This window comes from Cognatundibacterium rugosum, assembly GCF_014284365.1.
GTDB classification, from domain to species: domain Bacteria; phylum Pseudomonadota; class Gammaproteobacteria; order Burkholderiales; family Burkholderiaceae_D; genus Undibacterium; species Undibacterium rugosum.
In genome coordinates this window covers 1-57671 of record NZ_JACOGG010000001.1, presented here as the reverse complement: position 1 = coordinate 57671, position 57671 = coordinate 1, and the positions used below count along the sequence as shown (strand labels likewise).

At 50.4% G+C, this 57671-nt stretch carries 48 protein-coding genes (1 of these 48 running past the window's edge); 34 read left to right on the top strand and 14 right to left on the bottom strand.

Annotated elements, in window-relative coordinates; all coding sequences use genetic code 11:
- The 8 genes from H8K47_RS00235 to H8K47_RS00200 all read left to right on the top strand — a co-directional run.
- Window positions 1-995 carry the final stretch of an indolepyruvate ferredoxin oxidoreductase family protein gene (locus H8K47_RS00235; protein ID WP_186879428.1) on the top strand. It extends 2614 nt beyond the left edge of the window, so 995 of the gene's 3609 nt are visible here — the last part of the coding sequence; the start codon falls outside the window, past its left edge; it ends in the stop codon at window positions 993-995.
- Window positions 996-1294: 299 nt separating this feature from the next.
- Entirely contained in the window at window positions 1295-4582 is a 3288-nt protein-coding gene (gene icmF / locus H8K47_RS00230; RefSeq protein ID WP_186879427.1) for a fused isobutyryl-CoA mutase/GTPase IcmF, read from the top strand.
- Between the two features lie 199 nt (window positions 4583-4781).
- Entirely contained in the window at window positions 4782-5144 is a 363-nt protein-coding gene (locus H8K47_RS00225) for a GFA family protein (protein WP_230410121.1), read from the top strand.
- Window positions 5145-5370: 226 nt separating this feature from the next.
- Window positions 5371-5658 carry a hypothetical protein gene (locus H8K47_RS00220; RefSeq protein WP_186879426.1) on the top strand — a complete coding sequence of 96 codons (288 nt, stop codon included), beginning with the start codon at window positions 5371-5373 and terminating at the stop codon, window positions 5656-5658.
- A gap of 79 nt (window positions 5659-5737) precedes the next feature.
- On the top strand, window positions 5738-6052 hold the full coding sequence (locus H8K47_RS00215) for a hypothetical protein (protein WP_186879425.1): 315 nt from the start codon (window positions 5738-5740) through the stop codon (window positions 6050-6052).
- A gap of 69 nt (window positions 6053-6121) precedes the next feature.
- On the top strand, window positions 6122-6655 hold the full coding sequence (locus H8K47_RS00210; protein ID WP_186879424.1) for an RBBP9/YdeN family alpha/beta hydrolase: 534 nt from the start codon (window positions 6122-6124) through the stop codon (window positions 6653-6655).
- Between the two features lie 116 nt (window positions 6656-6771).
- On the top strand, window positions 6772-7635 hold the full coding sequence (locus H8K47_RS00205) for a DUF4062 domain-containing protein (protein ID WP_186879423.1): 864 nt from the start codon (window positions 6772-6774) through the stop codon (window positions 7633-7635).
- A 125-nt stretch (window positions 7636-7760) separates the two neighbouring features.
- On the top strand, window positions 7761-8102 hold the full coding sequence (locus tag H8K47_RS00200) for a zinc ribbon domain-containing protein YjdM (protein ID WP_186879422.1): 342 nt from the start codon (window positions 7761-7763) through the stop codon (window positions 8100-8102).
- Window positions 8103-8171: 69 nt separating this feature from the next.
- On the opposite strand, the gene H8K47_RS00195 is transcribed toward H8K47_RS00200, so the two are convergent.
- The 6 genes from H8K47_RS00195 to H8K47_RS00170 form a co-directional block, all read right to left on the bottom strand.
- Window positions 8172-9599, bottom strand: coding sequence for a tetratricopeptide repeat protein (locus tag H8K47_RS00195; protein ID WP_186879421.1), 1428 nt, complete (start codon window positions 9597-9599; stop codon window positions 8172-8174).
- 77 nt (window positions 9600-9676) lie between these two features.
- Entirely contained in the window at window positions 9677-11152 is a 1476-nt protein-coding gene (locus H8K47_RS00190) for a sulfite reductase subunit alpha (protein ID WP_186879420.1), read from the bottom strand.
- Window positions 11152-12186, bottom strand: a complete 1035-nt coding sequence (locus tag H8K47_RS00185) for an FAD:protein FMN transferase (RefSeq protein ID WP_186879419.1) — start codon at window positions 12184-12186, stop codon at window positions 11152-11154. Before H8K47_RS00185 ends, H8K47_RS00190 begins: the two co-directional genes overlap by 1 nt.
- 10 nt (window positions 12187-12196) lie before the next feature.
- The gene (locus H8K47_RS00180) at window positions 12197-13006 is read right to left on the bottom strand and encodes a DUF4198 domain-containing protein (RefSeq protein WP_186879418.1); all 810 of its coding nucleotides are present in this window, start codon (window positions 13004-13006) and stop codon (window positions 12197-12199) included.
- An 11-nt stretch (window positions 13007-13017) separates the two neighbouring features.
- On the bottom strand, window positions 13018-13572 hold the full coding sequence (locus H8K47_RS00175; RefSeq protein WP_186879417.1) for a DUF2271 domain-containing protein: 555 nt from the start codon (window positions 13570-13572) through the stop codon (window positions 13018-13020).
- 137 nt (window positions 13573-13709) lie between these two features.
- Entirely contained in the window at window positions 13710-14339 is a 630-nt protein-coding gene (locus tag H8K47_RS00170; protein WP_186879416.1) for a PepSY-associated TM helix domain-containing protein, read from the bottom strand.
- A 257-nt stretch (window positions 14340-14596) separates the two neighbouring features.
- Here H8K47_RS00170 and glmU point away from each other — a divergent pair, with 257 nt between their 5' ends.
- From glmU to H8K47_RS00150, 4 genes are all read left to right on the top strand, one after another.
- A complete protein-coding gene (glmU, locus tag H8K47_RS00165; RefSeq protein WP_186879415.1) occupies window positions 14597-15955 on the top strand; it encodes a bifunctional UDP-N-acetylglucosamine diphosphorylase/glucosamine-1-phosphate N-acetyltransferase GlmU in 1359 nt (452 codons plus the stop codon).
- Window positions 15956-16328: 373 nt separating this feature from the next.
- Window positions 16329-17063 (top strand): AzlC family ABC transporter permease, encoded by a 735-nt coding sequence (locus tag H8K47_RS00160; protein WP_186879414.1) that lies wholly within the window; start codon window positions 16329-16331, stop codon window positions 17061-17063.
- On the top strand, window positions 17060-17383 hold the full coding sequence (locus H8K47_RS00155) for an AzlD domain-containing protein (RefSeq protein ID WP_186879413.1): 324 nt from the start codon (window positions 17060-17062) through the stop codon (window positions 17381-17383). The genes H8K47_RS00160 and H8K47_RS00155 overlap by 4 nt, the downstream gene beginning before the upstream one ends.
- Before the next feature lie 169 nt (window positions 17384-17552).
- Window positions 17553-18608: a porin gene (locus tag H8K47_RS00150; protein WP_408057812.1), complete on the top strand. Its 1056-nt coding sequence runs from the start codon at window positions 17553-17555 to the stop codon at window positions 18606-18608.
- Window positions 18609-18680: 72 nt separating this feature from the next.
- On the opposite strand, the gene H8K47_RS00145 is transcribed toward H8K47_RS00150, so the two are convergent.
- Window positions 18681-19502, bottom strand: coding sequence for an SDR family oxidoreductase (locus H8K47_RS00145; RefSeq protein WP_186879411.1), 822 nt, complete (start codon window positions 19500-19502; stop codon window positions 18681-18683).
- 515 nt (window positions 19503-20017) lie between these two features.
- Between H8K47_RS00145 and H8K47_RS00140 the strand changes: the two genes are divergently transcribed.
- Window positions 20018-20812 (top strand): substrate-binding periplasmic protein, encoded by a 795-nt coding sequence (locus H8K47_RS00140; protein WP_186879410.1) that lies wholly within the window; start codon window positions 20018-20020, stop codon window positions 20810-20812.
- Between the two features lie 52 nt (window positions 20813-20864).
- Entirely contained in the window at window positions 20865-21695 is an 831-nt protein-coding gene (locus tag H8K47_RS00135) for a hypothetical protein (RefSeq protein ID WP_186879409.1), read from the top strand.
- Window positions 21696-21712: 17 nt separating this feature from the next.
- On the opposite strand, the gene H8K47_RS00130 is transcribed toward H8K47_RS00135, so the two are convergent.
- Window positions 21713-22177 carry an Lrp/AsnC family transcriptional regulator gene (locus H8K47_RS00130; protein WP_186879408.1) on the bottom strand — a complete coding sequence of 155 codons (465 nt, stop codon included), beginning with the start codon at window positions 22175-22177 and terminating at the stop codon, window positions 21713-21715.
- A gap of 159 nt (window positions 22178-22336) precedes the next feature.
- On the opposite strand from H8K47_RS00130, the gene glmS reads away from it, so the two are divergent.
- Window positions 22337-24154 carry a glutamine--fructose-6-phosphate transaminase (isomerizing) gene (gene glmS, locus H8K47_RS00125; protein WP_186879407.1) on the top strand — a complete coding sequence of 606 codons (1818 nt, stop codon included), beginning with the start codon at window positions 22337-22339 and terminating at the stop codon, window positions 24152-24154.
- A gap of 246 nt (window positions 24155-24400) precedes the next feature.
- Here glmS and H8K47_RS00120 read toward each other — a convergent pair whose 3' ends face one another.
- From H8K47_RS00120 to H8K47_RS00105, 4 genes are all read right to left on the bottom strand, one after another.
- The gene (locus H8K47_RS00120) at window positions 24401-26485 is read right to left on the bottom strand and encodes an ATP-binding protein (protein WP_186879406.1); all 2085 of its coding nucleotides are present in this window, start codon (window positions 26483-26485) and stop codon (window positions 24401-24403) included.
- Window positions 26482-27858: an SIR2 family protein gene (locus H8K47_RS00115; RefSeq protein WP_186879405.1), complete on the bottom strand. Its 1377-nt coding sequence runs from the start codon at window positions 27856-27858 to the stop codon at window positions 26482-26484. The genes H8K47_RS00120 and H8K47_RS00115 overlap by 4 nt, the downstream gene beginning before the upstream one ends.
- A gap of 60 nt (window positions 27859-27918) precedes the next feature.
- Window positions 27919-28950, bottom strand: coding sequence for a restriction endonuclease (locus H8K47_RS00110; protein ID WP_186879404.1), 1032 nt, complete (start codon window positions 28948-28950; stop codon window positions 27919-27921).
- A gap of 139 nt (window positions 28951-29089) precedes the next feature.
- Window positions 29090-29896, bottom strand: coding sequence for a hypothetical protein (locus tag H8K47_RS00105; RefSeq protein ID WP_186879403.1), 807 nt, complete (start codon window positions 29894-29896; stop codon window positions 29090-29092).
- 120 nt (window positions 29897-30016) lie between these two features.
- Between H8K47_RS00105 and H8K47_RS00100 the strand changes: the two genes are divergently transcribed.
- From H8K47_RS00100 to H8K47_RS00080, 5 genes are all read left to right on the top strand, one after another.
- Window positions 30017-30292 (top strand): hypothetical protein, encoded by a 276-nt coding sequence (locus H8K47_RS00100; protein ID WP_222612698.1) that lies wholly within the window; start codon window positions 30017-30019, stop codon window positions 30290-30292.
- A 248-nt stretch (window positions 30293-30540) separates the two neighbouring features.
- A complete protein-coding gene (locus tag H8K47_RS00095) occupies window positions 30541-31527 on the top strand; it encodes a PDDEXK family nuclease (RefSeq protein ID WP_186879402.1) in 987 nt (328 codons plus the stop codon).
- 10 nt (window positions 31528-31537) lie between these two features.
- On the top strand, window positions 31538-33631 hold the full coding sequence (locus H8K47_RS00090; protein ID WP_186879401.1) for a hypothetical protein: 2094 nt from the start codon (window positions 31538-31540) through the stop codon (window positions 33629-33631).
- Window positions 33628-35040 carry a P-loop NTPase family protein gene (locus H8K47_RS00085; protein WP_186879400.1) on the top strand — a complete coding sequence of 471 codons (1413 nt, stop codon included), beginning with the start codon at window positions 33628-33630 and terminating at the stop codon, window positions 35038-35040. The genes H8K47_RS00090 and H8K47_RS00085 overlap by 4 nt, the downstream gene beginning before the upstream one ends.
- Window positions 35033-36754, top strand: coding sequence for a TnsD family Tn7-like transposition protein (locus H8K47_RS00080; protein WP_186879399.1), 1722 nt, complete (start codon window positions 35033-35035; stop codon window positions 36752-36754). Before H8K47_RS00085 ends, H8K47_RS00080 begins: the two co-directional genes overlap by 8 nt.
- Here the strand turns inward: H8K47_RS00080 and H8K47_RS00075 are convergent.
- Window positions 36738-37838, bottom strand: coding sequence for a TniQ family protein (locus H8K47_RS00075; protein WP_186879398.1), 1101 nt, complete (start codon window positions 37836-37838; stop codon window positions 36738-36740). The two genes, H8K47_RS00080 and H8K47_RS00075, sit on opposite strands and share 17 nt — an antisense overlap.
- A 424-nt stretch (window positions 37839-38262) precedes the next feature.
- Here H8K47_RS00075 and H8K47_RS18565 point away from each other — a divergent pair, with 424 nt between their 5' ends.
- The 4 genes from H8K47_RS18565 to H8K47_RS00055 all read left to right on the top strand — a co-directional run bounded on the left by H8K47_RS18565 (window position 38263) and on the right by H8K47_RS00055 (window position 45178).
- Window positions 38263-40062: an SUMF1/EgtB/PvdO family nonheme iron enzyme gene (locus H8K47_RS18565; protein ID WP_186879397.1), complete on the top strand. Its 1800-nt coding sequence runs from the start codon at window positions 38263-38265 to the stop codon at window positions 40060-40062.
- Window positions 40063-40563: 501 nt separating this feature from the next.
- On the top strand, window positions 40564-42039 hold the full coding sequence (locus tag H8K47_RS00065) for a caspase family protein (RefSeq protein ID WP_186879396.1): 1476 nt from the start codon (window positions 40564-40566) through the stop codon (window positions 42037-42039).
- A 247-nt stretch (window positions 42040-42286) separates the two neighbouring features.
- A complete protein-coding gene (locus H8K47_RS00060; RefSeq protein ID WP_186879395.1) occupies window positions 42287-43843 on the top strand; it encodes a hypothetical protein in 1557 nt (518 codons plus the stop codon).
- Window positions 43844-44203: 360 nt separating this feature from the next.
- Entirely contained in the window at window positions 44204-45178 is a 975-nt protein-coding gene (locus H8K47_RS00055) for a PDDEXK family nuclease (RefSeq protein WP_186879394.1), read from the top strand.
- A 243-nt stretch (window positions 45179-45421) separates the two neighbouring features.
- Here the strand turns inward: H8K47_RS00055 and H8K47_RS00050 are convergent, their stop codons facing one another.
- Window positions 45422-45763 (bottom strand): VOC family protein, encoded by a 342-nt coding sequence (locus H8K47_RS00050; RefSeq protein ID WP_186879393.1) that lies wholly within the window; start codon window positions 45761-45763, stop codon window positions 45422-45424.
- Between the two features lie 870 nt (window positions 45764-46633).
- Here H8K47_RS00050 and H8K47_RS00045 point away from each other — a divergent pair.
- From H8K47_RS00045 to H8K47_RS00005, 10 genes are all read left to right on the top strand, one after another.
- Complete coding sequence (locus H8K47_RS00045) at window positions 46634-47131, top strand: restriction endonuclease subunit S domain-containing protein (protein WP_222612697.1); 498 nt, start codon at window positions 46634-46636, stop codon at window positions 47129-47131.
- Window positions 47128-47598: a DNA damage-inducible protein D gene (gene dinD, locus H8K47_RS18205; protein ID WP_230410120.1), complete on the top strand. Its 471-nt coding sequence runs from the start codon at window positions 47128-47130 to the stop codon at window positions 47596-47598. Before H8K47_RS00045 ends, dinD begins: the two co-directional genes overlap by 4 nt.
- Before the next feature lie 90 nt (window positions 47599-47688).
- Entirely contained in the window at window positions 47689-47964 is a 276-nt protein-coding gene (locus H8K47_RS18200; RefSeq protein WP_230410119.1) for a hypothetical protein, read from the top strand.
- A 2-nt stretch (window positions 47965-47966) separates the two neighbouring features.
- Window positions 47967-49490, top strand: coding sequence for a type I restriction-modification system subunit M (locus H8K47_RS00035; RefSeq protein WP_186879391.1), 1524 nt, complete (start codon window positions 47967-47969; stop codon window positions 49488-49490).
- Window positions 49480-50688: a restriction endonuclease subunit S gene (locus H8K47_RS00030; RefSeq protein WP_186879390.1), complete on the top strand. Its 1209-nt coding sequence runs from the start codon at window positions 49480-49482 to the stop codon at window positions 50686-50688. Before H8K47_RS00035 ends, H8K47_RS00030 begins: the two co-directional genes overlap by 11 nt.
- Window positions 50682-51977, top strand: coding sequence for an AAA family ATPase (locus H8K47_RS00025; protein WP_186879389.1), 1296 nt, complete (start codon window positions 50682-50684; stop codon window positions 51975-51977). The genes H8K47_RS00030 and H8K47_RS00025 overlap by 7 nt, the downstream gene beginning before the upstream one ends.
- Window positions 51974-52465, top strand: a complete 492-nt coding sequence (locus H8K47_RS00020) for a hypothetical protein (RefSeq protein ID WP_186879388.1) — start codon at window positions 51974-51976, stop codon at window positions 52463-52465. The genes H8K47_RS00025 and H8K47_RS00020 overlap by 4 nt, the downstream gene beginning before the upstream one ends.
- A gap of 113 nt (window positions 52466-52578) precedes the next feature.
- On the top strand, window positions 52579-53055 hold the full coding sequence (locus H8K47_RS00015; RefSeq protein WP_186879387.1) for a hypothetical protein: 477 nt from the start codon (window positions 52579-52581) through the stop codon (window positions 53053-53055).
- The gene (locus H8K47_RS00010) at window positions 53048-56332 is read left to right on the top strand and encodes a type I restriction endonuclease subunit R (protein WP_186879386.1); all 3285 of its coding nucleotides are present in this window, start codon (window positions 53048-53050) and stop codon (window positions 56330-56332) included. Before H8K47_RS00015 ends, H8K47_RS00010 begins: the two co-directional genes overlap by 8 nt.
- Window positions 56316-57089 (top strand): M48 family metallopeptidase, encoded by a 774-nt coding sequence (locus H8K47_RS00005; RefSeq protein ID WP_186879664.1) that lies wholly within the window; start codon window positions 56316-56318, stop codon window positions 57087-57089. The genes H8K47_RS00010 and H8K47_RS00005 overlap by 17 nt, the downstream gene beginning before the upstream one ends.
- Window positions 57090-57671: the final 582 nt, after the last annotated feature.

Genomic DNA, 57671 nt, shown 5'->3' with positions numbered 1-57671 from the left:
CCGGTGCATTTGCCAAAAATGCAGACTGGCAGTTCCCGCTGGAGTCAGTCGAACATCTGATCAGCGAATCGGTAAGCGGCAAGGTTGATTTCATCAATGCGACCCGTCTGGCCACCGCGCTGATGGGTGACTCGATTGCAACCAATTTGTTCATGCTGGGTTTCGCTTATCAAAAAGGGGCGATCCCGGTATCGGAAGCTGCACTGATGCGTGCTATAGAACTCAATGGCGTTGCGATAGAGTCCAATAAAAAAGCCTTCCTCTGGGGGCGTCGTGCTGCTGTTGATCTGGTGCGGGTCGAAGCGGTTGCCTTCCCGGCACAGAAGGTCGTGCTGCAAATGCCGCAGAGCCTGGACAGCCTGATCAAACGTCGTGTGGATTTCCTGACAGCCTATCAAAACGCAGACTATGCCGCGCAATACAGCGAGCTGGTGCAGCGCGCGCGCAATGCCGAAAGCGCACTCGGCAAGGGCAATGCCTTCAGCATGGCCGTAGCGCGTTATTACTTCAAACTTTTGGCTTATAAAGATGAGTATGAGGTCGCCCGTCTGTACACCAATGGCGAATTCAGCGACAAAATCAAGCAACAGTTTGAAGGCGATTTCAGTCTGCAATTCCATCTCGCTCCACCTTTACTGGCCAAGAAAAACGCGCAGGGTCATCTGGTTAAGGCGAAGTATGGCTCCTGGGTGTGGCAGGCATTTAAGCTGCTGGCAGGCCTGAAAGGCTTGCGCGGTACCGCCCTTGATGTGTTTGGCTACACCGCTGAACGACGTGCTGAGCGTGCCTTGATCAAGGATTACCAGGAAATGATCGCTGGCCTGATCGGTCGCTTATCGGCAGAGAATCTGGAGCAGGCGGTGGCGCTGGCCAGTCTGCCCGAGAAAATCCGCGGCTTTGGTCATGTGAAGGAAAAAGCCATGCAAAATTACTATGCCGAGCAGGCGCGCCTGCAAGTCAAGGCTAAAGTGGTGGAATTGCATCGCGTGGCCTGATCCGGGCTTCACTTTGCCAGATAGACTGAGTATCGATGCGCCTTTCCGGCGGATTTATGCCGCAAAGGCGCATCAAAGCTCAGCCTTCTGATTTCACTTATACACAGAGCGGCTCACCGAGCAAAGGCGGACGAAAATGCGTAAGCAGAACCCATCGCCTCCTTTTAATTTCATATTGACGTTAACGTTAACGTCATATAACTTAGCTGCATAATTCAGCAGCAAGTTGTCAGTGCAAGAGGGTCAGTGCACACTCACCCCATGCACTGACAGCTTGCCCAACTACCGTTGAGGATGACATGACAGACCTGTCCGTAGCCCAAAACCTGACCGAATACAAACCTGCGAATAAAGTGCGCTTTGTCACTGCCGCTTCCCTGTTCGATGGCCATGATGCCTCGATCAATATCATGCGCCGCATTCTGATGGCGAATGGTGCCGAAGTGATCCATCTGGGCCATAACCGCTCAGTCGAAGAGATCGTCACTGCCGCCTTACAGGAAGATGCGCAGGGTATCGCGATCTCCAGTTATCAGGGTGGTCACGTCGAGTATTTTAAATACATGATAGACCTGCTCAAACAACGAGGTGGTGCTCACATCAAGGTGTTTGGCGGTGGTGGTGGCGTGATCGTGCCGGATGAAATCGCCGATTTGCATGCGTATGGCGTGACCCGCATTTTCAGCCCGGAAGACGGCCAGCGCATGGGCCTGGTCGGCATGATACTGTCCATGATACAAGCCTGCGACATCGACTTGTCCGGCTATGCACCGGCCAGCCTGCAAGTGCTGCAGGAAGGTGAAATCGTCGACAAACACAGGCCGCTGGCGCAGCTGATTACTGCACTCGAAAATGACCAGGTCAAACCGGAATTACGTGTGGCGCTGCATCAGGCCGCAGAACAGACGCGGGTACCGGCATTCGGTATCACCGGCACCGGCGGCGCCGGTAAATCCTCGCTGACGGACGAATTAATCCGCCGTATCCGTCTGGATCAGGATGACCAGCTGAATATCGCACTGATTTCTATCGACCCTTCGCGCCGCAAATCTGGCGGCGCCTTGCTGGGTGACCGCATCCGTATGAATGCGATCAATCCCTGGGCTGGTCAGCACCGCGTGTTTATGCGCTCGCTGGCGACGCGTGAAGCCGGTTCAGAAATTTCTCAGGCTTTGCCAGACGTGATTGCGGCCTGCAAAGTGGCTGGCTTTGATCTGGTGATCGTGGAAACTTCGGGTATCGGTCAGGGCGATGCAGCCATCGTGCCACATGTGGACGTGTCCATGTATGTGATGACGCCGGAATTTGGTGCTGCATCGCAGCTCGAAAAAATCGATATGCTGGACTTCGCCGATTTTGTCGCGATCAATAAATTCGACCGCAAAGGTGCACAGGATGCCTTGCGCGACGTAGCCAAACAATACCAGCGTAACCGCGAACTGTGGAGCAAAAAGCCAGACGATATGCCTGTGTATGGCACCCAGGCTTCGCGTTTCAATGATGATGGCGTGACCGCCTTGTATCAGGGTATATTGCCAGCACTCACCAGCCGCGGTTTGAAAACGCAGCCCGGCAAACTGGCTGCAGTAGAAGTACGCTATTCCAGTGCCAAAAACGTGATTGTGCCGCCGGCGCGTGCACGCTACCTGGCGGAAATCGCTGACACCGTACGCGGCTACCACAAAACCACCCGCACCCAAGTCAGCTTTGCACGCGAACGCCAGCAATTGCAGGAAACCAAACGCATGCTGAGCAAGGCCGGTAAAGGCGATTCTCTGAATAGCATCGACGAGTTGATCACCGAGCGTGACAACCATTTGTCTGCTGAATCGAAAAAACTGATCAGCATGTGGCCAGATATGCAGCAAGCCTACTCCGGCGACGAATATGTCGTCAAAATCCGCGACAAGGAAATCCGTACCCGCTTAACCTATCAGTCTTTGTCGGGTACGACGATTCGTAAAGTATCGCTGCCACGCTTTGCCGATCACGGTGAAATCCTGCGCTGGCTGATGCTGGAAAATGTACCTGGTTCTTTCCCTTACACTGCGGGTGTATTTGCATTCAAACGCGAAGGTGAAGACCCAACCCGTATGTTCGCGGGTGAGGGCGATCCTTACCGGACTAATCGTCGCTTTAAACTGGTATCACAAGGCATGGATGCCAAACGTCTGTCGACCGCGTTTGACTCGGTCACGCTGTATGGCGCGGATCCGGCGCTGCGTCCTGATATCTACGGAAAAATCGGTAACTCCGGCGTTTCCGTTGCGACGCTGGATGATATGAAGGTGCTTTATGATGGTTTCGATCTGTGCGATCCGGCGACTTCTGTGTCCATGACCATCAATGGCCCGGCACCGACTATTCTGGCTTTCTTCATGAATACCGCGATCGATCAGCAAATGGATAAGTTCCGTGCTGATAATAAGCGCGAACCGACTGCTGACGAAGCGGCCAAAATCCGCACCTGGGTCTTGATGAATGTACGCGGCACGGTACAGGCTGACATTCTGAAAGAAGATCAGGGTCAGAATACCTGTATCTTCTCGACTGAATTTTCACTCAAAGTGATGGGCGATATTCAGGAATACTTCGTGCACCATCAGGTACGTAATTTCTACTCGGTCTCGATTTCCGGTTACCACATCGCTGAAGCCGGTGCCAATCCGATTTCCCAGCTGGCATTCACGCTGTCAAATGGCTTCACCTTTGTCGAAGCCTATCTCGCACGTGGCATGCACATCGATGATTTCGCCGCGAATCTGTCCTTCTTCTTCAGCAATGGCATGGACCCCGAATATACCGTGCTGGGCCGGGTGGCGCGCCGTATCTGGGCGGTGGCAATGCGTGATAAATACGGTGCCAATGAACGCAGCCAGAAGCTGAAATACCATATCCAGACTTCGGGCCGCAGTCTGCATGCGCAGGAAATCGACTTCAACGATATCCGTACCACGCTGCAAGCCTTGATCGCGATTTACGATAACTGTAACAGCCTGCATACCAATGCCTATGATGAAGCGATCACCACACCAACGGATGAATCAGTCCGTCGCGCACTGGCGATACAGCTGATCATCAACCGTGAATGGGGTCTCGCGAAAAACGAAAACCCGATACAAGGCAGCTTCATCATCGAAGAACTGACGGATATGGTGGAAGAAGCCGTGTTGCAGGAGTTCGAACGTATCGCCGAACGTGGCGGCGTGCTGGGTGCGATGGAAACTGGCTATCAGCGCGGTAAGATACAGGAAGAGTCTATGCATTATGAGCACCTGAAGCATGATGGCACCCTGCCTATCATCGGCGTGAACACCTTCCGTAATCCTAAGACCGGTGAAACACCGCAAAAGATAGAACTGGCACGGTCGACGGAAGAAGAAAAACAGTCGCAATTGACGCGTCTGGCGGAATTCCATCAACGCCACGCCGCAGTCGCACCGCAAGCGCTGGCTGCTTTACAGCAAGCCGCAATCGACAATGAAAACGTGTTTGCCCGTCTGATGGATGCCGCCCGTGTCTGTTCGCTGGGTCAGATCACGACCGCCTTGTTTGAAGTCGGTGGCCAGTATCGTCGCAATATGTGATTTTGCGGTGTAGTACTCAGTCCTGTATGTGCAGGACTGAGCGTCAGCCCGATAAAAAGCTGATGCGACTGATATGGCAGCGCACATCAATGTAAATCAGAACAACGTACAAAAATCCCGGATCTGTGCCGGGATTTTTTTATGGATACATGCATACTGTGCCTAGTTCTCAACGAATAAAAACAGGAGCAGGAATACGATGGCTAGTCGTCCTATGCAGACTTATCAAGGCAGTTGTCACTGTGGCGCGGTGCGTTTTCAGATAGAGACGGATTTTCCAGAAATGACGATGTGCGATTGCTCGATTTGTCGCCGAAAAAATGCGCTGATGGTGAAAGTGCACGAAAGTCAGTTTGACCTGATCGCGGGTGCGGAGGCGCTGACTGAGTATCAATTTCATACCCATACTGCCCGTCATTTCTTTTGTAAAGTCTGCGGCATTTATCCCTTCCACCGCAAACGCGTCACGCCCGATCATCTGGGTATCAATGTCTTCTGCCTGGAGGGATTTGATCCTGAAGGTATCCCGGTTCGTCAGGCGCTGGGTAATGCGATGATGTGATCTATGTGAATGACTGAGAGGCTGGATTTTATTTGCCTTTTTTACCCATGATGGAATCAGGCGGTGCTCGCTTCAATTTCCGTGACTAAGCTGTCTCAGTCACCATACATGAAATCAGGATATCTGTAACGACTGAAAAAAATACCTGAAGAAAATTGATGGTGACCTGCTGTTGAGGATCATGATTCGCCGACAGCGACTTTTTGTTTTCGCCTGATCTATAACGATGAGAAAGTCGTCGATAAGAACACTCTATGAAGCGCAGCAGTCATGGTACGACACCGTCTATTTCATGCAGTTCAAAGACGTGTTTCTTGGTGATTTGCATTGTCGTTATTCCGCCAAATTTGGCTTTAACCCCAAAGATGCAAAAATAACGCACTTCCGTTATACCCCGTCGGGCGAACTGGAGGAGCTGACTTCATTGAGTAATGCGGAAATATATGCTGATTCAATTAAGCATCAGGTCGAATTTATGAGAATATTCCGCGATGGAACGATGGAAAAAACCTGATTCAGCTTAGGGCCTGTTAACATTTAAATTGCGGAAATTGAATGTTAACAGGCCCTAGTTACGCAGGAAAGGCGAGATCATGTCAGAAATACTGTATGCATATGAGCAATTGGTACTGAATTTTGCGGATGATCCGCAAGTCGTTGCGGGGCAAATGTTTGGGAAAGCTTGCCTGAAAGTAGCTGGCAAAGCTTTCCTCGCCCAACACAAGGAAACCATTGTGTTCAAGTTACGAGGCGAAAGTCACGCCAGGGCATTGGCGCTGACTGGTGCCGTATTGTGGGATCCATCGGGCAAGGGACGCCCTATGAAGGAATGGGTCGCTGTTCCTTATTCCGGCAGGCAGGTATTTGCAAGCCTGGCGACCGCATCTTATGAGTATGTGGCTGCTTGATGTCCGCGCTGCTGTATCATTCTGTGCGTAGCATCTGTCCCGATTTTGAGATAAATAAAGGTATTTTGCATGTCATCTCCGGTATTGATTTTCCCTGGTTACGCCAATTCTGGCCCCGACCATTGGCAATCTTTGTGGCAGTCTGCCTATCCGCAGTGTCAGCGCATCACGATCCAAGACTGGATGCGGCCGCAACGCGAGGTATGGGTGGCTGCACTTGAAAGGGAAGTGGCGCGCCTGGGTCCCGATGTGCTGATTGCAGCGCATAGCATGGGCAGCCTGACGGTCGCGCACTGGGCGGCGCAGACCAGCTTGCGTATCCGTGGCGCTTTGCTGGTGGCTGTGCCTGATCCGCAGGGCGCTGCGTTTCCTGCCACGGCCAGCGGGTATGAAGACTTACCCAGTCTGACTTTGCCTTTTCCTGCACATATCATCGCCAGCCAGGATGATCCGTATGCCAGCATGACTTTTTCACAGCAGTGCGCGCAGCGCTGGGGCTGTGCGCTGACCGATCTGGGACAGGCTGGTCACATCAATGCCGAGAGTGGTCTGGCAGACTGGCCGCAAGGCTGGCAAACCCTGCAGACGCTGTCGCAGCCCTGATGTTGCAAGGGAACACAGCCACTGTCAGACTTGGCTGTTCCTTGACGCACGGCAAGGTATATACTGCATCGAATGAACTCAACGCTGAGTAGACCGATTAATTGCAGGGAGACCGTATGACCACCGTATTTGTCAGCTCCACACCGTTTGATCTCGCCGTGCATCGCAAACGTTTGAGTGAGGAATTCACGCGAGAGGCCGCCGCTTATTTTGGGGCGACCCTGACTTCGGCTTTGCCGGAAACCCCGATCGAAGACCGTTTACGCCTGGTGCGTAGTGCGAAGGCGTATATCGGTGTATTTGGCATGGTATTTGGTGATGTCGATGCCAGTACCGGAAAATCTTTGATACAGCTGGAATATCTGGAAGCACAGTTGTATTGCATACCGACGCTGATTTATCTGATCGATGAAGATGAACATCCTATTTTGCCTAAAAATGTGGATACCGGTATCGCCGCGCAATGGCTGGCTGATTTCAAGGCGCAGTTGAGTCAGTCGCATGACGTACGTTTTTTTGATTCCCCCGATGATCTGGTTGCCAAAATTCACAATGATTTGCATCGTGTGCTGAGTCCGGTGAAGAAAGCGGTGCCGGCGGCAGTTCCTGCTCCTGCCCCGGTCACAGTGGCACCGGTGACGGTGCCAGCGGTGGTGACACCGCAAGCGCAAGCTGCCAGTCTCAGCACAGCCGCGCCGGAGGTAGCAGCACCGGCAGTGAAGAAGAATGCACAACGCTATTTGCTGACTGAACCGCGCTTTGCGTTTTTTAAATCCAAGGTTTTACCGGTACTGCCACCGGATTTTGATGATGCGCCGCTCAAGGATGCGCTGGAATTGCTGTTGGCCAGTAATACGCTGGCAGCCGCTTCCAGTCTGGCCCGTGGTGCGATGATACCGCTTGAGGATGCGGTGGAAGTGATACGCAAAATGGAGCTGATCATCATCGACACCATCTACAAGCAAAAAAACGGCGGCTGAGTGCAGCGGGCTGTGGCCTTGACCTTGACCGGCACAGCATTTGCCGCAGTATTCTGCTCGGGCTTTGGCGGGGTAAGGCAGCTGTCCGGTTATACTAGGGTCTGTTCAATGTTTCGAAAGTAAGTATGTCCAGTTTTCCCGCCTGCCCGCAATGTGGCTTAGAAAATACCTATCCCGATGGTGACAACCTGGTGTGTGCGGATTGTGGTTTTGAATGGCCGGCTCAGGCTGCAGCCAGTGAAGACGACAATGACGAGCGCATCGTGAAAGATTCCGTTGGTAATGTCTTGTCTGATGGCGATGCAGTCGTGCTGATCAAGGATTTGAAAGTCAAAGGTTCTTCCACCACACTCAAACAAGGCACCAAGATCAAAAGTATACGCATCGTTGGCGGCGACCATGAAGTCGATTGCAAAATGGATGGCGGTAATTTCATGTTGAAAGCCTGTTACCTGCGTAAAGCGTAACTGTCACCGTAGCGCGGCCTTCAGCGTTACACTTCAATCGCATCAGGCTGCCCCGCTTAGATCAGTTGATCAGCGCATGCTGATTAAGGCAGCCCTGATCGCTGTCACCACACTGTCCCAGTCACCAGCCGCTGTCTGACGAAATAACCGGGTTTGTTGATACCATGGGCTGCTTTGGCGACGATTTAGCCAGCGCCAGTCCGGTTTAAACCAGGGTAGCATCAGCCAGCAAGGCTTGCCTAGGGCACCAGCCAGATGGGCGACAGCGGTATCGACACTGATCACCAGATCCAGTTGCTGTATCAAGGCTGCGGTATCGGCAAAGTCACGCAGCTCCGCTGAGTAGTCCTGCAAAGGCCGCTGCGGAGAAGCCAGGTTCCATGCCGCTACCCCATCCTGTGCGCTGTGCTGCGTTTTTTGCAGACAGATCCAGTCTATATCGGGTAATTCAGCTAAGGGAAGCAGACAACGGATATCCGCGATCGAGCGGTCTGCATCATTTTCAAATGCCGGATTGCCCTGCCATGCCAGACCAATACGCAAGGGCCTGGGCCTTGTTTGTGGAAACAGCTGTTGCCAGTGTTGGGTCAGCGCCGCAGGCAGGGATAAGTAAGATGTCCCTGCCGGGATACTGTCAAAACGGGTTTGAACATGGCCGGGCAGGCTCATCAATGGCAGCCAGCCGTCCCAGTCTGCTTCGTTGATCGTGGCAGAAAAATCCAGCAATACATCCGGTGCGGCAGGAGAAGCAGAATGGCCAGTTTCAGCCAGCTCAGTCAGCCCTTGCATCAGACCTAGCAATGCGCGATCGCAGACCAGACCCAGGCGGGCAACACCTTCCCGGCGCAGCAGTGGCAGATAGCGGCAAAACTGGATCAGGTCACCAGCCCCGCCTTCCTGTGTAATCAGCACGCGCATGCCCTGGAGTGACTGTCCGGTAGTCAGGCGTTTTGTGTGCGCATAGCGGCTTAGCTGTTGCCAGGGGCGGGCTTCCCAATATTGCCAGCCTTCCTGCAAGCGCCCCTGTCTGAGCAGCAGATAACTCAGATTGAAGCGCGGTGCCAGCTTGTCCGGTGCCAGCGCAATGGCATGGCGGTAGGCTTCCTCAGCTTCCACCTCACGGTATTGCACCGTACGCAGCATGCCGTAGTGCGACCAGCCAGTCGCAGAAGTTGGCTCTAGCTGTAAGCCCTGCAGCAGATGCAGCTCGGCTTCCTCAAAGCGTTTCAGTTGCAGCAGCACATGCGCGAGCTGAAAGCTGAGTTGTGCATGTGGTGCCAATAAGGCCAGCGCTTGTTCATAATAATTTGCCGCCGCAGGCCAGTCTTGCTGTTGTTCGGCGAGCCAGCCCAGGTTGGCCATGGCTTCGCCGTTATCGGCCTGTAAGGACAGCGCTTTACGAAAGGCCAGCTGTGCTGTCAGCAAATCACCGTCTGCGATACAGGCATGGCCTTCACGCAGGTAAGTGGTGATATCGTGGTCAGGCATGGCGCACATGGGCAAGTTCAGCACAGAGTCTGGGCAGTTCAGGATGTAGGCATGGTAATGCCGTGCTTAATGACTGGCAAGCTGCCCTAGTACACGTCGCGCAGATAACGGCCCTGATCGCTGAGCTGATCCAGCTGGTCTTCACCCAGCACGTCGAGCAAGGTCTGATGCACTTCGCCCGCCATGCCCTGCAGGCTGCCGCAGACCAGGATTGCAGCACCTTGCTCCATCCAGTCAGCCAATAGTGCAGCACGTTCGCGTAAAGCATGCTGTACATAGCGGCGTTCTGCCTGGTCGCGCGAAAAACACAGATCCAGTTCCGGTAGCCATCCCTGTGCCTGCCAGTCGAGAATGTCGGACTGGTGGAAAAAATCCTTGCTGCGCTGACGTTCGCCAAAAATCAGCCAGTTCTGTCGCTGACCGGTGGCGACGCGTTGTTTCAGATGCGCGCGCAAACCGGCCAGACCAGTGCCATTGCCGATCAGGATCAGGCGCTCTGCGCCTGGAGTATGGAATTGCGGATTGCTGCGTATGCGCAGCTGTATGGTTTGCCCGATTTCTGCATAGGCGGTCAGCCAGCCCGAACCCAGACCCAGGCTGCCGTCATCCTTTTGCAATTGCCTGACCAGCAGTTCCAGTCCGCCATCGCCGGGCAGCGAGGAAATAGAGTATTCACGGTGTGGTAAAGGGGGGGCATCTGCACCGCTGATCGCCAGTCCCGGTGCGGGCTGCGGGCCGATTTCAGCAATATCGCCAGCCTTCCAGCCTATCGTGTCACCAGCTTCACCATCTTCACCAGCCGGTGGCGTGAGCCTCAGATGAAATACCGGACTGCCCTGGCTATCCGGGTTCAGGCATTGACGTTGCTGCAGCGTCCAGTGTTGGTAGTCAGGGGTACTCCAGTCGGCCAGCTCCGTGTGGCCGCTGAGTTGGCCCAGATAATGCTGCCAGTGCCGTAAGGCGGCTTCATCGCCATTATCGACTTCAATCAGGTCGCATAAAGGCGTGGCTCCCCGATGCGCAAACCAGTGCGCCAGCTGATGACCAAATGCACAGTAATGGCTGTAGTGACGATCACCGAGTGCCAGCAGGCCAATTTGTAAGTGTTGCAGATCCAGTTGTTGCGGCAGCAGCTTACGGCAAAACTGATCGGCGTTATCCGGTGCATCGCCTTCACCGGTGGTGCTGACGATCAGCAGCAGACGCCGCGTCTGCTGCAACAGCGCAGGCGTCAGCTGGTTCAGGCTCAGGATCTGGCTGGGCAGTCCGGCTTGCTGCAAATGTTCTGCCGTCTTCTGAGCCAGACTGAATGCAAAGCCAGTCTGACTCGCGTAGCCGATCAGGATGCGTTCCTCATGGCCTGCGGCATCGCTGCTGTGTTGCTGCCGTCGTTCGGCCAGCCAGGGACTGATCCAGCTGGCCCAGCACAGGCTCAGATAGCTGCCTGCAATTAGCGCCACACTGAGTGGACGTGGCGCTGCCTGACTCAGTGCCAGCGCACCGGCCACACCGCTGGCCAGACTGAGGCGTCCGGCACTGAAGAGTTGCTTAGGAAATTTCATTATGTATCCAGCATGGCCTGCATGGTGCGACTGAGGCGCACTTGCAGCCCGCTTGCGGACTGGCACATGAGGCAACAGGCAATCTGATGGCTGTCCGCATAGTCCAGCGCAGCCTGCTCACCCATGACGGTGAAGGCGGTAGCCAGTGCGTCCGCGATCATGCATTCCTTGTGTAAAACGGTGACCGAGACCAGATTATTATCGACCGGATAACCGTTGCGCGGGTCCAGGGTATGCGAATACTGGCGTCCATCCTGTTCAAAAAACTGACGGTAACTGCCCGATGTTGCGATGGCTAAGCCATGCAGAGCGACCAGCCCGTCCCAGTTCATCGGTGTCGGGGATTGTGCATGAACGGGTGGTGTTTCTATACGCACCCACCATGGCATGTGATCTGGCTTGATGCCAAAGCCGCGCAGTTCGCCGCCCACTTCCACCAGGTAGCTGGGGATAGCATGCCGCTCCAGAAACGCAGCTACCTGATCGACTGCAAAACCTTTCGCAATCGATGACAGATCGAGGCTCAGGCCGCCTGGTTGCAGCAGTTCGCGACGTAGCCGGTTCAGTTGCAGGTCGCGCCAGCCAGGCTGGGTCAGCACTTCTGCAATGGCAGCTTCAGACGGACGGCGTGCTGGCTCATGGCGATTTTTTGCCGGGCCGAAGCCCCACAGATTGACCAACTTGCCTGCGGCCGGGTCATAGGCGCCTTCGGTTTGCCGTGCCAGATAAATGGCGTAATCCATCACAGTGCAAAACTCCGGAGCCAGCGTGCAGACACTGCCAGCCGTGGCCTGGTTAAAGCGCGATAAATCAGACCCGGCCTCCCAGTGGCTCATTTGCTGCACCACCAGATCGAGTTCCTGCTGTATCCCGTTTTGCCAGAACGCTGCCTGCTGTTGTGGGTGGCAGGCTGGCAAGTAAAACTGCACCTGCCAGCTGCAACCCATGCTGCTGCCTGACAGCTGCAACAAGCGCAGTGGTGCAGGCAGCGCCGGTGGTTCCGGCGCATCCAGGGGGATGAACACGAGTCTCATGTGCGGCTGTTTATTGCGGTAAGACTTCCAGTGTCACCACATAGCTGGAGACACGGCTCTTGGCCGGTGCTACCGTCGCTTTGTCGTCTTTCACCTCCGCTTCCAGCCATTGCAGGCCAGGCTGAGTCCAGCTCACACTGAATTGGCCATTGGCATCGGTGACATAGGTTTTGTCATTCAGCTTTTGACGGTAACGCGCACCACCGGGTATCACTTCCACACTCACGTTGGCAGCAGGTTTGCCGTCCAGCAGTAAGCGGAAGGTCGCGTTTTCACCGAACACCAGATCATTCGGATGCGTCACCGCGCTGAGTTCCAGACCTTTGCCGGAAATCTCCAGTGCTTTACCGCCTGGTTTGCCGTTAGTGACGATGGTTTCGACACGACCGCTACGCTGAGTCACTTGCAGATCAGTCACACCGGCCGGGATTTCTTTAGCAAAAGCCTCGGCACTGCCGCGCCAGCGTTTAGGCTGACCATTTTCTTTGTAGGAGGCGAACAGACCATCGCTAAAAGTACCGATTTTATAGGTGCCAGTTTGTTTGAGCTGTACATCAAAGCTGCTGCGGAAACGGCCGCTATAGCTATTTTCCGGTGTTAGTTTGCTGCCATCCGGGGCAGTGATTTGCAGATTATCGAGCTTCAGTGCCACGTGGTCGAATTCAAACACATTGGTGGCAGCTGCAGCATCGAAACTGACCCAGGGCGCATTACCGGATACCACGGTGGAGGTCGGTACCAGGAAAGTGCGGTGCGCCTGAGCAGACAGGCTGGCACAGGCCAGCAGTGTGAATGCACTCAATTGACGTAAGGTGATCATGTGCCAGCTCCTCAGGATTTGATGTTAATGCTGATGGCGCCCAGTTCATGGTTGCCCTGCGCTTTGAAATTGACTTCTTTGCCTTGCCATTGGAACGGGACTTTCACGACTTCACGGCCACCGCCTTCACGCGCTGCTTCGACCAGCAGGTTGTAGTCACCGGCAGGTAACTTAGCCAGCGCGCCTTTGTCACTGGCAAAGCTCAGGCTGTGTTCGCCGGTGGTGCGGGTGGCACCGCTCAGGCCGTCAACCGGCATGTCCAGTTCACGTCCGCTGCGACGCCACCACTGGCGCAAATCCTTGAGCCATTTCGTGCCTTCATTATTGCGTTTTTTCAGGTCATACCAGACTGCCAGGTTGCCGGCGAAAGTCTGGTCCGGTTTTTCTATCCAGATCGCGACATAGGGTTTGTGGTATTCCGCCACATTCAGTTTTGGTACTTCGACCTTGACGGTCAGATCAGCCGCCTGGGCGACTAAGGCCTGGCTGCCCAGCAGGGCGGTGATCGCAAATGGACGTAAATTTGGACGCAAATTTTGCAGCGTAGCAGGAGAGAGAGAACGCATAGTTAACCTTGATAAACAAGTCAATAACAAGACTGCTGCACCATCACGGCTGGGGTGGATTTGTACCTGGCAATGTCAGGGTGCGGCTCAGATCGATCGTTAAACGCAGACTGCCGTTTAACGATCAAGCAGCCAGTCTAATGGATAAAAATAACTGCAAGCAGTAAAGGCGTGACCAGACCCAATGCCACATAAGGCCAGGTACCGCGCCGGTTGGCTGCGTGCATTTTCAACAAAAATAAACCGGTAATACAAAAAATCAGACAGGCCGCAGCAAACAGATCAATAAACCAGGTCCAGGCGCTGCCGGTATTGCGGCCCTTGTGTAAATCATTCAAATAGGAGACCCAGCCACGGTCAGTCAGTTCATATTCCACGGTACCACTGCCCAGATCGATGCGCAGCCAGGCATCGCCACCCGGGCGTGGCAGCGGTAAGTACAATTCTTCCGGTGACCATTCAGGCACGGCACGTGCACTGCGGGTATGGAATTCCTGATCCAGCCATTGCGTCACAGCGCCAGGCAGCGCGGCAGGCTCTTCGCTGCTCAGGCTGTGTAATTCAGCGCGCAAGGCAGCAGGCAAGCTGGCTGACAGCTGGGTCACTGTCGGATGCGCTTCAATCTGAGCGGAGTGATTCAGCGTAATCCCTGTAGCGGCAAACATGATCATCGCGACCAGGCAAATCGCAGAGCTGATCCAGTGCCATTGATGCAGATGACGCAGCCAGAATGCACGTTGTTGATGTGGGGAGCTGGAATTCGGCACTGAATACTTCCTGGGGTCTTAAATGATAATGATTCTCAATTATACATTGAGTTTTTCCAATTTCTCACAATAAATGAAAAACCTGTTTGCTGGGAATCAAATTGTTTAAATTTTGTAATCATGCAGTGGCCAGGACCTGTTTATTGTCTGCCTCGCTTAGTGGAAAGAAGTATTAACTAATTTGCTATTTTTTCTGGTTGCTCAATTCTTGCATGGTAAAATCGCGCCTCCTCTTTTATTCACCAGTTTAACCAGCTATGAATGTTGTGATACTCGCTGCCGGCATGGGCAAACGCATGCAATCTGCTTTACCAAAAGTCTTACATGCGGTCGCAGGCAAACCCTTGCTGCAACACGTGATCGACACGGCACGCAACCTCAATCCTGCTTCCATTTGCGTGATTTACGGCCATGGTGGTGAGCAGGTGCCCACTGCAGTGGCAGCGCCGGATCTGAAGTTCGCCAAACAGGAGCCACAGCTGGGCACCGGTCACGCAGTGGCGCAAGCCGCACCGGTACTGGATGATGCGCATCCTACCCTGGTCTTATACGGCGATGTGCCTTTGACCACGGCAACCAGTCTGCAACGCCTGATTGACGTGGCTGGCAATAACAAGCTGGCGATTTTGACCGCAGTGATGGCAGACCCAACTGGTCTGGGCCGTATCATTCGTGAAGATGGCAAGATAGTACGCATCGTAGAGCAAAAAGATGCGAATGCGGAAGAGCAGGCTGTTCGCGAAATCAATACCGGCATCATGATCGTACCCACGCCGCAATTAAGGCATTGGCTGACTACGCTGTCGAATAAGAATGCGCAGGGTGAATACTATCTGACGGATATCGTAGCCCGTGCCGTAGCGGACGGCGTTGAAGTCGTGTCGGCGCAGCCCGACGATGTGGTGGAAACGTATGGTGTCAACAGCAAGGTACAACTGGCTGAGTTAGAACGCAGCCACCAAGCACGCGTCGCCAGAAAATTGCTGGAACAGGGCGTCACCCTGCTCGATCCTGCCCGTATTGATGTGCGCGGCACGCTGACTTGCGGGCGTGACGTGAGTATCGATGTCGGCTGCATTTTTGAAGGTGAGGTTCATCTGGAAGATGGCGTAACGGTCGGTGCTTACAGCGTGATCCGCAATGCGCGTATCGCGGCAGCGACTCAGATCAAACCGTTTTGCCATATTGAAGAGGCCCAGGTTGGCGCGGCATCACAGATTGGCCCTTATGCACGTCTGCGCCCTGGTACTGAGCTGGGTGAAGATGTCCATATCGGTAACTTCGTGGAAGTTAAAAACAGCCAGATCGCCGCCCATTCCAAGGCTAACCACTTGGCATATGTAGGCGATGCCGATGTGGGTAGCCGCGTCAATATCGGTGCCGGTACCATCACCTGCAATTATGATGGTGCGAATAAATTCCGTACGACGATAGAAGATGACGCCTTTATCGGCAGCGATACCCAGTTGGTGGCACCCGTTCGTGTGGGCAAAGGCGCTACACTGGGTGCTGGCACTACACTCACCAAAGATGCGCCGGCTGGCAAACTGACCGTATCCCGTGCCCGTCAGCTGACGATCGAAAACTGGCAGCGTCCGGTCAAAATCAAGAAATAAGCACCACGCGAGTACGGCGCGGTCTTGCACCTGCAGATGCCAACACTTTACTGGCATCTGCAGCGATGAACATGCCATTCGACCACCTGCTGTGCAATATGGCGTCATCCCTGCGCAGGCAGGGATCCGGCATCTCTAGTCTGGAGTGAAATCTTGACTTTACGCCTTAGTTTCCCACCCCTGGTACACCGAGAAATGTCACTGGATTCCCGCCTGCGCGGGAATGACGGGAATCCTGCTCCAGTTACTTTTAAACAGGCTCCCTGATCCGACTTTAGCGCTTACTGGGCGTTTTTTACACAGATGAAAAATCTGCATCAGCACCACTTCTGTCTCTTGCCGCATTTATACTGAGCGATTCCGGAGAAGATGCATGTCAGTGACTACCCCTACCCAACTTTGTCTGCAAGGTGCGCGTGATACCTTGCCTATGCTGGTCGGCGCGATGCCGTTCGGTGTGATTTTTGGCACGTTGGCCGCTGCCAGCACCATGGCTCCGTGGCAGGGGCAATTGATGTCATTGTTGGTATATGCGGGTTCCAGCCAGTTTATTGCGATTGGCCTCGTGGCTGGGCATACCAGCATGTTGTTGATCTGGCTTACAACATTTTTTGTGAATTTGCGTCATATGCTGTATGCCGCCAGCCTGTTGCCACTGGTTGCCCATTTACCGTTACGCTGGCGCTTGTTGCTCGGCGCCTTGCTCACCGATGAAACGTTTGCCGTGGTATCCGCACGTTTGCAGCAGTCAGACCGATCAGCAACGCCTTCCAGTCTGCGTCATTTGCATTGGTATTTTCTGGGGTCGGGACTGGCGATGTATCTGAATTGGCAATTATGGACACTGGTGGGTTTAGGCTTCGGCAGTGCGTTTCCACAGATGCAAAACTGGGGGCTGGACTTCGCCATGGTGGCGACTTTTATCGCGATCATTGTTCCGCAACTGCGCCGCTTTCCCTACCTGGCGGCCGCATTGGCGGCTGGCAGTCTGTCCTATTTGCTGCAGCATTTACCGTATAAGTCCGGCTTATTAATTGCTGTCGTATCTGGCGTTTGTGTTGGCATGCTGGCCAGCCGCCCTGGCGCTACACAGGGAGAAACAGCATGAATTACACCTGGATGGTAATTGGTATGGCGGCGGTCACGCTGTTTGTGAAAGCGGTATTTTTTGTGTTGGGCGACCGGATAGCTTTTCCATTGTGGCTGAGTCGCGCGCTGGCATTTGTGCCAGTGACTGTGCTCACCGCGATTATTGTGCCTATGATTTTGTCGCCTCACGGCAACGGTTTGGAAATTCATCTGGAAAATCCGCAGTTATTGGCTAGTCTGGTTGCGGTGGTAGTCAGTTTGTTAAGTAACAGGCAACTCCTCACCATCGCCAGTGGGCTGACTGCATTTTTCATGTTGCAGTATTTCTTCCTGCATTGAGCCTGTACACGATGTATTGAGGCTGGCTTACCACAGAGTCGGCGTAACGTTGAGTTTTCAGGCTTACGGGCGCCGCCAGAAAGGCAATTGAAAGCTTGCGGTCCGTAGCATGGGAGTGGTGACATGGCAGCCATGTCACCTCAGAATCATAATGACCAGGAGATCCATGATGAAAAAATTACTCAGCGCCTCCGCGCTGTTATGCCTTGCGGCCGCAGGCCAGGCGCAGGCGCAGACCAATGTCAGTATTTACGGCCTGATCGACGCTAATGTGTCTTACAACAACGCGGGCGATGCAAATGGCGGCAAGCAGTTCAAAGTGAATAGCGGTGGTATGAATACCTCGCGCTTTGGCTTCCGTGGCACTGAAGACCTGGGCAATGGTCTCAAGGCTGTATTCCAGCTCGAAGGTGGCGTCATTCTCGATACTGGTGCTTCCGATGGCGACTTGTTCGGACGTCAGGCTAATGTTGGCTTGCAAGGTGACTTTGGCCGTATCGTTGGCGGCCGCTCGTACAGCACCAGCTACGATTTCATCCTGCCTTTTGATCCTATGGGTTATGCGCCGCAATATTCCTGGGCGACTTCCGCTGGTGCGACGGGTGGCCGTAAAGATGGATTGCTGACCACCGCTTCCAATTTACTCAAGTATCAGTACGATGGTCAGGGTTACAAACTTGGTGCCACCTATGCCTTCGGTGAAACCGCCGGTAACACCAGTGCGGGTGCCAAGTATGTGCTGGGTGCCAGTGCCTTTGATGGCCCATGGGCTGTAGTGGGTACGTATGAGCAAAATAATGCAGCGCTGGCAGCGAATGGCCAGTACGACCAGTCAAAAGCATTTCAGCTGGCCGGTACGTATTCGGTCGGTGACGTTAAAACCTTCCTGGGCTATCGTAACTATAAAAAATCTCTGGCCAGCGGCGCTGCGGAACAGCAGTCCGATATGTTGTGGCTGGGCGTCAGCTATGGTTTTGCCCCGAACTGGAATCTGACCGGTGCTTATTACACCCAGAACATCAAGAATGTGGCGGCAGGTAAGGATGCAGATCCGAGCTTGTTATCGCTGCGTTTGAAGTATGCATTTTCCAAACGTACCGATCTGTATGTGGCCGCTGGCTACGCCAAAGCGAAGAATGGTCAACTGACCGGTGTTTCTCGTGATGATGCCGGCTTTGCCAATTCCCAGTCTTCTGGGACGGTGGGTATCCAGCACCGTTTCTGACCGAGGTGAATATCAGCAGGTGGCGCGTAATCGCGTGACCAACATGCCGGGTGCAGTTTTGCCCGGCATTTTTTATTGAGGACGGACTTCTTTTTTCAGGGCTGCCAGCGCGATTTTATCGACCATAGCTGGTGCGATCAGGCGTAACCAGCGACCTAGCTTGCCTTTGGCGGTCATCACCACTTCGCGCTGATTCTGCTCCATCGCATGTATGATTTGATACGCGCACTCTTCCACGGGCATGGCCTGTTCTTCTTTCAGTCCGCTGCTGCCAGCCGCTTCACCGGCTGCATTGTAGCCATGGTAGCGGATGCGGGTGGCGACTACACCAGGATAGGCCAGCGTAACCTGCACACCAGCCTCCTGCACTTCCGTGCGCAGGCTTTCAAAAAAACCGTTCATGGCAAATTTACTCGCGCTGTACGCGGTACGCCCCGGCACGCCGACCAGACCAGCGAGCGAAGACACCGCGACGATCTTTCCTTTCGATTCTTTCAGATAGGGCAGGGCGGCATGGGTGCACCAGACGCTACCCCAGAAATTCACCCGCATCAATTCCTGATACCAGCCCAGGTTGTCGACCTCAGAAAATAAAGCCTGTGCGGATTTACCCGCATTGTTGATCAGGATATCGATGCCGCCAAAACTCTCTACTGCCTCGCGTATCAGTCGCCGGCAATCAGATTCCACGCTGACATCCGTTCTGACCATCAAGCAGACACTACCGAAACGTTTGCACACATCCGCGACCGCACGTAAGCCCACTTCGTTTCTGGCAGCCAGTACCAGGGCGAGTCCAAGCTTATATTTAGCGGCCAATTGTTTTGCCATTTCCGCGCCTATGCCATCCGATGCGCCGGTGATCACTACCACCAAATGCTGTTGATTACTCATAATTGATCATTTCCATCTATGTGATTACCAAAAGACCACAGGAGTATCCAAAGCTTTGGGTAATAATAGCTTGCCAACTTTTGCCTGTTGCGCCAACTTCGCCTGATGTATCCATCATTGTTTGAGGGTACTGAGTCAGCAATACAGTCGCTGGAAAGAGGCTACAAAGATGCGTTAAATATAACAGTTAATGCACGTCAGCTCTTAGGAATGCGACGTTTCACCTCATGAAATTTCGTTGATTAATGTTAAATGTTGCAGTTTCGTATGAACCGCGATGCGGAATAGGACAACGCTGCGGATACAGGTAGTGACAGACTTCGTACCGTTTGTTGCAGGTAGGGAAGATTGTTCGGTTTTGCCTTACCATTTTTTTTCTCCGGTGCTATTCTGGCAGGTGTCAGAGTGTGTGAGCGCTGTAAAACGCGCATAGAATCAATTCCGACAGGCTCTGATCTGGCATGCCATCTCGTTTGAATGGAGTCTGCATCATGCTGAAACGGCGCATATTTTTCATGCTCCCCCTGATCTTGCTTTCCGCTTGCTGGGATAGTGTCGCCTATGCGGCGTGTAGCCGGAAAATTCAGGTGCCGCTGGCACAGGCCGGTTTAAGTGTGATCGGCAGTGGAAGCGTGATCGACGGCATTTACCCTGAAATTTTGGATAGCATGGCAGCCAAAGATGGTTGCCAGTTCGAGATGCGCATCGTACCCAGAGCGCGGATGGAACTCTTATTCGAAAATGGTCAGGCTGATTTATTGATTCCTGCTATCCGTACCAGTCGCCGCGATGAATTCGGCATTTTTGTTCCTTTGGTGTATACCAGAGCCACGCTGATTTCTATTAATCCAAATCGCCCACCCATCACCAGTTTGCAGGAATTGCTGGAACAAAAGCAGTTGAAACTGGCGGTGGTGCGTGGCTATGATTATGGCGATGCCTATCAGCAATTGTTGCAGGATATGCAAAAAGCAGGACGACTGATTGTGGAGTCCGATCCGGTTTCGGTGGCGCGTATTATGCGTTCAGGTGCGGCCGACATCACCCTGATCGCGCCCTATATTTTTACCGGTACAGTCCAGATCGACAAACGGGTGGACGATATTATTGACAAATTACGTTATGAACCCGTGGCTGAAATTGGCTGGGCGGATAGTGGTGTTTACTTGTCTAAGAAATCATTGACAGCTGAAGATCGTGCTACGTTGCAGAGTCTGTTTGAAAATGCGGCAAAATCCGGTATGGTGTGGAAAGGTTTTCAACGTTATTACAAAACTGAAGTGCTGAAAGAGGGGAGTCGGCCGCGCTAAGCCCAGTGCGCCATCATCAGCAATATGGTGGAGTGCGTGTCAGGAGAAAGATTTGTCCAAGGTTTATTTTGTCAGGCTTGCACTGTACAGTTCCGCGCTGGCTACTATGGTGTTTGCGGCTGGCGTGCAGGCGGCTGAGTGTAGCCGGAATATGCAGGTGCCGATGGCAGCATCGGGCTTAAGTGTCGTTGCTAACGGCGACTTAATCAGTGGTGTTTACCCTGAAATGCTGAATCAGCTAAGCCTTAAAAATAAGTGCCACTTTGAGTTAAGTATTGTGCCGCGTGCGCGCCAGGAAGCCTTGTTTGAAGCAGGCCAGTCCGATTTGCTGATCCCGGCAGTACGTACTCAAAAGCGTGACCAGTCCGGCACTTTTATTCCCTTGATACAGAACCGCCCTATGCTGATCTCGCTCAGACACAGCGGTGCTGCGCTCAGTCGTTTGACTGAGATATTCTTGGTGAAAGACGCTAAAGTGGTGTTGGTCCGTGGCTTTGACTACGGTCCCGCATATCAGGCTTTTGCCCGTAAGTTGGAAGCGCAGGGGAAACTGATGTTTGAAGCCGATGTGTTTTCTGTCGCCCGTACTTTAAAGTCTGGTGCCGCCCGCTATACCATCATGGAACCTTCTGTGATCGCAGGTGCAATCGAAGCCGATATGCGATTGAGCGAATTACACGATCAATTGAATTTTGAAGCCGTACCGGAATTGCCCTGGAGTGAAAACGGCGTTTATCTGTCTAAGAAAACTTTATCGAAGACTGATGCGCAAACGCTGGGGCAGTTATTTGAGCAGGTGCAGCAACAGCAACTGGTGTGGAAAGGTTTACAGCGTTACTACCGCAAAGAAGTCATTGCCGACAGCATACGCCCCCTCAAATAAGCAGCTTCAAACACGATTTAATCCAGCGTTATGCGGGTATCAAACTTACTGCGGTGCATGGAGAAAAAGCTGCGCACATTGCGTATATTACTCTGCGTGGCAAACAGGCGATGTGCCAGCGCGTGATAGGCTGGCATGTCAGCCACTAGTATGATCAGCACAAAATCCGGACCCGGCGACACCCGGTAGCACTGCTGTACCGCTATCTCGCCCGCCATTAATTGTTCAAACTTCTGCATCTCTTCGCTGTTTTGGCGATCCAGTGTGATCTCAACGATGGCAGTCAGCTGACTGGCCAGCCGTTCAGGATTCAGTAAAGCGACCTGGCGCGCAATCACCCCATCGTCCGTCAATTTTCTGACCCGGCGCAGACAGGTAGGTGGTGAGGCATGTACCCTGGCGGCCAGTTCATGATTCGTCAGGCTAGCATCTTGCTGTAATTGCGACAAAATTCTTTTGTCCAGATCATCAAGTGCATCCATAAAATGAAATATCCTTCCAAAAATACTTAATTATTGAAATTTATGGTTATATGTATTCGATAGTTTCATTATATTTCAAAAGTAATTAAATTTTGAAATATAAATTCATGGTCTCTCGATTAGGATAGCAACATCTTAATTTTTCTCTGTGAGGCCATTATGTGCGGTATCGTCGGTGCAGTAGCTCAACGTAATATCACTCCCGTATTGCTTGAAGGTTTGAAGCGGCTGGAATACCGCGGCTACGATTCTTGTGGCGTGGCCTTGCATGTCAACGGTGAATTGCAGCGTTCACGCAGTACTTCGCGCGTTGCTGAGTTGCAGGCGCAGGTCGATCAGACCGGTCTGGCTGGCTTTACCGGCATTGCCCACACCCGCTGGGCCACGCATGGCGTACCATCTTCCGCGAATGCCCATCCGCATTTTTCGCGCGAACGTATCGCACTGGTGCATAACGGCATTATCGAAAACCATGAAGAACTGCGCGCCGAACTGAGCGCACTCGGCTATGTGTTTGAAAGCCAGACCGATACCGAAGTGATCGCGCATCTGGTCGATCATCTGTATCAGGGCGATTTGTTTGAAACTGTGAAGTTAGCCGTCAAACGCCTGGTGGGTGCTTATGCGATCGGCGTATTCTGCCGTGATGAACCGCACCGCGTAGTCGGTGCCCGCCATGGCTCACCGCTGATCGTTGGCGTTGGTGAAGGTGAAAACTTCCTCGCTTCCGATGCCATGGCACTGGCCGGTGTGACCGATCAGATTATCTATCTGGAAGAAGGCGACGTCGTAGACCTGCAATTACAGCGTTACTGGATCGTGGATATCGAAGGCAAGGACGTGCAACGTGAAGTGCGCACCGTACACGCACACAGCGGCGCCGCAGAACTGGGCCCGTATCGCCACTACATGCAGAAAGAAATTTTCGAACAACCACGCGCCATCAGCGATACGCTGGAAGGCATGACCAATATCATGCCTGAGCTGTTTGGTGACAAGGCATTTGAAGTCTTCAAAAAGATAGACTCGGTGTTGATCCTGGCTTGCGGCACCAGCTACTATGCAGGCTCCACCGCGAAATACTGGCTGGAATCTATCGCTAAAATTCCGGTCAGCGTAGAGATCGCCAGCGAATACCGCTACCGCGACAGCGTGCCAAATCCAAATACCCTGGTTGTCACCATTTCCCAAAGTGGCGAAACCGCTGACACCATCGCCGCGCTCAAACATGCACGCAGCCTGGGCATGGAACACACACTGACCATCTGCAATGTCTCCACCAGTGCCATGGTGCGTGAATGTGTACTGTCCTACATCACCCACGCCGGTGTCGAAGTCGGGGTGGCATCGACCAAGGCCTTCACGACCCAGCTGGTCGCCTTGTTCCTGCTGACGCTGACCCTGGCGCAGTCCAAAGGCCGTCTGAGTGCAGAAGATGAAGCCGCGCATATCAAGGCGCTGCGCCATTTGCCATCCGCAGTCAGCGCCGTGCTGGCGCTGGAGCCGCAAATCATTTCCTGGGCTGAGCAATTTGCTGCCAAAGAAAACGCCTTATTCCTGGGCCGTGGCCTGCATTATCCAATCGCACTCGAAGGCGCGCTCAAGCTCAAAGAAATTTCTTACATCCACGCTGAAGCCTATCCGGCCGGTGAATTGAAACATGGCCCGCTGGCGCTGGTCACCAAAGAAATGCCAGTCGTGACCGTCGCACCGAATGACGCGCTGATTGAAAAACTCAAATCCAATCTGCAGGAAGTCCGCGCACGTGGCGGTGAATTGTTTGTATTCGCGGATGCCGATTCCCACATCACCTCCAGCGAAGGCGTACACGTCATCCGCTTGCCAGAACACTACGGCCAGCTGTCCGCTATCTTGCACGTCGTACCACTGCAATTACTCGCCTACCACACCGCCCTGGCCCGCGGCACCGACGTCGACAAGCCACGTAATTTGGCCAAGAGTGTCACGGTGGAGTAATTGCTTGTGCTGGATTTTTGACCAGCGTAAATAAAGTTGGTCGGATCCGAATAAAGTTTGTCGGGATCTGAGCGAAGAGAAGGGGCCGTTGGCCTCTTCTGCTTTTTAAGGTTGTTTGTATGCCGAGGATCAGGAGGTAAGTTCATGTGAGGTGAATGCTTTTTGGCCAAAGCAGGCCTTATGCTGCACTAGGAGAGCGACAGTTGCAGTACCTGTAACTGTCGTTCAAAGTTATTCCTCCAAGTTCTACAAATCTGGCGTATTGATCTGCTGCCAATCATCCGCAATCGACTTCCAGTTCACTGGACGCTCGACGGTCTGGCCTTTGCCGTCCTGGCCTGACCACACTGCCCAGAAGTCCGGATCGTCCGATTTCGGACGGTGCTGCTCAGGCAGCGCGTTCATCTGCACCAATACCGGCAGCTCAGACGCCCAACCGAGCAGGATGGCGTGGCGGGAAGGCAGTGAGGGCAAATCGCGCAGCAAGCCGCGCAGGTTGTCGGGCACCAACTTGTGCACCAGTTCCTGGTCCCGGTCATTGCTGATGCGGTGCAGCAGGTAGCTGTTGCACTGGGACAGCACCGTGGGCGATAACTCGCTGGGGCGCTGCGAGGACAGCACGAGGCCTAGCCCAAACTTGCGACCCTCGCGGGCGATCTTTTCGAACACTTGGCAACAGATGGCGGCCGAGTTCTGGTTCTCCGCGTCGTCGTGGTAGCGCTTGATAAAGGTGTGCGCCTCTTCCATCACTAGTACGGTGGGCAAGGTCTTACCATGGTGCAGCTTGCGATAGCGTTGTAGCGCTTCCAGGGTCATGCGGGCGATCACGGCAGTAATGATGTGCACTACTTCGGCAGGCACCAGCGAGAGGTCAATGACGGTGACCGAACCGTTCGATGCTTCGCTGTCGCCGATGTAGTTGCGCAACCAGTCGTCCAGTGTGAGGTCTGGGGTGGTGCCCGAAACGATCTTCATGCGGCTGTCCGACAGCAGGGTGCGAATGCGCATCTGCATGGTCTCGACGTACTCGGAGACACCGAGTAGTTCGGCGGTGGCCTCGACGCTGCGGAGAAGCTGGTCGCCGGTGAATGGGCGCGGCACGTCTGCGTCGATGGGCAAGATGTCTGTATCGCTGCCGCCGAACGTAGCGTGCGCTGACTGGATCAGCGACAGTAGTTCGTCAACGTCGCCGCGCGTGAACTCGTAGGTTGGGTATTGACCGAGGCGAGCATTGATCAAACCTGTGATCTTGTCTCGGGTAGCACCGAGTGCTGCTTTTTCGTTGTCTGAGAAGGAGTCCTGGTTCGCCAGACCTTCCTGCCACTTCTTCAGCTTTTCAAAGAAGGCTTTGGGCTGGGGGAACTTACCCCATGGACTACCGGCGTTGCGCTCTAGTTGCAGGATGCTGACCAGGGTGCGCAGATAGCGGCGCATCTCATGGCTAGGCGTTACCGTCGCGCCAAACACGCCGTCGCGAACTGATCGTAGCGCCTGCACCAAGGTCGGCCGCTGGGTCTTTGCGCTGGCCTGAGTAAAGGCCGCCCACTCGGCACTGTTCCAGAACCATAGCGGGATCTGGAGTTGCTCGATACCGTCGCTGGGTTCAACTGCAAACACCCGCACCTTGCTCATGTCGCGAAAGGTGTTTGCGTACTCGCCATTGGGGTCGAGCACAATGAAGCGGGCGTTGGGGTCCGCGCCGTTACGGGCCTGGCGAGCCTCGTCCATTGACCAACGGATCAAGCCTGCAACTGAGCAGGACTTGCCGCTGCCGGTATTGCCCAGCACCGCCAGATGGCGGCCGAACAGACGGTCTGGATCGATCTTAACCTCGGCGTTGGCAGCCAGTGGGCTGGTGCCGATCGGTACATGCCGGTTGTCTCCAGACTCTACGATGGCACGGAGCTGGTTTTGTGTCGGCAGCAACACCGAATCGCCAACAGTTGGGTAGCTTTCTACACCGCGCCGGAAGCGATAGCTGTCATGGCCATTTGGGTCCTTGCTCTCGTAAGCCAGCACCCCCAGCGGGTTGAGGCTCATCTTGCGCAAGGGATAGGGCAAATCTACCAGACCGAAGTCCTGCATACCCTTGCGCTTGGGGTACTGCGAACGCTCGATGGTGATCCACTCGACCTGAGCAACCAAATGTCCGTCGTCACTTGGAATCAGCACATAGCCGTTGATGCGAGGGAAAGGCCGCGGTGTGCCAGTATTGAGTGCCACGCCATCGGGCGCTTCGATGTCGAGCAGCACCTTGATTTCGTCTGGTGAGACGAAGTCGATGGTGCCGATGCGCAATGAGTCGGCATAGGCTAGGGGGGACATGCTCATGCAGGTTTACTCCTGTCGGAGGTATCTGCTTCCGGTCCTGCACCTTCGGCAGATTGTGTCTCTGTCCCCATGCGCTGCTTGAGCAGTTCGCTCATGCGGAAGGTGGTCTTGTCGACAGCGGGTTTGGGCAGGTATTGCTCGGTCAGGATGGTCAAGTCCGCTAATGCGGGGCCGATCAATAGGCTTATCTGGGAGGGCCGTCCTAGCTCTTGGTAGGTCTGCATGATTCGACCTAATGGGTCGTCATAAGAAATTGCTACAAGATGCGTCGATGGGATGGTGAGCATATCGCGCATGACGCGATTGATGTGTTCATCGCCAAAGCTATAACCATAGGTCACTAACGTGCTGTTCGGGCGGCACACCGCCGCCGCAAGATCGCGGAACAGCTCAACGTAGGGATAATCAGCGGTCTCTCTGTCCTTAGCGGCATTGGGGTAGATCATCAGTTCATGCGCTGTTGCCCCACTCAGGCCGGGCGCGTGCAGATATGGCTCAACGCTCGCGGCACCAAACGGCAAACCGATATGCCGGATGTCTTTGTTGGTTTGTACCCAGTCTACAGAACCGTGCAGCTTGGTGTAGCGGGCCACACCCTCTAAGTAGCGCGGCTCGCCACGGATGCCAGGTGGGTTGTAGTGCATGTCCAGATCTACGCGCGATGAGCGAAAGATTGGCATCAGCTTGCCTAAGAAACGGTCTAGGAGATGTAGTCCGGCTAACTCGGCCCCTGCCTCGATTAATCGGTCGTAGTTAGTGGTGAAGATGTTTAGCCGGTCTCGCATCCCGGTCCGGCTAGCGAAGCTCATCAGGAAGGTGACGAGGGTGTTGAAGGCCTGCTCACGCTGCTCGAGGTCTGCGGAGGCAATGCCGGCTTCGCTCGCTAGGATCGATTGGGCGAAGGCGTGCATGCCAGTCTGAAGTTCCTTGCGCAAGGCTTCGGCCTCATTGTCCTTCTGCAGAATTTCAAGCCCTCGCAGCAATTCGTTAGCGACTCGAAGTTGATCTTCTAAGTTGCCCTTCTTACGTCCAGCTGCTTCAGAAGCTTTTTCGGCAGCCTGATTTATTTCATCTTGATATTGGCTCAACGTCAAGTTGCCCATGCCAGTAGCGCCTTTTCCGGCAGCCAGATAATGCACCGCGTGTGTCAGGCCCGAGCCAGCTAGCAGCGATAGGTGCTCGGACTGGAACAGTGACGTCAGCCAGGGCTCGATACGGCGGCGTAGCTCCTTGTGTCCGAACTCTTCAGAACTCAACCAAGAGGCTTCTGTGCCTGAAAGCAGCTTGAAGTTATTGTCGTCATACTTGAACTGCAGCGGTACGTGGTCATCACGAACCTTGAGGAAATTGAGTGGTTCTTTTCTTTCACTCATTTCACACTCCTATAGATATTTTGATCACTGCCTGCTCCCTCTCGCCGGAAATGCTAGAACTCACCGAGGGAGCGACAGTAGGAAATTGTCGGCAAGCTCAAACAGACAATCGGTGGGATCCTCCCCGCGTTCCTTCATGTGCAGCATCTCGCAAAGCTTCTCGTCATTGACGATGAGCATCAGCTTGCCATGCTCACGCATAGCACCCTGAGTCATCGTAATCGCGTGCGGCTCAGCTCCTGCTCTAGTCAAAATGATGGCCACTCGCCGAAGTCCGCGTTCGAGAAGATACTTTTCCGTCGTGAGAATCTGCCCTTGCTTGATCTTCCCCGAGTAGTTTTTGAATTCAAAAAGAACGTAGCGACTGTCAAGATGGTCGATTACGAACTTCCAGAACTCAGTGGTAGGTCTGACACGACAGATGAAGTCAAATCGGTTCAGATCATCATCAGTCCGCTTTTGGGAATGCCATCCATGGAGATCGTTTGGAAACAGGTATTTGAGGATCTTTTCACAAACACGCTCATACTCCGACCACGCTTCCTTTCCTCGCTTAATAGTCTTGAGTTCTTGGCAAAGCGCTGTTCCCCTATTGTCTTCGGGGATGGTTGGCAGGGACTCCCCAAGTGGCTTACTTCTTTGCCGAGGATCCTCGCGCCTAGTGCCAGCTGGATGAGAATCGCTCTGGTCAACCTCAATCAGTGCATCAAGTTCCTCCGATAGTCCGGAGGATGTTGCGGCCCAATTCCGAAGGTCAACTCGGTCGACAAAAGTGACATTGAACTTCTGCTCCAGCATTTCACGCAGTTCGGGGGGCAAGACGCAGGAAACCACTAGCATGCATTTTTGCGCTTGGGCTACCGTCCCGTTATATGCGAGTCGTGTTGCCGCAGCTTCGATGAGAGTAGGTTGTGCACGTACCGTACGGTAGTACTTAACCTCTACAGCCCACTTCTCATTTCCAAAGATGCCAAACAAATCGAAGCCTTTGTCTCCTCTGGATGGGTTGACTTCGATCTGGAAGTTGGCGGCCTCCAAAATGCGACTTACAAGATTTTCGAATAACTCCCAAGTTGGTTTGGATGGCTGCATGCTGTGATTTCTTTGGATGATATGTATACCTAGCAATGATATTTGGATATTCAAACCATTAGCAAGAAGATATTTTGTAAATAGCAATAAAGTACAAGTGGCGGGTGAGGCTGCCAAAGGAACAAGAATTATCGTTATTTCAAGCGCTGTTGAGTTCCATTAATCGAATTATTTCCGAAACAATTTCGTCTTCAGAAAGCTCTCGGCCTAAACCTTCTTGCATAAGAAGCACGTGCTGTGCCATAGATTTAATAGTAGTTAAATAGCTACCTGAATAAAAACTGCCGCAATCAGGCATCCCGGTCATGGGCAAAAGTGCCTGCTCAAAATACTCCCCCAGTACCCTAGCTATGCCGTTCACATAAAACCAAAATCCTAGTGTTTTTAGACATTCGGTGGCAGAAAGATAAAAACTATATGCTTGCCTAGTGGCTTTTGCGAGACGAATGCAAACAATCAAGACTGTTAGGCCTTCCAAACTTCCGTGGGCAACCATAGCTTTTCGACGTTTTCTCAGCCAGCGCGGATCATAAATAGTTTGTGGGGACTGCGTCATTCTTTGCAAAAGTTCATCGCCAAACTTGTCCGTACTTCCTAGCAGATCTTTTGCAATTGCAATAGCTGAATTGTCTAATCGTAGGGCACGCCACAGCTGGCAATTAAGAATCGCCTCCGACCCCGGGACTTTCTCCTCTGCCAAACGCACGACCGCCGCTACAGGTTTATGGTAACCATTTTTATAGTCACCCCACCGGCGGCGAACACCCAAAGCCCCCCTGTCGCCGACAGGTTCTATTAAGCGCTGAACATCGCCAATGGTCTCAACATTCAAGCTCATTTTCAGCGAGTGGAACCAGGAAATTGTTGCAAGCATGCCGGGAACTTTGTTCAAGGGCACGTTGCGAAATTTCTCATCCGACGATGCGAAAGTTTTTTTATTCACCATTTCCCCTTATAAATCAAGAAGTTACTTTAATTTTAATTGATGGTTTAACCAAAAAACGTCTCACTAGGCAAATAAAAAGCAAAGCCATACCATTAGGAAGGGAACCTTACGGAGCGTGACATGGATAACCAGAAAATTGAGTCGCATAAAGCGCAGTGTGTGGCGGAAGAACTATTGGAATGCTTGTCCGAAAGATATGGGGCTGTTTTGAGTTCGAGAGCACTGATAAAAGAGCTAGGCTATCCATCAGCAGCATCATTTCAGCAAGCGCTTGCACGGGGCGCGGTTCCTGTTCCTATCTTCAAAATTGAACACCGTAGAGGTAGCTTTGCGCTGGCGCGGGATGTCGCAATTTGGTTAAGTCAGAAGCGAACCATTGCTATTGGAAATAGATAATTTTAATTGAGACCAATTTAGCCGATGACGCTTAATACGTTTAGTGCTGCACGATACAACAAGGAGAATGCAATGTGAGTCGCTAAAACAAAAAACGCCATAGGGCGGCAACCCTGTGGCGTTTGTACCGAGGAAGCCCTCAGATTTTATCTACTTTTTAAATGTACTCGTCCAATCGTGGCGCGTCAAGGGCTTCCTTTCATTTTTAGATTTCAAATGTCAGTTTCTATGACAAGAAAGGAATTCTCATGGCTAAGCCCATGCATATCAGTTTGTCTCGCCTCAAGGAGGTATTGCGCCGTCAGGATCCCCCACAATGGGGGCAAAAATATGACCCAGCTATTCGGGCCACTAGGGAAGAGGCTCCCTCTCGCAGCCGTTTCGCTCAAGTATGGTCGGAGCGTTTAGGTCGATATTGTCACGCTTTGTCCTCAGTTGAAGAAAAAGCCCTCATATTAGCTCTGTTCAATCCTAACTTATTTGAACTCCAAGAACAGCGCATTTTATCGACAGAGGCGAGGCCACATCCGCTTGCAGGTTGTGTTTTAGCGAGTGGTATGAAGTTACCGCCCGTAAAGGGGACAATCAGCGTTTGCGACCGATTGGACCTGATCAAGTTGCATCCTTTATTACGTCTGACTCATCCAGAAACATCGGAGCGGATTGTGGTTCCAGTACCCTGGATCGGTGACTTCTTGTTATATCTCTTGGATAAAGAAGGACCATATTGTGTTAATTGGACGATTAAAGGTGCATCGGAAGATTTTCAGCGTCAATCACTGAAGTCTCGGCCAAGCAGAAACCAGCAGGACGAAATAAGTCATGTTCGTGGTCGACATGCAATTGAGGCTCTATATTACGACGACGCGTGTATCCCGACCATCCGGATAGTCGACAGTGACTTGCCACAGCTACTGATCCAAAATCTTCGCAGTCTCCTATTGTTGCAGCATCATGCCAAGCATACAGATTCAGGAATATATTCCGAAATTTGTGATCGATTGCGGGCAAGTATTCTGACTGGCCGAACGCCTCTGGATGTATTGCTATCGGTAACTCATCGCCACGATTTGACTCTGGACAACGCAAAAGCATGTTTTATGCGTGCCTTGTGGAAAAGAGATGTATTAGCTGAGTTGATGGAAGAGCCGATTTTTATTGATCGACCTTTGCGGCCGCAGCGGCGTGATCCTCTTGATGTTTTCTCCGCTTGGTTTGTGCGGCCTTTAAGCTAAGGGAGAAGATATGCAAATCGGCACACAACTGATTGCCCCCGAAGGATTTGATGGGCTATGCAAAGATACCGTGTATCACTTTTTGCGGAGTGATTCTTTACGAGAACGCGTCATGCTGGTGGAATTTCGACGTAAGACAAATAAGAAACGCCAGCAGAATTTGCAAAAAGACGAAACGAGTGTGACATCAGGGGCACCAATGCACTATCGGCCACTGATACATTTTTTGTCGCGTTCTCGCTTTGAATATGGCATTGAAGCCGAGCTTATTAGTGTTCGCGATGAGCAGGAAGAATTACCACCTTGGTTCCGTGGATTAACTGTTGAAGATCTTGGGCGATATCTATTGCCGAAACCAAATCAGAAACGTAGCCATCAGGATAGAATCGACCAAACACTGGCGCATCTCTGGCCATTGGTTAATAACGTTAATCAGATATTGCAGGCAGAGTTCCCTGACAGGCTAATTAATTCCCATGCCCGCTCTTGTAAGCCGGTACAGCATGAGACAAGGCTTCGCACGGCATTTTATGCTTATCTCTGCTATGGAATGCAGCGTCTGGCGCTTCATTACGCTGTACATCAAATCGGTCGTTGGGATCGGTTACTTCATAAACGTAAGTTTGGCAGGCCATCACGCATTAATGGGGAACATTACGGATTTGGATCGAATGATCCAAAAATGATAGAAGAAATTCTGGATGGATATCGCCGATTTGCTGGAGCAGGGCAGCATATGAGTCGTATCTATCATCTAACGCTCACCAAGATCTTTGGTTGTGTCGTACAAAAGAATCCAAATGGCATGCGAGTCTTTGTACATCCATCCGGACATCCATTTCCATCGCTGGGTCAGTTTATTTATCGAGTTGCACAAGTATTTCCACTTGAGCAGCGGCAAATCCATAAATATGGTTATACCCGAGTTCGCAACCGACTTACGCATTCTCAAGGCCGATTTGCAGAGAGCGTAGGTAATTTGATGGAGAGGACAGAGCAGGATGCATATTGCTGTGAGCAGGTTGCAGTTGGTTATCTTTCGGGAAGTCATTTACCTGCTCTTTGGGTAGCAAGAATTCGCTGTATGGTATCCGGCATGATTGTCGGAATTGGTTTTTCAGTTGGAGCAGAGTTGGCTTCTGCGTACCGTATGGCATGGTTTTGCGCCGCTATCGATAAGGTGCTATTTGCCAAATTGTTCGGCATGGAATTGAAATTGGATGATTGGCCAAGCATTGGCCTGTCTCCACATCTCATAAATGACCGGGGTCCGGGGAGTACTGCAAAAGCAGATCCAACTTCTACGTCCTTCATGCCAACAATTAAAGAGGCCGCTCCCAGCTATGCCGGACAATCCAAAGCATCGATTGAAACCAAGCATCCAAAGAGGGTGAAGTTGGAGGGGAAGCCAAGCTATAAGGAAACCCGAGCCACTATTCCTCAATTGGCGGTGCAGGAAATCGTCCGAGTCGTGATCGATAATAATTCAACAGACATATCGGACAGACTCAACAACAAGATGTTAACGGATGTTGCGCTTCCAACACCTGTTGAGTCTTGGAAATACTTCAACCGACGTGGGCGCAATCATGCATTGGCGGTGACATTCGAGGAGGCCGTTCGCATGTATTTGGATCCCATCGAGTTAGTCGTTCGTGACGATGGAATATATTTTAATGAATTACGGTACAGCACAGATCATCCTGCTTTTTCCGTTCAACTTCAAAAAGCCCATTCTCAAGGACGTTTTAGAATATCTGGTTACATGTTCAGTACTTGTGTACGCTACTTATGGGTGGAGATAGGGACGACGCTGTTACAAGTTGCTGCAAGGGTGAACATCCGTGATGGAGACGAACAACTCTATATTTCTAACATTGAAGCCGAACAGCTTGCGCAAGTCAGAAAAGATGGGCAGCTAAGGCTAAAATCATCTCGCCCTGCTGTTAATGCTGAATTTGAAGAAATGTACCGGCTTGTGACGGGGCAGACATTTGACCAGAGTATTTTAAAATTTGGTCGTAATCGGCGTCACACTGTTGAATCGCGTGCGGAAGCTCAGCAATTAAAACGCTACCTTCATGGGAATGGAGGTAAAAAATGATTATCCCTCGAGAGCCACAAATATGGCTGGAATGGTTTGATCGCTTTCAAAATAAGGAAGCGATTCGATTATCGGCTTATCACGCTGGGGAATTGATCCATGATCTCCATGAACTTACTCCTGAGAGCGCTGCTTTAAGACTGGAACAAGTATGGTCCAAGGTTTTTGTGCCAAGCCCACAGCACGTCGATATTCTATCCAACCTGTTGGATCAGGCCAGGACATTTGCAATAGCGTCTTTCCCAACAATTAAAGACTATAACCGGCTACGTTATGACTTGCAGTCGGCAACTCACGTCAAACAACCAATCCGTTGCTTGACTGGATTGGCTGGCGTCAGCAAGTCATCTCTTGTGCAGGCATTTGACAGGATATGTCGACTTCAGTTCGATGGCGAATTCATCACGGAGACTCAGAGAATTCGAATTTATCCAGTACGGAGAGTGGTCATCGATGGACATCAGGCTGTTCGTGGTGTTCTCAAAAGTCTCGCGAATCCGTTAGCTATCAATGGATCTAACGGCCAACAAATTGACGTATTGATGGCACATGTTTCGGACTGGCTGATGGCTACTGCAACCAGTTTGCTGATCGTAGATGAAATGCAATTTTTTACTCAGAGTAATACTGCGAATACCCGTACATCGCAACTGATTTTGTCTTTGGCGAATTTGAGACCGCCATTATTGTTTGTTGCCAACTATTCGCTGGTTCGAAAACTGATGCAGAGACCGCACGAGGAGAAAGATCGACTCTTGAGTTCACCAATCATACTGAATCCGCCTGGTAGGGAGGACGCATGTTGGGTAGACGTAATCAAAGAGTATTTTGCCGTGTCGCCCGGGACATTCCAATTTGATCCGGTCGAATATGCGGATTTGCTGCACCAATACACTGCTGGCCTTTTCAGAGCATTGAAGCGTTTGTTGATCTTAGCTTATGGGATCGCTCGCACCAATGGTATTCATGTCGTTACCGTTGATGATGTCAAGGCAGGATATCGAAGCCGCGAGTATTGTAGCTATCGTCGGGACGTAGAGGATGTGATATCGCTCGGAATATCCAATTTATTGGAGGAGCGACGCCCAGATTTGCTGTGTCCATTTTCTGAAATTCCGTTTGAAACACACTTCAAGTCTACAAATATACCCTCAATTGAATCTGCGTTGAGAGAAATGCCTGCCGCTTTGCTAGAAAGTGCACTTAGCCCCGCCGCGAGGGCGACAGTTAGGGAGTTACGAAAAGCAGCAAATCAGACGGAGGACCAACGGATAGATGCAACTATTACACCGTTGCCCAAACGCCAGTCTGTTTCCGCACAGACATTGCATGCAGGTGCCCAATTGCTCCGCGAGGGGACTTTCAATAGTAGCGGCAAGTCTACACGCGGGAAGGGGAATCATGAATAACCAGACCGAGTTTGATGGATTCACAATTGGATTAAAGCCACTTGCAGATGAAACTCTGTTTAGTTGGTGCAGTCGATACCATCGACTATCTGCTCACGGTTTGGATCGCGTCACTTGCCGGCAATTGTTTGGTCATCACCAGACTGGCGCAGCCTATGATTTTCCCGCTCGTATAGGGGCGCTTGCCAGTCGGGCTGGGGAGACATTGGGAACAGCAACGGAAATTATTCATCAGCGCACGCTATTGCCGTATTACTTGCCATTCCGATCTGTGCAATTGGCGGTTCGCGCAGAACACGCGATGTTGGGACATGGAATTGGTCATCTGAAATATCGGCTAGGCTTATTAACGAGTGGAATTGGTGCTGCACACCCTTTAAAAGCATGCCCACAGTGTATCGTTGACGATATTAATGAATATGGTTGGGCATACTGGCACAGGTGCCATCAATTGCCTGGAGTGTGGGCGTGTAACCGTCACCGTGTGGGATTGAATATATCTCCCCAGAAGCTCGATCAATTAGCCAGATTCGCATGGGTTTTGCCAGGGATAAACAACGGCGCGCCTGTGGCTCCACTTGAGCGTTTGGATCCGAATTCAGATGAATTCGTGTGGCTAACCAAACTAGCCTTAATGTGTAACGGCATCCTGAGCGTTAAAGCGGGAGATTTTGCTGATTCAATGTGCGTAGCCAGTACCTTCCGGAGTCGTCTTATTGACAGAGAAATGGCGAATCAACAAGGACGCGTTCGCTGGTCTTCAATGGAATCTGTTCTCACACAAGTCTCTGAAAAATTATCGTACTTACCTGAGCTGATCCATCAAACGGATTCTGAATACCTGCGCAATCAGTTGCAGGCGATCTTGACGGGTCGCGCATTAACGCATCCACTGCGTTACCTAATATGGATATCTGTTTTTTTCGATGACATACCTGATTTTCAGAGGACTTATGCGTCAACAAGTAGCAAAGGTTTATCAGATTCTTATGCACTTCAGAATGCTACGAAATTGCATACTCCGAACAGCTCAATAAAGGTTTTGATACAGCAAGTTCTGGATAACAAAATGAGCGTTTTACAGGCTGCAAAAATTGCTCATGTGAACTACCTCACAATGGCCATTTGTATAAGTCGACAGGGTGGTGAGCTTCAAACTCGTCCGAAGAAATTGAAGGCAGATATTCGTAGGAAAGTTGAATCGGCGCTTCGTGCTGGACATGATAAAGCCCAAATTGCTGAAGAATTTGATATATCAGTCACCTCAGTGACCAGGGTCTTGCTGACGACACCTGGTCTTCAAAATGAGTGGCGTGAAGAGAAGTTTAAGCAGCGCGGACATATCGCTCGCCAGACTTGGTCAGATATTTTGCAAAACTATAGTTTTTTGGGAATTAAAATACTGCGGAAACTTGAACCGGCTGCGTATGCGTGGCTGTATAGAAATGACAGGGATTGGCTAAATAATTGTCTGGCTAACGTGCCTACGAGAGTGTTGACAAATCACGCCGAAAAACGAATTGAAAAAACGGACCAGCGTATTGCAGATACCGTTCGGCGCATAGCAGCGCAAAATGTAAATCAAGTATGGTCTTTGTCGGAACTTAAGCGCGCAATTCCTTCTCTTAGGAAAGTTATCATCAATCCTGGACAATGGCCTTGCGCTTCACAAGCACTGCGGCAAATTTTGCAGTTAGTCAAATTGAAGCGTTGAGGGGAGACGATCTAAATTCTGCCTGTACCTGTCTTTGTCGAATTGAGATAGCACCAGTCTTGAGCTGCTGCCGGAGTGCCGCTTCAACATTGCTGATGTTTGCGCCGGATATTGAGCATGCTTCTACTAGGCTGATACCATTACGAAAGGCTGCAATCGCCATTTGTGTCGTATCTGTAAGATGATTTGGTACTTTGTCTGAGCATTTCAGTGCAGTTAAGGCTTCATCTGCATTGTCAAAGAGTACTGCCAGTATAGCCGCGCAGGTCAATGCGGGATAGGCAAGATGCTTATCTTGGGTGGCTCCATCAATTTTACGGATGTACGTAGCTGGTTTTTTATCTACGACTTCAGGCATATAGCGCAATAGCCAACTTTGAGGGAACTGCTCCCGAATCAGGTCGCTTACCACCGGTCGCTTCCCTATTTCGCCAATGCGTAAATTCACTTTTTGGCAGGCTTCACTAACCACTTTTGTCCATGCAGCAATGGGGTAAGGAACAGGAAGTTGTAACCAGCTTGTTAATATTTTTTCGAGCCTAACAATAACTGGGTCGTGAATTTCCGTTTCCATTTCAACATAACTTACACTGAGTGGACCATGCGTATTTTTATGGCCAGGCACAAAGAAAGTCATTTCAATAGGTGTTTGTATCGTTGGACGGAGATGCTTTCTGCACCAGTCTATGCCAGGTAGTTGATGCAGTCGACGCCAGTAGCTAAATCCATGTGCAGCAGTATCAATATCTCTGCAAGATGGGCACCAACACATCGTATTTGCTGGCAAAAGGCCACGATAACCTACCAGTCCAGCGCGTTTGGTTGTGCTTTCAGGATTATCAGAGTAGCGATTCATCGGGAAATGAGCAGGTAGCATAGAATGCTCGGTTTCAATCTTGAATTTGCTTGTTCCGATTGCTTCACCAATGAGCCAGAGTAGCGGTACGTTACCTTGATCTGTTGAATTAGCTCGTAACGCTCTGATCATCTGGTTTCTAGAGGTTAAGCCATTTTGGCGGGCTAAACGTCCCAAAATCCCTATGGCATGTTCGTCAGGTAAAGCAATAGGTATGCTGGGTATCATTTTGGTTGTTGCCTGATTTTTTTAAAATAACCAGCATAAAGATTTACGGTGGAATGGTAAACCGATTAGTTTTCTAGGTGACCTATTCTGATTTGAAATGCAAATTTCGACAGGAATTTTTCTATTCTACTTCCTGAAAATTGTTCATTTAAAACAGTTGCGAGTGTTATCGATTATTTAGACTGCTTTACGCCAAACTTCAATTACCTCATATTCGGTGATTGCTTGACTGTAATTAGATCAATGTGTTAGCCTATAAACAAGGGCTCAGAGACGCCCTGCAGGGTCGTCGGCGCCGCCAACGCCGAAAGCAAGTTCTCCTCGTCGCAAACAAGCACGACAATCAAATTCAACGCACTCTTACAGCTTCATCACATTCCCACTGGCGGCCTTGGGGAAGGGATGATATTGTTTGGAGAAAAGTGTGTCTGAAAAAATCAAATCCGCCGAGCACCGTCTTGGCTTCCTACTACTGCGTGATGGCCATGCCATTCCACTCCGCGGAATTTCACCAGAAGAAATTAAGCAGGGCGCAAAGCATCGTATCCTTCATCCAGATGCCGATCAGTTGCAACATCGGAAAACATTAAATGCCATTGTTGATCGGCTCGGTTTTTCAGGAGACTTCGGAGATTTCCTGTCGACAGGTTGGCCTGATTTTGAACGTTTTTTGAAAAAAAATGGCTGTACTTCTCAGACGGGGGTTTTCCCCGTTGACCACGGCGGTTGTATTGATCTGCATTTTGGTCCTCTCGGAGGTCCAACTCCACGCCAGCTTTCTGATCGCATTTTTCACTCTGACTTAACATGTCCAGCGCGAATATTTCTTGGATATGGTGTTGATTGGTCTGCTTGGGACAATGGAGACGGTATTCATTGTCCTCAAGATGCGATCGTAACTATCAAAGGGGCGTTTAAGGATGCAGAGGACAGAGGTCGCCAGCTTTTCAAACGCAGACACGACTTGATGATGCAATGGGGGTTTCTTGACGATAAATTGATCTATGGGGATCCTAAACGTATTATCGATAAAACCTACTGGGCGCAAGGTTCTGATCCAAAAGCTCGTGAGGAAAGCCAAGCGAGAGTTGCCGCTGCCGTCCGCGCTTTTCGAGCGGTCTTCAACTGCCAATCAGAAGGGTGGGTGGACGTAAGACCTTATAACGATCGGCTTGTCGTATTGCGGGCACATGATGGTAAATGGGATATTTTGTGGCGTAATTACAGAGAGTCAGAACCACCTCATCCTATCGGCATTGCAAATTCAAATAATCTTCAAATTGAAGATATTCCCTCACGGTTGATGACTAAAAGCGACCATCTGAGGAAGTTTCACTTCCGTCAAGATATATGGGAGGAGCGAGAGGAACATGAGGCAGAACAGGCTTTCTATGATCGAGGAGGCAAAATTTGGGAACGTCGAATGACAAGTGACATTGATGTTCGCATCTCTTGGCTTAAAGATCAACGTCTTTGGTCTGAGCAAAATAGGGCTCAATGGACTGGACCTCTTCCAAATGGATTTAAAGCAGTTCTAGTCAATGGCCGGAGTGTTGCAATGAGTGATATTGTGGACGTTGCTTCTTTTCGGCAGATGTTAATTGAAACAGGTTATGGCGAACGTCGGAACACTGTCCGAGAACCTTGGGAACGTGCTAACGATAAGGCTTCTGATGAAGTTCCTGTTGGTGCGTCGTGGACTGATGCGCAGGCGTATTGTGCTTGGCGAGAGAGACAACTTGGTGTCAATCTTAGACTCCCTACTCAATCGGAGTTGCGCGCTATTCGTCCTGCCTACTCGAAGCATTACGAATCAATGGCTTTCATGGATTTTCCGTGGGAAAACTTTCCCCCTCGTCCAATTGTAAATCCACAAGGTAATGCGGGACATAAAAATGTGCCGTCAGCAGTTACATGGTCTGAATCAAGATTCTTGGAGGTTAGTCCAGATATGCCCGAATTTCCTGACGAAAGTGGTGTCGCCGACAGATCTAGAAAACGCTGGATAAAGGATTTCCCGCCTTGTGCTTCCTGGAAAAATCCCCTTCCGTGGGTTGATCATGAAGGTCTTGCTTTCATTGATGCTTGGGATTCCTACGAGTGGTGCCAAGAAAAAGGAGTTATCAGTGGACGTTTCTGGGAAGGAGAGATTGGGTCAGAATCTTGGGGAGCCTACAAGAACATAAAAGTGACCTTCCGCGTTGTAATAGATCTCGAGGGTTGATCAGGTGTCCATTACGCAAAGTGTAAGTACTGTTTTTTTTGAAGGCAAACCTACTCCAATGTAGAGAAATCAGTGAGCTGACTCAAAAACCTTGTCGCTGTAGATCTATGCTTATTTGAAAAATATTGCCAATTAGATATCAATGGAGTGGCGATTTCGTGACTTAACGGCAGCTATTAATTCAAGGCTGCCGTTCCTTTTAGAACCATTTCATAATGGTTGCCAAACGTTCAAATTGACTTCGTAGATGTGACCGCAAGTTCCTGAATTGATCTTGGAACTGAATGGAACTCTGAACATAGCAAGGGACACATTTCGTTTCCAGTACGCTACGCAACATTTCGCCGCATGGTTTGGTGTGCATTTTGTGAGCGGTATCAGAATTAAGAATTCAGCAGTAAAGGGTTAACCATCGCCCAAAAAAGAACGTTAACAACGAAGTTCATTTGTTATATTTTTTGTGCTATCGTCGTTGACCAATTTATAATTTTCCGACCGAACATGCAAAAAAATATAGCGATCATCTTAGGCGTCACCGACTACGAGGACATAACCCTTGATTTGCCCGCGTGTAAGGCGGACGTCGAGGTTGTAGACATGGTACTGCGTATCGGTGGACATTTTTCCGAAGTCATTACTATCGCGTCTAGTGATGCGCAAACCCTTAAGGCAAAACTTGCGGAAACAATACATAGATTTCAGCATGAAGATATCCAAGATCTTTTTTTCTACTTTACCGGCCACGGTGACTACACCGATGATGGCTTCAACTATCTATTGCGCGATTATTCGAAATCACGTGTTGCAGCAACGAGTTTGGCTAACTCTGAACTTGACGCAATGCTTAAAAGTTTATCTCCAAAGTTAACTATTAAGGTAGTGGATGCTTGCTATTCCGGAACACTTTATATTAAGGACGGATCGTCATTTGACGATTATTTAAAAAGTACAAATACTTTTTCAAACTGCTATTTTCTTTTTAGCTCTCAAAGTGATCAGAGGTCATATGCAGATGAGAATATTAGCGATTTTACGTACGAATTTGCGAGATCAGTAACGACTTCAAGCGCAGACTCAATTAGGTACAAAGATGTTATTGATTCAATCTCAGACGCATTTTCGACACGACGACAGCAACGTCCACTTTTCGTTAGCCAAGCTGATTTTACTGAGGTTTTTGGAATTTATCCTGAAGATGCACGAAATAAGATCGAAACGCTCATTACCAGATACGCCCCTGATGAGAATGTGTTGGACAGTACTGTTACACGCGAAATTAGCCCGCCAATTGCAGTGGTCGAACCATTAACTTTACTTGCGTTGGTAGAGGCAGATGCTAAGCGTTACGTTACTCTTGATGAAGCCCGCTCGTTTGCGGTTGCATTGAAAACCGCGTTAGAAATTTCACCGCAACCTTCCGAGCTTGACAGCATCTATGAGATCTCCTCCAACTGGTTTGATGATTACTATTCGGTACCCAATCCAAAGACATTAGGTGATTGGGTAAAGGCGAGTAAAGAGCACGAGTACTTTGCCTCACCAACATTTGGCGTGGAGACGTATGAAGTCCAACGTGGTGGAATAAATGCTTTCTTTCGTATCCCAGGAGCCGAGTCCGAAATGGTTACAAAGACTCGGCAAGTAGTCACTGGCTTAGAAAGCACAGTCGAAGGATTACCTTTTTTAGCATACCGCATGATTCTAAAACCAAGGCATCCGAACCTTGTACAGTATGCAGCTTGGTTTACTTTTGTAATTTCAAAAACTACGATTCAGGTATTCTTTTCCTTCATGGAATATGATGAGGTTTCATGGGATAAATATAGACCGGGTCTAACAACAAAGTGGGACCGGCACGAATTCAGCTTGACTTCGGCAGGCCCCGCCGCCGAAATAGTCACTGTTTTCTATGAGAAGTTTGTCGCATGGACGACCGAACGGGTGAAAGCCCGCTTAGCAAAGAATGCAAGCCTATAGGCAAAGGCTTATCCAATTCACGCAGAATGACCGCAGACTGTCAGACGTCTTTCGCGTAGCCAGGACGTGGAAGGTTTTTAATCAAGTGCGAAAGACCTCCTGTTCCGCAAAAGATGGAATCTTCTATATAGCTATTCAGGATAATTACGGAGACGTTCAGACTGTCCATCGAATTAAACAAGCGTTGGTTGGGAAATGGTAACAGTGAAATTTTCTAGTGCAGAAACAATAAAAATTACGATTTAATATGAAAACAAAACGCAGAGATAATTTTTCCAGTTCTGTCATTAAGACAATCGAGCGAAGAGTTAATGCTAAGTGCTCAAATCCTGACTGCCGTGTTCCAACCTCTGGTCCCACAGTGAATCCTGATAAAGCTAATAACGTTGGCATTGCAGCTCATATCACCGCAGCTGCGCCGGGAGGCCCGAGATATGACGGTAAAATCACAGCACATCAAAGAGCTGGCATAGATAACGCGATCTGGCTTTGTGCCAACTGTGCAACTAAAATTGATAAGGATGCTGACCGTTATGATATCGATCTCCTGAATAAATGGAAAAAGAAAGCGGAAGAAGATGCTTATAAGGAGTTTGGAAAGACACCGGTGTCTAGACGAGATCACGCTGCTCTAAAAGCATTGGCATTCGGAGGTTTGAGAAAAACAGAATTGAGCGATGCCGTTTCGCGCATCTGCAATCTTACAGCGACTGAGATGGAGCAACTTGATCCAAGGTTTGCTGTCGATGTGGGATATCGAGCAGGAACTACTTCTTTTACGCTCAATCCAATACAACCGGTTAATGTATCTATGAAGGTTGCTGAGGACTTCGTATTTGAATTCGAAACTAAATATTCTGATCTTGTGAAACATGGCAGCGATTTAGAAATCGATACCAAGGCTGTTAAATTTATGGGGTCCCCTCTTTTTGAATTTCAGGGAGATTTACAAGGAAAACTTGTAATCAGTACAAATGTACGAAAGCCTGCCGTACTTAAATGCACTTTTGAAAGAAAAGATGGTACACGCCAAGTTGATGACATACACGGCGAATTGGTTGGTGGGGTGGAGTCGGTTACGTTCAACGGCTCGGCATTTGGTGGACTTATGAAGTTCACCCAATCGTTTTTCACTGATCCTAGAATTGTAAAAAGCTGTCCAATGAGCGTGGAAATTGACCTTGCGTCTTGGTACGAACGTCCAATGCGAGCTCTACCGTATTTTAATAAAGCTTACGAATTCTATGAATCGATCAAAATGGGTGACAAGATGCTGGCACTCGTAGAAATCGATGGTATGACTGCATTTTCCGCAGGGGGAACGTTTAACTGCGAAAATCCCAAAGGTGACGAGTACTATTTTTTATTACGCCATATTCGAAACGTCAGATCAATACTTGAATTGCTAGGGTTGGACGTAAATTTTAGTGAAAAAAATTCTATCACTGCCGAAGAAGCTGAGTTTGTAGAGCAAATTTACCAGATGTTTTTTTGTCAGCAAAAACTAAAAGATAATAAGGTCGCTACTGCGACATTCTCGATGTCAATTTTACCAAATACTAGCGAAAGCCAAATTAATCAAATCTGCGAGAGTGCCAATCCAATCCGAATTGCGCAGAAATTTAAAATGCCAATCAATCTTTGGGGGCTCATAATCGAACTTCCGCAAATCATCATGACATACACTATGGCCACCTTGAAGAAACTTAGCCCTGCAGGAAAAATCAAAGCAGGTAATTCTTACCGTTTCAGAATCAGTCCTTTGGATGATTGCCAACTCATTGTTGAATTCGCCAAAGAGTAATTTGATCAGTAGAACTAAATTGCGTAATTTATAATTAAATTCTCCCGTTGTGAAATACTGTTATCATATTAAAAACTTCATAAAAATATCATCCGGACCTGTTTTAATATGGTGTAGTTGACAATGAAATGAGATTAAGAAGATAGTAGATGGCCAAAATTGACGTCCTTTATATTCAGTTCCACGCCGTGCAAAAGCTACGTCAACCTTGTTTTGAGGTTGCAAACCAGCGGGTTCGCCAGTGGCCAACACTCGAATCGCGAAAATGGTGGTCTGAGTGGCGTCAACAGTTACGACCTTTTTGATTGCAACTCACGAGTCTTGACTCCGTCCCTAAATCAACTCTATCCCCCCACCGACATGTCGACACTAGATGACTTTCAGTACCCACCACCTGTGGATTGGCAGGCATTTCAACGGTTCTGTGTGGATCTGTTTTCTCGCGAATTGCGAGATCCATACTTGACTGAGCATGGCCGAAACGGGCAAAGCCAAGACGGGGTCGACATTTACGGTACTCATCGCCTTGACGACAAGTTAGTTGGCATTCAATGCAAGGGAAAAGATGGACGATATGGGAAGCAGCTCACTGTGAACGAGTTGCGTACTGCGGTCGACGATGCATATAGATTTGAACCTAAGCTGGAAGTTTTTATCTTAGCGACGAGTGGACAAAAGGACAAAAGCCTTCAAGCAGTCGCTCGGGAAATTAGTGCTGAACATCAAAAGATGGATCTATTCAGAGTCGTTATTTTCGATTGGGTAGATATTCTTCGGTTGGCGCAAAATTACCCTTCCCTAGTGCGGGACCGTCTTACGCCGGGCGGCTGGCAAGAGTTAGTGGACAGGGACAACGGACGAACCGTCTCTGTGGACGATATGAATATCAAGCGACGTTACGTACTGGGGCATTCGGTGGGAAACGCGCATACGTATTTCCAAATATTCCTACCCATCATGGTAGTAATGGGTCTGTTTTTCTTTCTCACCCCGATTAGCCTTTTTTGGGGCTTTAAGCCTAACTTTGACTGGATGCTTCCAGTCGTGTGCACATTGTTTATTAGCACTTTTATTGCGTTGCGCGCGAATGCACTAAAGAAATGCCGGTTCACCAATTCAATGCCTCCGATTCGGACAGTGTTTTTTGAAGCCAACGCAAACGGTGATATTTATCTTACGAAATTGGATGCAACGTGCCCATATTGCCGGTCTCGAATGTCATTACGCGTTTGTGGTGACTGGAAAGTCAGAACGGAGGAGATTTTTGTCTGCACAAAGAACCCCTCACAACATCGTATCATAAGTGACTACACGCATTTGCCTCCTGTAAGCTGATAGAGGGCTGGGCGAGTGCGCCAATCTGCAAACGTGTTTAGCATCCACATTTCAGCTTAGCTCCAGCCATGCTAGCCAAAGAGTTTGCATGGTCGAACAGATTTCTTTTAAATTAAATTTCTGTAAAAAATCAAGAGCCACTGATTGGTTATTTTTCGCTTTCCAAGCGGGCCGACCAGCATCTGCTCTCGATAGGGTGTGCCCATGAAACTGGTAACACCGATATGTGTGCCGCTTGGGGTTTCATGCCTTGTGTAAGAACTCGATCCGATTTTCATCGAAGTCTGCAACGTTGGCGGCATAGTAGCCAGAAGCGAAGTAGGTGGGGGCCGCGGGAGCTCCTTCGTCAGTGCCACCTGCAATGATTGCTGCTGCATAGGCAGTATCGACCAGCTCGTTGGTGTCGTAGACGATCCCTAGGTGTAAACCCGTTTCACCGAGCTTCCGTTGACGTACCCAAATACTTGAAACAACCGCCTTCCCACTGATGTAAACATCGTCACCAACGCAGTGAAGGTCTGGGACGGTTTCGGGACCTGCAGTAGAAACGTATTTGCCGAATGCACTCCAGCTAAGCGGCTTCAAGGCTGCTAAGTAAAAGATAAGTGATTTTTCAATTTCGGTGACAGAAATGTAGACATGGTCGATTATTTGGACGCTCTTCCAAGCGTTGGTGTTGTGATGGGAAAAGTTTCTGAACGTGTGGGACGGTGCTTCGGTAATCTATGTAAACGTTCCGTTAGGTCGTGAGCCACGGCCGTTGGCGATGGCCTGCATCAGTTGACGGAGCACTTCTCCATACTCGGATGGACTATGCGACCAACTTCATTCGGTATGTCATACACAGGATTCGTATTTTGAATTGGTTCGACCAACTTTACAGAAAATTGCAGGCTCAGTAGAATCAATGGCTTACTGAGTCGATTCCCGACCAACTTTATTCAGCCTGATCATTTTTAACTGTTCCCGACAATTAAAGTCGTAAACTAAAAATCTTCAAGAAAATGCCCAAACCTGGATCATCAGGCTTGGGTAACCGATGCGTTGGATCTAGTGATGAAAGGCCGCCACATTGACTATGCTGCGCTGGCCGAGATCGGCGATGTGATCTCCGGGAAGCCTGTTGAGTCACCCCCCAATTTGATAAATCGATATCATCTACTCAAGACTGACAACACTCAGTTCACGGCAGATCGTTGCATAACTTGGCCGGATGCATCAGCTAATCAACACAGCCCCTCAAGATGACCACACTTTTTAAGTGTGGCTTTTTATTTGCAGTAACACCAAAGAAACGAAATGATTTGACATCAAAAATCCATAATCGTAATATGCATCATCAGCAAAGAAACGTATCTAGCCATGCTACTGAAACACCTAGCCACCATTTCTGCAGGGCACCCCTTTCGGGGGAAAATACCTGAGTCACCTGGCTCCGGTATTGTCGCTGTGCAAATGAAAGATGCCTCGGCACAGGGCTTCGTGAACTGGGACGATTGCATTGAAACCGAACCCACAGGCCGCCGTGATGATTTTCTGCAAGTCGGCGACATCCTGGTGGCTGCCCGTGGCAGCCGGAACTACGCAGCACTAATCGACAGCACACTCACCATAACGGGAAAAAATGCCGTTGCGGCACCCCAGTTCTTTATTGTCCGCATCACTGCGGCCAACCTGTTGCCTGAATACCTGTGCTGGTTTCTCAATCAGCCCCCCAGCCAGCGCTACTTTGAACTCAATGCTGAGGGCACCCTCACCAAGGCCATCAAGCGCAATGCTTTAGACGACATACCGATCGCAGTACCTGATCTTGCCAGGCAACAGGCCATCGTTGGTCTCGCCAACACGCTGCAACAAGAGCTGCGCCTGATCGAACAACTACGCCGTAACGGCGAGCAAATGCTGGCGGCCATTGCCAATGAATTGGCAAAAAATGTGGAGGATTCAAAATGAATGACCAACATCAATCATTCGAAGCATTGAAGCAGTTATCCGATGAAGGCTTTGAATACTGGTCTGCTCGTGACCTGGCGCCTCTGCTCGAATACAAGGACTGGCGGAATTTTCAGAAGGTGATCAGCAAGGCCATGCAAGCTTGCGAGGCTAGTGGGCATGATCTTGCCGACCATTTCGTTGAAGCCACCAAAATGGTTATGCTTGGCTCTGGATCGCAACGTGAGCTAGATGATGTTCAGCTCTCGCGCTATGCCTGCTATCTCGTCGTGCAAAATGCAGATCCATCTAAACCAGTTATCGCAGCTGGACAGACATATTTTGCTCTGCAGACCCGCCGTCAGGAACTGGCGGACAATGCGTCATTTCAGCAACTGAAAGAAGATCAGAAACGGCTTTTTCTTCGCGCTGAAATGCGTGAGCACAACAAACAACTGGTCGAGGCGGCACAACAAGCCGGTGTCTAAACCACCCTGGATTTTGCCATTTTTCAAAACCATGGCTACAAGGGCTTGTACGGCGGGCTGGATCAAAAAGGCATCCATCAGCAAAAAGGGTTGAAAAAGAGCCAAAAAATTCTTGATTACATGGGTTCGACCGAACTGGCAGCCAACCTGTTCCGTGCCACGCAAGCTGAAGAAAAACTCCGCCGTGACAATGTGCAGGACAAACAACAGGCTAACCGCACCCACTTTGAAGTCGGCAGAAAAGTCCGCCAAACCATCGCCGAATTGGGCGGCACCATGCCAGAAAACCTGCCAACACCCGAACAAAGCATCAAACAATTGGAATCTGCCGCGAAAAAGCTGGCTAACCCATCAGACAAGGAATAACCATGACCGATCAAATCAATCAGGACGACATCAACAAAGCACTCTGGGCGGCCTGCGATACGTTTCGCGGCACCATCAGCGCCGATACCTACAAAGACTTCGTGCTCACCATGCTGTTCCTCAAATACATCAGCGATGTATGGCAGGACCATTACGACAGCTATCAAGCCGAATATGGTGATGAACCTGAGTTGATCGAAGAAATGCTGAAAAACGAGCGTTTTGTGCTGCCCAAAGAAGCTAGTTTCTACAAGCTGTACGAGCGTCGTCACGAGCCCGGCAATGGCGAGCGCATCGATCAGGCGTTGCACGCGATTGAAGAAGCCAACGGCACCAAGCTCAAAGACGCGGGCAAAAGTGTGTTTCAGGACATCAGTTTCAACACCGACAAGCTGGGCGAAGAAAAGCAGAAGAACACCATCCTGCGCCACCTGCTGGAAGACTTTGCCAAGCCCGAGCTCAACCTCAAGCCCAGCCGCGTCGGCACGCTCGACATCATCGGCAATGGCTACGAATTTTTGATCAAAAACTTCGCCGCCAGCGGTGGCCAGAAAGCCGGTGAATTCTATACCCCACCAGAAGTTTCCGAGCTGATTGCCGAGCTGCTCGACCCGCAGCCGGGCGACACCATTTGCGACCCCGCCTGCGGCTCGGCCTCGCTCTTGATGAAGTGCGGCCGTAAGGTCGTTGCCAACCACGGCAGCAAAAACTACGCGCTATACGGGCAGGAAGCCATCGGCTCCACCTGGTCGCTGGCCAAGATGAATATGTTTCTGCATGGGGAAGACAACCACAAAATCGAATGGGGCGACACCATCCGCAACCCCAAGCTGCTCGATATTAATGGCGAGCTGATGCTGTTCGACATCGTGACCGCCAACCCGCCGTTTAGCCTCGAAAAATGGGGGCATGACGAAGCGGAAAACGATAAATATAGCCGCTTCCGCCGTGGCATACCGCCCAAAACCAAGGGCGACTACGCCTTTATCCTGCACATGATCGAAACGCTGAAACCCGGCAGTGGCCGCATGGGCGTGGTGGTGCCACATGGCGTGCTGTTCCGTGGCAGCAGCGAAGGCGCAATTCGCCAGAAGCTGATTGAAGAAAACCTGCTCGACGCAGTCATCGGCCTGCCGGAAAAACTGTTTTACGGCACCGGCATCCCGGCTGCGATCCTGATTTTCAGCAAGGAGAAATCCGACACCAACGTGCTGTTTATCGATGCCAGCCGCGAATGCAAAGCCGGTAAAAACCAGAACCAGCTCACCGAAGACAACATCACCAAAATCGTCACCACCTACCGCGAAGGCCATAGCATTGATAAATACGCCTATGTGGCGAGCCTTGACGAGATCAAAGATAACGACTTCAACCTGAATATCCCACGCTACGTCGATACCTTTGAAGAAGAGGCAGAAATCGACCTGCTGGCGGTGCGTTCCGAGCGCGAGCAGCTGAAAGTGCAATTGAATGCGCTGGAAACCGAAATGGCGAAATATCTGCAGGAGCTGGGTTATGGTGCCTAATGGATGGGATTTAGCTTGTTTTGAGAGCCTAAAAATCTCAATTATCGATGGCGATCGAGGTATAAACTACCCAAAGAAAGAGGATTACCTCACCGATGGCTACGCTCTTTTTTTGGGTGCGGATAACATTGAAAATGGCTTATTAAATATTGAGAAGACAATATATATCTCAAAAGAAAAACATAACTCTATGCGTAAGGGTGTTGTTCAAGAGAGTGACATTATTCTTGTCATGAGGGGAAATGGCACTGGTCGATCTTGTATTTATACAAACAAAGTTGAATCACATGCTGCTCGTATTAACTCAGGATTAATTATCATTAGAGTGCACCAAGACTATTCAAATGTGCATTTCCTTCAACAATTGCTCTTGTCACCGGTAATACAAAAGCAATTCGAAAGCTTCATGTTCGGAAGCGCTCAACCTCAGTTAACTGTACGGCTACTTAAAAGCTTAAGATTTGCATGCCCTCCACCTCTAGAGCAAAAGAAAATTTCCCAAATCCTCACGACTTGGGATCAGGCCATCGCCACTACCGAGCGCTTGCTCGACCTCGCCCGCCAGCAGAAAAAAGCCCTGATGCAACAACTGCTCACCGGCAAAAAACGCTTGGCGGATAAAAGTGGCGTCAAATTTCAGAGCGAATGGCATCGCACTGAGTTGGGGGAGTTGCTTGACTATAAGCAGCCGACGCCATATTTGGTTGACTCAACTGAATACCGCGACGAATACAAAATCCCTGTGCTAACAGCAGGAAAGACATTCATCTTGGGTTACACAGACGAAACGTCCGGCATTTATCAGGAAGACCTGCCTGCGATCATTTTTGATGATTTCACTACAGACAGTAAATTTGTCGATTTTCCCTTCAAGGCAAAATCAAGTGCAATGAAAATCTTGGTTGCAAAAAAAGGCGTATCAATCAAGTACGTTTTTGAAGCTATGCAGATGTTGAACTTTGCTGTGGGTGGGCATCAGCGTCATTGGATTTCCATATTCTCAAATTTGGTTGTTCCGATTCCAAGCAAGGAAGAACAGGAAAAGATCGCCACTGTTTTATCTGCAGCCGATCAAGAAATCGATACCCTACTATCCCAGCTCAACGGACTGAAACAAGAGAAAAAAGCCCTAATGCAAACCCTGCTGACCGGCAAGCGCCGTGTCTCATTGGAAAATACGGAGAGAACGCCATGTTAACGAAGGTGCATATCACGAATTTTAAAAGTTACAAGAATGAAACGCTACATCTTGCACCTTTGACGCTAATGATAGGCGCGAATGCTTCGGGTAAAAGCAATGCACTGGAGGCATTCCGTTTTTTGAGCTGGTTAAGTCAGGGACAAAAACTGTCGGTACTTAAACACAGCATAGATGGTTCGGAGCAGATTCTTCGCGGGCAAGTTAGAGATTTAGGGTATTTGGGGGCAAATTCATTTCAACTAGGCTGCACAATTGACGACAAAAGTTGGAATCATTTCGAAGTAGAGATATCGCTGAGAGATGATGAGTTGCATATTTCCAAAGAAACGATTACGTCGTCGAGTGAGAACTTTCCGCTTTACCGGATAGAGCAAGCGTCAACAGGTCTAAGTACCGACGTGAAAGTGGCTTATAACAACTTTGCTCGTGGAGGAAAAAAGCCTCAGGTTAATTGCACTGACCAGATCGCGATTATGAATCAGCTTGCAAGTTCGGCAATGTTCGAATCCGGCCACCAAAAGGCACAAAAAGAAATACCGGAAACAACGCTTAAATTCCAGAGGTTGCTCGAGGACACGCTGTTTCTCGATCCCGTACCATCTTTAATGCGTGGTGACAGTTATCCAGACAAGCGCTTGCGAGGCAGTTGTGCCAATCTGTCTGGTGTTTTATTTACCCTCTGCAAAAAACAAGAATTTAAGAGCATCATTGTTGATTTTATTAAGAGCCTTCCCGAGCAAAATATTACGGATATTAAATTCTTCGAAGATAAACGGGGGCAAGTGTCATTAGAGTTAATTGAAAGTTTTGGGGGTACTACCCGCCCATGCAAAGTGGAATTGTTATCTGATGGAACATTGCGTGTATTGGCAATTGCTGCCGCGCTGCTTTCAACACCAGAAGGTTCAACTGTCGTTATTGAAGAAGTTGATAACGGTATTCACCCTTCTCGTGCCAAGCAATTGCTGGCGACCATCCGTGATCATGCAGAACGACGAAATGTCCGGTTGCTACTTTCCACGCATAATCCAGCGTTAATGGATGCCTTACCAGATAGCGCATTAGGAGATGTCATTTTTTGCTACCGCAGTACAGAAAATGGCGATAGTCGATTGGTACGTTTACAGGACTTGGAGGACTATGTTGGATTGGTTGCCCAAGGACCGCTTGGCGATCTGGTGACGAATGGTGTAGTAGATCGGTTTGTGAAATCTCCAGTTAGCAAGGCGCAAAAAAAGAAAAATGCGTTGGATTGGCTAGCAAAGATGCAGGGAGATGATCAATGAGCGGAGTCTGCATTATCGATACCAGTATTTTTCTCAATTTGCTCAATGTGCCCGGTAGGAATCAGGAAAAACACAAAGTCATTGAAGATTTTAAAGAGTATGCCGAGCTGGGGACCAGCTTTATTTTACCAATGGCGACGATCATCGAAACGGGGAACCATATTGCCCAGAATGGCGATGGAGGAACTCGGCGGGCAACGGCTTTACGGTTCTGCACTGCAGTAAAGGGGGCATTTAATGGGAAAGCTCCTTATCGCCCGAGCGATTTCCCAAGAAATAGTGAAGTGAATGGATGGATTGATAAATTCCCCGATCTCGCCGGACAAAACAAAACTCCCGAAAAAACGACAGAAGGCACCAGTTTCGGAGATCTCAGCATCATTGAGGAATTTAATAATTGCACAGCAAAATTCCCGATGTCCGAAGTATTTATTTGGTCTCTGGATAGCGATTTGTCCGCATATCATTGGTCTCCTAAGTTACCGTAAGCAAAATGCTGGTGTGTGACTGGCTACAATTCAGGAAGTAAGTTAGCCATTCTGATTGTTCTCTGCAACTTACTTTCAGTTGTTCGGTTTAACCCGACAACTGAACACCAATAATGATCGGGCTATTGAATATGCACGAAATGGAGTTTACACCCGAAGAACTTTCGCAACAGTTGCGCAATTTGCCGGAATTGCCGCTGTTTGATGGCGTGGATACGAGTGACCTCACTCCAAATACGAGTGACCTCGACTCAAATACGAGTGACCTTAGGGGCGATGCGAGTGACCTCCCTCCAGAACTGCTCACAGCGATGGCTACTCTTGGCACAAAGCCACGTCGTGAAAAGCTGTGGCCAGTCATTATCTGGTTGTGCGCCATTCGATCGCATACCGCGGAAGAGCTGGCCGCCCGGCTTGGCAATCGGCAGGTAACAGCTCTAAAAAGCCAGCATTTGAGCTTGCTGCGCGAGCAAGAAAAATTGCTGCAGTACAGTTACCCCGAAGTGGTTAATCATCCGCAGCAAGCCTATGTCACTACCGCTGCTGGCCGCGCCTGGCTGGCCGAGCAGGGAATTACCGTATATGAATAACACACCAAAATTTCAAGAAGAATATAGCGCCAAAATCCCCGCGCTGACGCTACTCACCAACCTTGGCTGGACATTCCTGCCGCCCGGGGTGGCCTTAGCCAAACGCGGTGGCAAGCAGGATGAAGTGGTGCTGCGCGACGAGTTGCGGCAGGTTTTGCAAACGCGCCGCTTTCGCTTCGAGGGGCGTGAGCAGGCTTTGTCCGATAAAGCGGTTGATAAATTGATCGCCGAAGTATGCAGTCCAGCGCTGAATGAAGGCCTCGCGCTGGCCAATGAAAAGCTCTACAACCACATGCTGTACGGCATATCGGTGACCGAGTTTGTCGATGGTAAAAAGGCCAACCCGACCATTGCGCTGATCGATTGGGAAACGCCAGAGAACAATAGCTTCCTGTTTACAGAGGAGTACAGCGTCACGCGCTCGGGCGGTGTGGATAGCCGCCGACCGGATATTGTGTGCTTTGTGAATGGCATCCCGCTGGTGGTGATCGAGGCCAAGCGGCCGGATGGTAACGCCAAAAAAGGGCCAACCATTGCCGAGGGCATTTCGCAATCGCTGCGCAACCAGCGTCACGATGAAATCCCGCGCCTGTTTGCCTATGCCCAGCTGATTTTATCCATCAACGGCACCGATGGACGCTATGGCACTTGTGGCACGCCAGAGAAGTTTTTCGCGACCTGGCGCGAAGAGGATATCTCTGATGCTGAAATGTATGCGATCAAAAATAAGACGCTGAGCCAGCTACAGACCGATACCCTATTTAATCATCGCCCAGCCAAGGATTTGGCCTGGTTTCATTCGCTGCTGGCCGGTGGTGAGCTGGCCGTCACTGGGCAAGATAAATTGCTAATCAGCTTGCTCAAGCCCGCCCGCCTGATGGAGATGGTGCGCTACTTCACGCTGTACGATAAAAAGGTCGGCAAGATCGTTGCCCGCTATCAGCAGGTGTTTGGCATCAAGCGGCTGATTGCCCGCATCAATACCCGCCGCGCCGATGGTGGGCGCGAAGGCGGTGTGATCTGGCATACCACGGGGTCGGGCAAATCGTTCACCATGGTGTTTTTAAGCAAGGCGCTGATTCTGCATGCTTCGCTGAAGCAATGCCGCATGGTGGTGGTGACTGACCGCGTTGATCTGGAAAGCCAGCTATCTAAAACGTTTGCATCTGGCGGCGAGTTGTCGAGCAAGAAAGACAAAGAAGCAGCGCTAGCCACCTCCGGCAAGCGATTGGCTGAGCAAATCAGCACTGGCACCGAACGCATTATTTTTTCGCTGATTCACAAATTCAATACCGCAACCAAGCTTCCGGAATGTGTGAATACCAGTCCTGATATCGTTGTGCTGATTGATGAAGGCCACCGCAGTCAGGGTGGCGAGAGCAATATCCGCATGAAGCAGGCCATGCCCAATGCATCCTTCGTGGCTTTTACCGGCACGCCGCTGCTGAAAGATGATAAAACCACCAATAAATTTGGCCCCATCGTTCACGCTTACACCATGCAACGTGCTGCAGAAGATGAAGCAGTAACACCATTGCTGTATGAAGAACGGATTCCCGATCTCGATATCAACGACAGAGCGATTGATGCGGGTTTTACGCGCATTACCACCAGCCTGACTGACGAGCAGAAAGCTGACCTGAAACGCAAATACGCCAAACGCGGCGAGCTTTATCGTGCCGACGACCGTATCCAGCTGATTGCCCGAGATATAGCGGAACACTTCGACAAGAACATCACCGGCGGCCTGAAAGGCCAGCTGGCATGTGACAGCAAAGCATCGGCCATTAAATACAAAAAATATCTGGATGAAGCTGGGTTATTTGAATCTGCGGTGGTGATCAGCGCACCGGATACCCGCGAGGGCAATTCGGAAGTGGATGAGGCTTCGATTCCGGAGGTAACGCAGTGGTGGAAAGAGAATGTCGGCTCGCAAGACGAACAGGCCTACACCAGGCAGGTGATCGAGCGGTTTGATAAAGACGAATCGCTGAAACTGTTGATCGTGGTGGATAAGCTGCTCACCGGCTTTGATGAACCGAAAAACACCGTGCTGTATATCGATAAGCCTCTAAAAGAGCACAACCTGATTCAGGCCATTGCTCGCGTTAACCGGTTGCATCCGCTGAAAAAATTCGGTTTGCTGATCGACTATCGCGGCATTTTGGCCGAGCTGGATACCACGATTGCCAAGTATCAGGACTTGGCTTCGCGCACGCAGGGCGGTTACGACATCAACGATATCGCTGGCCTCTACAACCCGATGAGCACAGAATACAAACGCCTGCCGCGCTTATACAAACAGCTCTGGGCGATTTTTGATGGTGTTAAAAACAAAAACGACATCGAACAACTGCGCCAGGTGTTGATCCCGAAAACCGAAGAGCGCAATGGTGAGTTGGTCGATGTAAACCAGAAGGTGCGTGATGACTTTTACGAAGCGCTGAGTGAGTTCTCCGGCTGCCTCAAAGTGGCACTGCAGTCTGCAACCTTCTTTGAGGACACCAGTTTTAGCGACGCCGACCGCCAGCACTATAAGGAAACGGTGAAGCAGTTCTCCAGCCTGCGCCAATTGGTAAAGCAGGATTCAGGTGAAACCATCAACTACGATGACTATGCTGCGCAGGTAAAAAAACTGCTTGATAAGCACGTCGTGGGCGTGGAAGTGCGCGAACCAAACGGTACCTATGAAGTTGGCAAAATGGGCAGCAAACCCAAGCCGGAAGACTGGTCAGAAGAAAAAACCCGTAACGAAACCGACATCATCAAAACCCGCGTGGCGAAGATGATCGAGCAGGAATTGCATGATGACCCTTATGCGCAGGAGGCTTTCTCCAAGCTGCTGCGAGATGCTATCGCTGAGGCTGAAAAGCTATTCGATCACCCGCTCAAGCAATATTTGCTGTTCCACGAGTTTGAAGAAAAAGTGCAAAGTCGCCAGCTGGATGAGTTGCCGGATGCATTTAATGGTAACCGTCATGCGCAAGCCTATTTCGGCATCTTCAAGAAGACCCTGCCCGAGGTGTTTGCCATTAGCGATACGCAGGTGATGGGCAAATGGGTAGCGCTGGCATTTGACATTGACCAGCTAGTTGAGCAAGTGGTTGGTGAACATTCGATCAACCCGCAAAACATCGAGGCCAACATCCGCAAGCAATTGCTGCCACTCTTGTTCAAAGAGTGCAAAGCCATTGGCGCAGGTATGGATCAGGCCAAGGCGATGGTGGAATGGGTGGTGCAGATTACCCGGGTTGGCCTCAATGCTGCTGGGGTTTGAGGTGAGCGTCGCAATAAAGCCAAAGTCAGAAAAAACGAATCTGTCATTTAACTATGCAGACGAGCAGATTCGTTTTGTGCGGCTACCGCGCACAGAAGGCAATGGCAAAATCCTGATCAAAGTATTGCCAGATTGCCGCGTGCAAATCAGCGCGCCTGAAACAGCCAGTGATGAGCAAGTGATCGCTGCTGCCAAACAGCGTGCGCGCTGGATTTATCAGCAACTACGCGAGTTCCGATCCCGCCTGGAACACGTACGCCCACGGCAGTACATCAGCGGTGAAAGTCACTTTTACCTAGGCAAACAGTACGTCCTGAAAGTCATCGAAAACCCGACAGAAAAACCATCCGTAAAACTACTGCGCGGCAAAATCGAAGTAACGGTGCGGGAAAAGTCAGCGGAGAAAATCAACGCACTACTTGCTGATTGGTACAAAGCGCGAGCGAAAGAAGTCTTTGCCCGTCGATTAGAGGCAATGCTAGAGCAAGCGCTATGGGTCAGCGAAAAGCCACCACTGAGAGTCCTGACCATGCAAACGCAATGGGGTAGTTGCTCTCCTGCTGGACGATTAACGCTCAATCCTCACCTGGCCAAAGCGCCCAGAGACTGTATTGATTACGTCATCCTGCACGAGCTATGTCACCTGGCCGAACACAACCACAGCGAGCGCTTCTACCGGCTGATGGGGCAAGTGATGCCCAACTGGGAAAAGGTAAAGGGACGGCTGGATAAGATGGCAAACTCTCTCATTAATTAGAACCAGAGCGTGTTGGGGTATGAGCGGTGGTGGTAGCTGTTTGCCTGTGGTTAAGTGTCAGTTACCAATGCTCATACTCATACAGGTAATCACAGATTTTTTCATTTAAGGATGAAACTCTATTTTTGTGTTAATAGGCATTAGTGAGGGCTGGCCTCAATGTTAGGATGAAACTTTAGTTCCCTGGATAGACAAGAAGCAGTTCAAAAGCGCTGCTTTTAGCCATTGTAAGAATGAGACTTTATTTTCATCTCACAACTGTTCCCGGCAATTAAAGTCGTCAACTAAAAATCCTCAAGAAAATGCCCAAACCTGGATGATCAGGCTTGGGCATTTTGGTATCTGCATCTGAGCATAAATGAGCTCTTGATTTATCCTAGCTTCGCTGTAGGGCCAACTAGGCGAAGTTGACTCATTTGATGTGCGAGGGAATAGCGATACCTGTTGGATAGAGGGTAAGCGCGAATTTCCCCGCACCTTGCAACGTGAACAGTGGTTGAATTATGGCGTGACGCTGCCAGCGTAGTTAAACGGCAGCAGGTCGTGCAAGTCTGCCCCCTCTGCGCGCAGCGGCAATTCGGT

Coding starts and splice junctions, on each gene's coding strand:
- icmF (WP_186879427.1), top strand. CDS start 1,295: ATGACAGACCTGTCCGTAGCCCAAAACCTGACCGAATACAAACCTGCG.
- H8K47_RS00225 (WP_230410121.1), top strand. CDS start 4,782: ATGGCTAGTCGTCCTATGCAGACTTATCAAGGCAGTTGTCACTGTGGC.
- H8K47_RS00220 (WP_186879426.1), top strand. CDS start 5,371: ATGAGAAAGTCGTCGATAAGAACACTCTATGAAGCGCAGCAGTCATGG.
- H8K47_RS00215 (WP_186879425.1), top strand. CDS start 5,738: ATGTCAGAAATACTGTATGCATATGAGCAATTGGTACTGAATTTTGCG.
- H8K47_RS00210 (WP_186879424.1), top strand. CDS start 6,122: ATGTCATCTCCGGTATTGATTTTCCCTGGTTACGCCAATTCTGGCCCC.
- H8K47_RS00205 (WP_186879423.1), top strand. CDS start 6,772: ATGACCACCGTATTTGTCAGCTCCACACCGTTTGATCTCGCCGTGCAT.
- H8K47_RS00200 (WP_186879422.1), top strand. CDS start 7,761: ATGTCCAGTTTTCCCGCCTGCCCGCAATGTGGCTTAGAAAATACCTAT.
- H8K47_RS00195 (WP_186879421.1), bottom strand. CDS start 9,599: ATGTGCGCCATGCCTGACCACGATATCACCACTTACCTGCGTGAAGGC.
- H8K47_RS00190 (WP_186879420.1), bottom strand. CDS start 11,152: ATGAAATTTCCTAAGCAACTCTTCAGTGCCGGACGCCTCAGTCTGGCC.
- H8K47_RS00185 (WP_186879419.1), bottom strand. CDS start 12,186: ATGAGACTCGTGTTCATCCCCCTGGATGCGCCGGAACCACCGGCGCTG.
- H8K47_RS00180 (WP_186879418.1), bottom strand. CDS start 13,006: ATGATCACCTTACGTCAATTGAGTGCATTCACACTGCTGGCCTGTGCC.
- H8K47_RS00175 (WP_186879417.1), bottom strand. CDS start 13,572: ATGCGTTCTCTCTCTCCTGCTACGCTGCAAAATTTGCGTCCAAATTTA.
- glmU (WP_186879415.1), top strand. CDS start 14,597: ATGAATGTTGTGATACTCGCTGCCGGCATGGGCAAACGCATGCAATCT.
- H8K47_RS00160 (WP_186879414.1), top strand. CDS start 16,329: ATGTCAGTGACTACCCCTACCCAACTTTGTCTGCAAGGTGCGCGTGAT.
- H8K47_RS00155 (WP_186879413.1), top strand. CDS start 17,060: ATGAATTACACCTGGATGGTAATTGGTATGGCGGCGGTCACGCTGTTT.
- H8K47_RS00150 (WP_408057812.1), top strand. CDS start 17,553: ATGAAAAAATTACTCAGCGCCTCCGCGCTGTTATGCCTTGCGGCCGCA.
- H8K47_RS00145 (WP_186879411.1), bottom strand. CDS start 19,502: ATGAGTAATCAACAGCATTTGGTGGTAGTGATCACCGGCGCATCGGAT.
- H8K47_RS00140 (WP_186879410.1), top strand. CDS start 20,018: ATGCTCCCCCTGATCTTGCTTTCCGCTTGCTGGGATAGTGTCGCCTAT.
- H8K47_RS00130 (WP_186879408.1), bottom strand. CDS start 22,177: ATGGATGCACTTGATGATCTGGACAAAAGAATTTTGTCGCAATTACAG.
- glmS (WP_186879407.1), top strand. CDS start 22,337: ATGTGCGGTATCGTCGGTGCAGTAGCTCAACGTAATATCACTCCCGTA.
- H8K47_RS00120 (WP_186879406.1), bottom strand. CDS start 26,485: ATGAGCATGTCCCCCCTAGCCTATGCCGACTCATTGCGCATCGGCACC.
- H8K47_RS00115 (WP_186879405.1), bottom strand. CDS start 27,858: ATGAGTGAAAGAAAAGAACCACTCAATTTCCTCAAGGTTCGTGATGAC.
- H8K47_RS00110 (WP_186879404.1), bottom strand. CDS start 28,950: ATGCAGCCATCCAAACCAACTTGGGAGTTATTCGAAAATCTTGTAAGT.
- H8K47_RS00105 (WP_186879403.1), bottom strand. CDS start 29,896: ATGGTGAATAAAAAAACTTTCGCATCGTCGGATGAGAAATTTCGCAAC.
- H8K47_RS00100 (WP_222612698.1), top strand. CDS start 30,017: ATGGATAACCAGAAAATTGAGTCGCATAAAGCGCAGTGTGTGGCGGAA.
- H8K47_RS00095 (WP_186879402.1), top strand. CDS start 30,541: ATGGCTAAGCCCATGCATATCAGTTTGTCTCGCCTCAAGGAGGTATTG.
- H8K47_RS00090 (WP_186879401.1), top strand. CDS start 31,538: ATGCAAATCGGCACACAACTGATTGCCCCCGAAGGATTTGATGGGCTA.
- H8K47_RS00085 (WP_186879400.1), top strand. CDS start 33,628: ATGATTATCCCTCGAGAGCCACAAATATGGCTGGAATGGTTTGATCGC.
- H8K47_RS00080 (WP_186879399.1), top strand. CDS start 35,033: ATGAATAACCAGACCGAGTTTGATGGATTCACAATTGGATTAAAGCCA.
- H8K47_RS00075 (WP_186879398.1), bottom strand. CDS start 37,838: ATGATACCCAGCATACCTATTGCTTTACCTGACGAACATGCCATAGGG.
- H8K47_RS00065 (WP_186879396.1), top strand. CDS start 40,564: ATGCAAAAAAATATAGCGATCATCTTAGGCGTCACCGACTACGAGGAC.
- H8K47_RS00060 (WP_186879395.1), top strand. CDS start 42,287: ATGAAAACAAAACGCAGAGATAATTTTTCCAGTTCTGTCATTAAGACA.
- H8K47_RS00055 (WP_186879394.1), top strand. CDS start 44,204: ATGTCGACACTAGATGACTTTCAGTACCCACCACCTGTGGATTGGCAG.
- H8K47_RS00045 (WP_222612697.1), top strand. CDS start 46,634: ATGAAAGATGCCTCGGCACAGGGCTTCGTGAACTGGGACGATTGCATT.
- dinD (WP_230410120.1), top strand. CDS start 47,128: ATGAATGACCAACATCAATCATTCGAAGCATTGAAGCAGTTATCCGAT.
- H8K47_RS00035 (WP_186879391.1), top strand. CDS start 47,967: ATGACCGATCAAATCAATCAGGACGACATCAACAAAGCACTCTGGGCG.
- H8K47_RS00030 (WP_186879390.1), top strand. CDS start 49,480: ATGGTGCCTAATGGATGGGATTTAGCTTGTTTTGAGAGCCTAAAAATC.
- H8K47_RS00025 (WP_186879389.1), top strand. CDS start 50,682: ATGTTAACGAAGGTGCATATCACGAATTTTAAAAGTTACAAGAATGAA.
- H8K47_RS00020 (WP_186879388.1), top strand. CDS start 51,974: ATGAGCGGAGTCTGCATTATCGATACCAGTATTTTTCTCAATTTGCTC.
- H8K47_RS00015 (WP_186879387.1), top strand. CDS start 52,579: ATGATCGGGCTATTGAATATGCACGAAATGGAGTTTACACCCGAAGAA.
- H8K47_RS00010 (WP_186879386.1), top strand. CDS start 53,048: ATGAATAACACACCAAAATTTCAAGAAGAATATAGCGCCAAAATCCCC.
- H8K47_RS00005 (WP_186879664.1), top strand. CDS start 56,316: ATGCTGCTGGGGTTTGAGGTGAGCGTCGCAATAAAGCCAAAGTCAGAA.